The following is a 56,236-nucleotide window of genomic DNA, read 5'->3' as shown; positions in this document are numbered from 1 at the left end:
TGGTGCAACTGCGAATGTTGGTTGAGGCGACCTTGGATTTTCCTGAGGAAGAAATTGATTTTTTAGAAAAATCCGACGCCCGCGGTCAGCTTAGTCGGATTCAATTAGCGTTGAAAAAAGTCCTCGATCAAGCGTCTCAAGGCGCGATGTTGCGCGATGGGTTAAATGTGGTGTTGGCTGGTCAGCCCAATGTCGGCAAATCATCCTTGCTCAATGCCCTAGCCGGAGACGATATTGCGATTGTGACGCCCATTGCTGGAACCACGCGTGACAAAGTGGTTGAGACGATTCATATCGAAGGCGTGCCGCTGAATGTAATCGATACCGCAGGAATCCGCGATTCGCTCAATGAAGACGCGATTGATGTGGTCGAGCGCATCGGTATTCAACGCACCTGGACGGAAGTGGCCAAGGCCGACGTAATCTTGCATTTAATGGATGCCAGTCGTGGCCCAACGCGTGAAGATGAATTGATTACTGAGCGTTTTTCGCCTGACATTCCGGTGATTCGGGTGTGGAATAAAATCGATTTGTCTGGTCATCAAGCCGCGGTTGATGTGTTACCCGATGCGATCCATATTTACCTCTCAGCCCACGAGCATATTGGCATCGATTTATTGCGCGCCCAATTGTTGAAAATTGCCGGATGGGAGCAAACTGGTGAGTCGTTGTATTTGGCGCGTGAGCGTCATTTGCATGCACTACATTTAGCCAGCGATCATTTAGACAACGCGGCGTATCATGCCGAGCAAACCGACCAAGCGCTCGATCTGTTTGCCGAAGAATTGCGTTTGACCCAAGATAGTTTGAACAGCATTACCGGAGCGTTTAGTTCGGATGATTTGTTGGGCGTGATTTTTTCCCGTTTTTGTATAGGAAAGTAAAACCGCGTCTCCGTAAAACTACTTACTGTTAAGCTGCAAAAATTGGCATAGAGTAACTCCGTTGTAGAGCTTCGATGCTTTTACCTTTAAATAGAGGTGGTTATGAAAACGAAATTAATGAAATTTATCCAATTAAGCATTCTCGGCGCGTTATCGGTCAGTTTAACCGCCTGCGTCGTCGCACCGCCGCAGCCAGTTGGTTACCGCATGACCAGCACAGTGTTGCCGACTTACATCAACGGACAATATGTGGGTATGCAGCCGAATGCCTATGCATTGCCGCAAGGCCAAGCGCCGATTCCTACCCAAACGGCACAAACACCTGCTCCCCCAACGACCGGCCAACAGCAAGTTGTGGTGCAGCAACAAGCGCCGGTATATATCCAGTCGCCAACTCCTTCCGTGGTCTATATCCAAGCACCTACCCCGGTATATACCTACAACCCGTATTATTATCAACCAGCCTATGTTGATCCTTGGTACGGCTTTCCGGCTGGGGTTGGTTTAGGGATTGGCTTTAGCTACTACCGCGGTTGGGGTCATGGCTGGCATGGAGGATGGCGCCGTTGATTTTTTAACCGCCACTTGATTGCTAAGTTAGTTGATTAAATTTAGTTTTTAAGAATAGAAAAAGCCGCCAAGAACTAATCTGGGCGGCTTTTTTTTATCGTGGAATACGAACTAGCTATACGCAGTATTTAATTGATTGTTAGGCGAATTTATCCAGCAATGCGGCCAAATGTTGGGCTTTGAGCGTGGCGTCTTCCACGTTTTGCGCTCCTGCGGTATGGCTGACCAAGGCGCTGGTTAGCATGGTGATAAAGGCGCGGTCCATTGCTTTTCGCGCAGCAGCCATTTGTTGTGCAATGCCATCGCAATCGGATTGGGCGGCTGAATTAGCGACTAACTTTTGGATGCCGCGTAGTTGACCTTCGATGCGCGCTAAACGGTGCATTAAATCTTTTTTTTGTGCTGCAGTGAGTGCGGTTCCTGCAACAATTTTCAAGGGGGTATCTGACATGATGACGTCCTTTCGCATTGTCTAAGGGGGATGGGCAAACCCATCGATACTATGCTGAGTATGCTAGCACCAAAAATCCCCGATAGACAGCACCACCTTTACTTTTTCGCGGCGAATTCCTGTTTTGCCGCAAACTGCTTATATCCATTGGCACGTAACACACAGGCTGGGCAGCTTTCGCAACCATAGCCCCAGTCGTGGCGCTTGCCACGTTCGCCCAAATAGCAGGTGTGCGTACCAACACGAATCAGATCAATCAACGCATCGCCACCTAAGGTTTGCGCCAATTCCCAAGTCTGCGATTTATCTAGCCACATTAATGGCGTGGCGATATTGAGTCGGCTATTCATGCCCAAGTTGAGCGTGACTTGCAGTGATTTAAGCGTGTCGTCGCGACAATCGGGGTAGCCTGAAAAATCCGTTTCGCACATGCCGCCGACCAGCACATCAAGGCCGCGTCGGTAGGCTAGCGTTGCCGCCACGGTTAAAAATAGCAAATTGCGACCGGGGACAAAGGTGTTAGGTAGACCATTTTCTTGCATCACGATTTCAATATCCGAGGTCATGGCGGTCTCTGAAATCGACGACAACAGCGACAGATCAATCATGTGATCTGGCCCTAAACGAGTCTCCCAATGCGGTTGCAACTCAATGATCTTCTCGCGTAGATTCGGTCTGACGGTTAGCTCAATGTCGTGCCGCTGGCCGTAATCAAAACCGATTGTTTCGACCCGCTCAAAATGTTCCAGCGCCCAGGCAAGGCAAGTGGTGGAATCTTGTCCGCCAGAAAAAAGAACTAAGGCTGATTTGTGCATGCTTATTCCTTTATGAGTTATTTTTGAGTCGATCTAGTACTTGGTCAATGGTGTCGCCGTCCGCATCGCTAAATTTGATGCGCACTGGATACCATTCCATGTTGGGTGCTAGCCAAATATCAAGGCGCTGGCCTTTGGAATCTGGCGGCGGCGCTTTGACGATATGTACCGTTGCGACATTACCCAGCGGTGTGGCAAGCGTTATTCCTTCGGCTACGGTGAAAGTCCATTTTTCGGCATCGTGGCGACCCGCGACAAAAAATTCCCAGCTTGATCCTTCGGTAAATTGTTGTGGGGCGGCGCGTGCAACAGCGATCAATTGCCAGATTGCGCTAGTTCTATCTTGCTCGCCACCTTTGATTGGATACGTGTTGCCAGAATCGGAAAAACTAATGCTTTTCGCCTTGCGATTAAACACGGCGTGCATGGTCGTTTTGTTGGCGGGCTTTTCGTCGTATTGATCGGGCGCTAAGCCAAATGAATCAATATTGCCGCGGCTATCGGCTTGCAATATTTTGCCAAACATGGCGGCTTTGGTCTCGGTCGTCACCAGATAACGTTGGGGAGCTTTGTCGCCACTTACTTGCCAATTCACGTCGGCTTCGCCAGCCAAGGAAATGCCGAATTTATTGGCCTTAATTTGATAATGCAATTGCGCCGATGGCGCTGGATTGGTCGCGTAATTGCTGCTTGGATGATCGTCAGCCATCGCGTTGACGGTGACAAAAAAGCCGAGTGCGAATAGTGCTTTGGTGATCTTGGATTGGGTGGCAAACATTATGATTTAAGTCCTGCAATAATTTTACGAATTGTTTGGGTAGTGATGGCGCCGTTACTTTCGGTATTACGAATTTGTACCGGCAGCCAGTTATAGCTTGGCGCAAACCAAATATCTAAACGCGAAGAATACACGCCCGGACGGGGAGGCCTAACGACGTGCCAAGCTTCGATGCGGCCTAATTTGGTCTCTATCGTTTCTTGGTCAATGACGATGAATTGGTAAGGGTTGGCTTCCTTTTCTTCGGCTACTTGAATGGTGATTTCTTTTCCTTTACTAAATTGCGCTGGGTCGGCATTGCCGATGCTAGTGAGCTGCATCAACACGGTGGCTTTATCTTGCGCTCCGTCAGTCATTGGCAAAACGGCGCTGGTCGCCGAAAAACTAATTGTGTTGCTATCGTAATTGAAATGTGTCGCGGTTGCTGAGCGACCGCGGCGCGATTCTGTGGTGGTGCGCGGCTTAACGCCGGTATCGGCCAAACTGCCTTCGCTATCCATACTGTATAAACGCACGGTGGTGAACAATAGGTTGACTCCGACTTCAATATGCATTTTGTAATTACTATCGTCGTGTTCCCAGCGGATTTCGCCAGCGCCATAGTATGGATTGGCAACGTTGACTTCGGTACGTACCACGTCGAGTAAATAACTCGCTGGCGGCGGTGGTAATGTTTTTAGGGCTGGTGGTGCTTCAGTTTGTGTTGCAATGCTTGGTGCGGCAATTGTTGGGGTGCTGGCTTCCACGGCAGGCGTGCTTGCTGTGGACCGGATTTGGGTCGGCTCGTTGGAGGTGGCGGGTTCGGGTGATGGACTTGGCTGCGCTGTGACTACCGGTTCGGTGGGTTTTTGCGGCAGCGGTTGGGATTTTTTGATCGGAGCCGCTTTGCTAGGCGACTTTTTTGCTGCAACAAATTTACTCGGAGTGGCCGCATGAAATTGGATTGGAACAATGATATTCGGCGCTGGCAAGATCGGTCGATTGACGCTGATCAGGTTTAGCAGCATCCAATGCGCTAAAACGGTTAGAGCAATCAGGATTGGGCGACGTATATTCAAAATGGAGTTAATCGAAAGTCAGGTGGCTGAAATTGTGCTTGAATTGAATCGCGGTGCTTCTCTAAAATCTCGATTTTTCGAGAGTGTAAGTGTATACGTTTTCCGTTATTTAATGGCGTGCTGCATGGTTTGCCATGACAAGCACGTTAAATGTAATGTACAGTCAATTATGGCAAGATTGAATTTTGTAACGGACTGTTTTTAGCCCCATTTCTTAGGAGAGTTACTCATGTCGCAAACACCCGGATCGAACGACGCATTCAACGATAGTTTGAATTTTGTAAAAAAATTGTGGGGCGGTATGCATGTGCCAGGCATGGGCGGTAATTCTGGCTCGCCGGTGGGTAACTTGGGCAATATGCAAACATTGCAGGGCATGGCCTTACCGTCGATGTCGGTCGAAGATTTGGACAAGCGCATCCAAGATTTAAAAACAGTCGAAACCTGGCTGAACGTCAACATGACCATGTTGCGCAGCACGATACAAGCGTTAGAAGTCCAACGCGCCACCATTGCGACGCTGCATTCACTGAGCTCAACCATGGCTGACACGATGAAAGGCATGGGCGCTGGCGCAGCGAATAATCCGTTTGCTAGCTACATGGCGCAGGCCAATGCGGGCGCTGAGACGGAGCCTCCAGCCGATGCTGCCGCTTCTGCAGCGCCAGTCGAAGCCGGTTCTGAGAGCAGTTCCGATGCAACAAAAACTGAAAAAGCAACCGAGGTATCGCCGCTAATTAGTCAATCGGCCGCATGGTGGAGTGGCGTACAGGAGCAATTTAAGCAAGCCTTGGGCACCGCTTTGGAGAAGAGTGCGGCTAATTACGACGCGATTAAATCGGTCAGTGAAACCGTTGCAAAGAATAGCGCCTCACAGTTTAAGGCGGCCGCGAAAGCGAAAGCGCCAGTAAAAGCATCGTCTAAAGCACCTGCTAAAGTAGCAACTCGCGCTGCAAAGGCCGCCAAAGCAGCCGCCAAAACGCCCGCCAAAGCGGCGAGAAAAGCGCCTGTTGGCAGCGCAGCCAAGGCCAAAACAGTTGCCGCGCCAGTTCGTCGCGCTACTAAATAGTCGCTTGATGCTGAGTGCAGAAAGAACCGCGTTGAGCGCGCCGCTTAAGTAGCTCGCTAGCCGCCGGTTTTTCTGCGCCAACCATTCCACTTAAAACCTTCTTAATTTTCTTATGGCTCGTTTGGCTCGACTTGCAATTGCTAATTATCAACACCACATTTTGCAGCGTGGCAACGACAATCGCGTGATTTTTCAGGATGCTGACGATATTGCCCTGTTTCGCAAGGTGTTGTTGGAAGGTTCAAGAAAGTACGACGTCGCCATTCATGCCTACGTTTTTATGCCGACCCACTTCCATTTGTTGGTTACACCCAAGACGGATGATGGAATTGGCAAGATGATGCAGTGGATCGGGCGGCACTATGTCCCTTATTTTAATAAGAAAGTTCAGCGGGCCGGTACGCTCTGGCAAGGTCGTTTTAAGTCCTTGGTGATCGAGTCCGCGGAGTATTTTTTGTTGTGCAGCCGATACATTGAAACGAATCCTGTTAGGGCAGGGTTGGCGCAAAGTCCGATGGATTATGCCGATTCCAGCTGTTTGCATCATATTGGACAGCGCATCGACAATCTAATTACAGACCATCCTTTGTATTGGAATTTGGGTAATACGCCGTTTCAACGTGAGGTGGCATATAGGGAATTACTTGAGCAAGCACTTACCTTGCGCCAAATAAACGAGTTCACCGCGGCAAGCCTAAAAGGTTGGCCGGTGGGCTCTAGCCACTTTAAAGTTGGCTTGGAAAAGCAAGCCAGTCGGCGTATTGCGCCGTTGAAGCGAGGTAGACCTCGGACCAAGAAGGTGTTGGTTGATGACGAGGTTGCGTCGGATAGTGAGCAACTTGCCAGTTCAACTGATCAAGTTCAGTAGGGCGAAAGCTAAGGTTTTGGAATAAATTGAACGCTAAAAACTCGCCTTAATTTACTCTGTCCCCAATTTAAAAATAAACGATTTTAATTTATTTTTAAACGGCTCTGACCCTATTTTATTTAGTTGAATTAAATATTGCAGTGCATTATTCTCTGTAAATCCCTAATCCAGTTGTGGAGAATAGTTATGCAAGCGCAAGGTCTGTACGATCCAAAAAATGAACATGATGCCTGTGGCGTAGGTTTTGTCGCGCACATCAAAGGCAATAAAAGCCACATGATTGTTGAACAAGGTCTGCTGATTTTGCAGAACTTGGATCATCGAGGCGCCGTCGGTGCCGACGAATTGATGGGTGACGGTGCAGGGATTTTGTTGCAATTGCCTGATCAATTCTTCCGCGAAGAAATGGCGCTGCAAGGCGTGACCTTGCCACCACCGGGTGAATACGGCGTTGGGATGGTGTTTCTGCCAAAAGAACACGCTTCCCGCTTAGCATGCGAACAAGAAATCGAGCGTTCGGTGCGTATCGAAGGCCAAATCGTACTCGGCTGGCGCGATGTGCCGGTGGATAAATCCATGCCGATGTCGCCGACTGTGCGCGACAAAGAACCCGTAATTCGTCAAATCTTCATCGGTCGCGGCCCAGATATCATGGTGACCGACGCGCTGGAACGTAAACTGTACGTAATCCGTAAATCGGCGGTACACGCGATTGAAGCATTGCATTTGATCCACGGTAAAGAATACTTTGTGCCGTCAATGTCGGCACGCACGATTGTGTACAAAGGTTTGCTACTCGCGACCCAAGTCGGTGTGTATTACAAAGACTTGCAAGACCCGCGCTTTATCTCAGCCTTAGCCTTGGTGCATCAACGTTTCTCAACTAATACCTTCCCAGAATGGCCGTTAGCGCATCCGTATCGCATGATTGCGCACAACGGCGAAATCAACACTGTTAAAGGTAACTTCAACTGGATGCGCGCGCGCGAAGGCGTGATGAGTTCGGCGGTGCTGGGCGCGGATTTGCAAAAACTCTACCCATTGATTTTTGAAGGCCAATCCGACACCGCGTGTTTTGATAACGCGCTGGAATTATTGGTCATGGCCGGATACCCAATCGCGCAAGCGATGATGATGATGATTCCGGAAGCGTGGGAAAACCACACGATGATGGACGACAATCGCCGCGCATTCTATGAATACCACGCCGCGATGATGGAACCATGGGATGGCCCAGCAGCGATGGCATTTACCGATGGTCGCCAAATTGGCGGTACCTTAGATCGTAACGGTCTGCGCCCAGCGCGTTACATCATTACCGATGACGATTTAGTAGTGATGGCATCGGAATCAGGCGTGTTGCCGATTCCTGAATCCAAAATTATTAAAAAATGGCGCTTGCAGCCGGGCAAAATGTTTTTGATCGATTTGGACGCGGGTCGCATCATCGACGATCAAGAAATCAAAAACACTTACGCCAACGCTAAGCCTTATAAACAATGGATTAACTCGGTTCGGATTAAGCTCAACAATCTGCCAGAAGAAAAGCCAGTTGCCGTTTCCGACATTCCCTTATTGGATCGTCAGCAAGCCTTTGGTTATACCCAAGAAGATCTTAAATTCTTGATGACACCGATGGCGCAAAGCGGCGAAGAAGCAATCGGCTCCATGGGGAACGATTCGCCATTGGCTGTTACTTCGAACAAGAACAAAACCTTATACAACTACTTTAAGCAATTATTTGCGCAAGTAACTAACCCACCGATCGACCCGATTCGCGAAGCGATGGTGATGTCGCTAGTGTCGTTTATCGGCCCAAAACCGAATCTGCTCGACACCAATAACATCAACCCACCGATGCGTTTGGAAGTGTCGCAACCGGTCTTGAGTTTTGCCGATATGGCGCGTCTGCGTAATATCAATGCGCACACTGGCGGCAAGTTTAAATCCTACGATTTAAATATTTGCTACCCAGTCGCTTGGGGCAAGGACGGTATCGAAGCGCGTTTGGCATCGATCTGCGCGGAAGTTGTGGATGCGGTTAAATCCGGTCACAACATCATCATCATTTCTGATCGTCAATTAAGTGCTGATCAAGTAGCGATTCCGGCCTTACTGGCGACCTCGACCGTGCACCAACATTTGGTCACCTGCGGTTTGCGCACCACCACCGGTTTAATCGTCGATACTGGCTCAGCGCGCGAAACCCATCATTTCGCATTATTAGCTGGTTACGGCGCAGAAGCAGTTCATCCCTATTTAGCGATGGAAACCCTGCATGCGATGGCGGCGAGTTTGAATGTCACGCCCGAAGAAGCGGTTTATAACTACACCAAAGCGATCGGCAAAGGCTTGATGAAAGTCATGTCGAAAATGGGTATCTCGACCTACATGTCGTATTGCGGCGCGCAGATTTTTGAAGCGGTTGGCTTGAATAAATCCTTAGTCGATAAATACTTCCGCGGCACTGCCTCCAATGTTGAAGGTATTGGTGTTTTTGAAGTAGCCGAAGAAGCTTTACTGCTGCATAAATTAGCTTTTGGTGCGGATCCAGTTTTAGCCAATGCCTTGGATGCTGGCGGCGAATATGCCTTCCGGATTCGCGGTGAAGAGCACATGTGGACGCCGGATGCGATTGCGAAATTGCAGCATTCGACCCGCAGTAATAACTTCAATTCTTACAAAGAATACGCGCAGATTATTAACGATCAATCCAAGCGTCACATGACCTTGCGCGGATTGTTTGAATTCAAAATCGATCCATCCAAAGCGATCCCGCTCGATCAAGTTGAACCAGCCAAAGAAATCGTAAAACGCTTTGCCACAGGCGCGATGTCCTTGGGTTCGATCAGTACCGAAGCCCATGCAACGTTAGCGGTTGCGATGAACCGAATCGGTGGTAAATCCAATACCGGTGAGGGCGGCGAAGATCCAGTGCGCTATCAACAAGAATTGAAAGGCATCCCAATCAAGCAGGGCGAAACCTTGGCGTCGATTTTGGGTGCAGAACAAATCAAGGTGGATATTCCGCTGCTGGATGGCGATTCCCTGCGTTCACGTATCAAGCAAGTTGCGTCCGGTCGTTTCGGTGTGACTGCTGAATACTTAAATTCTGCTGACCAAATTCAAATCAAAATGGCGCAAGGCGCTAAGCCGGGTGAAGGCGGCCAATTGCCAGGTCATAAAGTCTCGGAATACATCGCCAAGCTGCGTTTCTCGGTGCCGGGCGTGGGGTTGATTTCTCCACCACCGCATCACGATATTTATTCGATTGAAGACTTGGCGCAGTTAATTCATGACCTGAAAAACGCCAATCCAAAAGCATCGATTTCAGTTAAGTTGGTCTCCGAAGTCGGCGTTGGTACGGTCGCCACCGGTGTGGCCAAAGCGAAGGCCGATCACGTGGTTGTTGCGGGTCATGATGGCGGCACAGGTGCGTCACCTTTGTCATCGGTCAAACACGCTGGCACACCGTGGGAATTGGGCTTGTCCGAAACTCAGCAGACCTTGGTTTTAAACGGTTTACGCGGTCGTGTACGAGTACAAGCAGACGGTCAGATGAAAACTGGTCGCGACGTAGCAATTGCCGCGATGTTGGGCGCGGATGAAATCGGTTTTGCGACGGCACCGTTGGTGGTCGAAGGTTGCATCATGATGCGTAAGTGTCATTTAAATACCTGCCCAGTTGGCGTTGCAACCCAAGATCCGGTGTTGCGTGCCAAGTTCTCTGGTAAGCCAGAATACGTGGTCAACTACTTCTTCTTCGTGGCCGAAGAAGTGCGTCAAATCATGGCGCAGTTGGGTTTGCGTACTTACGATGAAATGATCGGTCGCGTTGACTTACTCGATAAATCCAAAGCGATCTCGCATTGGAAGGCGCAAGGTTTGGATTTCACCAAAATCTTCCACAAGGTTGAAAAAGACACGCCGTTTAAGCACGTCGAATTGCAAGATCACGGCTTGGATAAAGCCCTCGATCACAAGCTAATCGCGCAAGCGCAAATCGCGTTGAATTCAGGCGAAAAAGTATCGTTTATCTCGCCCGTCAAAAACGTCAATCGCACCGTCGGCACGATGTTGTCTGGTGAAGTGGCGAAGAAGTTTGGCTCAACCCTGCCAGACGACACGATCCACATTCAGCTGCAAGGCACTGCGGGTCAATCGTTTGCGGCTTTCTTAGCACAAGGTATTACGCTTGACTTGGTGGGCGAAGGTAACGATTACGTCGGTAAAGGTTTATCGGGTGGCCGCGTGATTCTGCGTCCGAATACCGAATTCCGTGGTCGTGCGGTGGATAACATCATTTGCGGTAACACCGTTTTGTATGGCGCGATTGCAGGTGAAGCCTTTATTAACGGCGTTGCGGGCGAGCGTTTTGCGGTGCGTAATTCTGGCGCAACCACCGTCGTTGAGGGTACTGGCGATCATGGTTGTGAATACATGACCGGCGGCACCGTAATTGTGTTGGGCGAAACTGGACGTAACTTTGCTGCCGGTATGTCAGGTGGGATTGCTTACGTCTTTGATGAGCACGGCGACTTCGCCACGAAGTGCAATATGGCGATGGTGACCTTGCAACCGGTATTGTCGAGTTTGGAGCAACAAGCCGACGACACGGCGCTGTATCACAGTGTCCTGCGCGGAGGCGTTGGCGAGTCGGACGAGGCGATTCTGCGCAATTTGATCGAGCGCCATTTCAAACACACTGGCTCGACTCGGGCGCGCAATTTACTCGACGATTGGGCTCGTAGTCGCGCCAAATTCGTCAAGGTATTCCCAATCGAATACCAACGCGCTTTAGCCGATCTGCAACAAGCCGCGCAGTCCAACTTAACGCAAAAAGCCGCCTAATTGGCCGCATTGAATACGAAGGAAATGACATGGGTAAAGTAACCGGTTTTATGGAATATGCGCGTTTGCAAGAAGCAGCAGAAGCACCGGCGGCGCGTTTAAAACATTACAAAGAATTTTTACTGCATTTAGATGATAAAGCCGCCACCACACAAGCGGCGCGTTGCATGGATTGCGGCATTCCGTTCTGCAATAACGGCTGTCCGGTTAATAACATCATTCCCGATTGGAATGACTTGGTGTATCGCGGTAATTATCAAGAGGCGTTGGAGACGCTGCATTCGACCAATAACTTCCCCGAATTCACAGGCCGCATTTGCCCAGCACCGTGCGAAGCGGCGTGCACTTTGGGGATCAATTCCGATGCGGTTGGCATTAAATCGATTGAGCATTTCATCATCGATAAAGGTTGGGAAAACGACTGGATTAAGCCGCAATTGGCCGCGCACGCAACGGGTAAAAAAGTCGCGATTGTGGGCTCTGGTCCAGCAGGTTTGGCAGCCGCTCAGCAATTGGCGCGGGTGGGACATGCGGTGACTGTGTTTGAAAAAAATGATCGCATCGGCGGCTTGATGCGTTACGGTATTCCTGACTTTAAAATGGAAAAATCCCACATCGATCGGCGCGTTGAGCAAATGCAGGCTGAAGGCGTCGTGTTTAAAACCGGTGTATTTGTCGGCGACGCTGGCGCGGATAATTTCCCCAAAACGATTACCAACTGGTCCAAAGAAACCATCACTCCAGCGCAATTGCAAGAGCAGTTTGACGCCATCATCATGGCTGGCGGCGCAGAAACTCCGCGTGATTTGCCAGTACCTGGTCGGGAATTAAAAGGTGTGCATTTTGCGATGGAATTTTTGCCGCAGCAAAATAAAGTTAATGCAGGCGACAAACTCAAAGACCAAATCAAAGCCACTGGAAAACATGTGGTTGTGATTGGCGGCGGCGACACCGGCTCAGATTGCGTTGGCACGTCCAACCGCCACGGTGCTGCCTCGGTCACGCAATTTGAAGTGATGCCGATGCCACCAGAAAAAGAAAATACCGCGTTGGTGTGGCCATATTGGCCGCTGAAATTGCGTACATCCTCCTCGCACGAAGAAGGCTGCGAACGTGATTGGGCGGTGGCGACTAAACGTTTAGAAGGTAAAAACGGCAAAGTAGAAAAGTTAATCGCGGTGCGAGTCGAATGGCGCGACGGAAAAATGCAAGAAGTGCCAGATTCCGAATTCGAAGTTAAAGCCGATTTAGTCTTGTTAGCGATGGGATTTGTATCGCCAGTGCAACAAATCTTAACAGCCTTTGGCGTCGATCAAGATGCGCGCGGCAACGCCCGTGCCACCACCGATGGGCAAAAAGCCTACGCCAGTTCGGTCGATAAAGTTTTTACCGCGGGCGATATGCGCCGCGGTCAATCCTTAGTCGTTTGGGCCATCCGCGAAGGGCGCCAATGCGCGCAAGCCGTGGATAAATTCTTGATGGGTAGCTCGTTATTACCAAGCTAGTTTATTAAAGTTTCCGCCGGGAAATATCTCCGAAGTTACTTGTGTTGATAGCGATGCAAGTAACTTCGTTTCGTTTGTGGCCCCCGAGAAGGTCAAAGTTTCCCTATGAGAACATACTGCGTTACATTATTTAATAGTCCAAACTGAGGTGTGCTCTGCAGCAAATATAGGTTTTGCTCTACAATGTCGAATTGTAAAAAAATTCCACGCCTGTGACTAACCTCGTCGAAATCAACAACTTACATTTTGCCTATGGCGATCGCCCGATCTTAACTGGTCTGACGATGCAGTTTCCGCGCAACAAAGTCGTTGCAGTAATGGGCGGCTCCGGTTCCGGTAAAACCACCATTCTGCGCTTGATCGGCGGCTTAATTGCGCCTAACTCTGGCGACGTAAAATTGCTGGGCGAATCGATTGCCCCGACCAATAGCGAAACGCTGTACAAACAGCGGCGCAACATGGGCATGCTGTTTCAACACGGCGCCTTATTTACTGATTTGACCGTATTTGAAAACGTTGCCTTTCCACTGCGCGAACACACCAATTTATCCGAAGACCTGTTGCGCGACTTGGTTTTGCTTAAGTTAAATGCGGTCGGCTTACGCAATGCTGCGCAATTAAAACCGTCTGAAATTTCAGGTGGTATGGCTAGGCGAGTAGCTTTGGCCCGCGCCGTGGCGCTCGATCCGCAACTGATTATGTACGACGAACCGTTCGCGGGATTAGACCCAATTTCCATGGGCGTAACCGCTAATTTGATTCGTAATTTGAATGATGCCTTAGGCTCTACGTCCATTTTGGTATCGCACGACGTGCACGAATCGTTTGGTATTGCCGATTATGTGTATTTCTTATCCCAAGGCAGTATCGTGGCCGCAGGTACCCCAGCCGAAATGCTGGCGTCGCAACATCCATACGTTCAACAATTTGTGAATGCGCGGGCCGACGGCCCAGTGCCGTTCCATTACCCTGGCAAGTCATTAGCCCAAGACCTTGGCTTAGGAGGTGGGGCATGATAGTTCAGTGGATAGCGCATCTAGGCAATGCGGTGCGGACATGGTTGGCGCAACTCGGTTTGGCGTTTCGCACGCTGTGGCAAATTATATTGAGTGGCTTCGGTTTGTGGAGACGGCCACGTTTGATCACTACCCAGATACATTTCATCGGTAATTACTCATTGGTGATCATTTTGGTGTCGGGTTTGTTTGTCGGATTCGTATTGGCTTATCAAGGCTATTACACACTCAATCGTTATGGTTCCGAAGAGGCGTTAGGTCTGTTGGTGGCATTGGCCTTGGCGCGTGAATTAGGGCCCGTTATTACCGCGTTGTTATATGCCGGGCGCGCAGGCACTTCGCTGACCGCAGAAATCGGGTTGATGAAAGCCGGCGAACAATTGGCGGCGATGGAAATGATGGCTGTCAATCCAATTCAACGGGTGTTAGCACCACGTTTTATCGCTGGAATTATCGCGATGCCGATTTTGGCGACCTTATTCACCGCAATGGGTGTGTTTGGTGGCTATTTAGTGGGCGTGCAATTAATCGGTGTGGATGAAGGCGCGTTCTGGTCGCAAATGCAGGGAGGGGTTGATCTCTGGGAAGATATCGGTAACGGCGTGCTCAAAAGTATTGTGTTCGGCGTAGCTGCTACGTTTATCGCAATCTATCAAGGCTATCAAGCGCAACCAACTCCTGAAGGCGTATCACGCGCCACCACGCGCACCGTCGTATTGTCGTCGCTGATGGTGTTGTGGCTCGATTTTGTGTTGACCGCATTGATGTTCCAGTAGGTGTAGAACTCGCGCCGCATTTAAATAATATTCAATCAATTAACGATTTCGCCGAAATATCTCCCCAATTGATCGCGGGATAGCAGGCAGTAAAGGAAGTGACATGCAAAACAAATCATTGGATTTTTGGGTTGGCTTATTCGTGTTGTTGGGTGCGGCAGCGTTGCTGTTTTTGGCGCTGCGGGTCGGCAATATGAGCTCGTTTTCGCTCAACAACAGCTATGCGGTAACCACCAAGTTCGACAATATTGGCGGCTTAAAGCCACGCGCAGCGGTGAAGAGTGCGGGTGTTGTCGTGGGACGGGTCGGTTCGATTCAATTTGATGATAAAACTTTCCAAGCGCAAGTCACATTGCAAATGGATAGCCGTTATCAATTTCCAAAAGACAGTTCGGCCAAGATTTTGACTTCTGGTTTGCTAGGCGAGCAGTACATCGGGATTGAGCCAGGTGGCGACGTCAATAATCTCGTTGCGGGCGACAAAATCAAAATGACGCAATCGGCAATCGTGTTGGAAAATTTAATTAGTCAGTTCTTATTTAGTAAAGCGGCTGACGGCAAGGAAGAAAATAAATGAAAATCAAGGCGCTCATCATCGCACTTAGCTTAACCGTGTTATCCGGTTGCGCCACCACTCCGGCTTTGACCAATATCAAAAATCCGTTGCGTGACAAAGACCCGTTTGAAAGCTTTAACCGCTCTACATCGACATTTAATGATCGCTTCGATGAATACGCATTCCAGCCGATAGCGCAAGCCTACTCCGACATTCTCCCTAGATTCGTTCAGACCGGGATCGGTAATTTTTTCGGCAATATCAATGACGTGTGGACTGCACTAAATAGTTTTATGCAGGGTAATGCCCAAGATGGTTTTTCGGACGTAATGCGCGTGAGTTTGAACTCCACCTTTGGTTTTTTAGGTCTGCTTGATATTGCGTCAGAAGTGCGTATTCCAAAACATCGCAGAGATTTTGGACAAACGCTGGGTGTGTGGGGCGTGCCAGCAGGTCCGTACATTGTGCTGCCGTTTTTAGGGCCATCGGTGATGCGCGACACCTTCGCTTTGCCGATTGATTACTACGCTGACGTCTGGTCGTACTACCGCCCAGTTTCGATCCGTAATACCGGAACGGTGATTCGCTTGGTGGACAAGCGTGCGGGCTATTTAGGCACGACTTCGCTGTTGGAAGAAGCCGCACTAGATAAATATGCTTTCATTCGTGATGCTTATTTGCAGCGTATTGCCGGTCAGATTGAAGACGCTAAAGACTCAAAACAAATTCGTGAAGACTACAAAGCAATGCAGGATGAGCGTGATGAAGAGGCTAAGAAAGAACTCAAAGAGCTCTCTGATCCTGACACGTCAACTGCCCCCGCAGTCAAACCGTTAAGTGAAGAAGTTAAAGACGGTCAAAAGTAACTTGTACTCTGATAGAAGCCCTGCGTTTTTGTACGAAGTGCAGTTTTATTAAAAATGGAATGTGACTAAACATGTTAAAAAAAATACTCTTAGGTTTGCTGGCAGGTAGCGCTTTATTATTTGGTTCAGTTGGTGCAGCAAGCGCCGCGGACGAAGCGCCGGATGCTTTGATTAAGCGCATCAGCAATGAAGTGCTCGATGTTGCTAAAAATGACAAGGATATTCAGGCGGGCAATAAGCAAAAAGTGCTTGATTTGGTTGAAGCCAAAGTGCTGCCGTACATTGATTTTCAGCGTATGACGGAATTGGCTGCTGGTCGTAACTGGCGTTCGGCTACTCCAGTTCAACAGCAAGAATTGGTAAAGCAATTCCGCACGTTGTTGGTGTACACCTACTCAGGCGCATTGTCCCAAGTCAAAGATCAACGCTTGGAATTCAAGCCATTCCGCGCTGATCCGCAAGACACTGAAGTGGAAGTTCGCAGCCAAGTCGTCACAGCGCGTGTCGGCGATGCGATTCAATTGAACTACCGTTTGTCGAAAACAGCTCAAGGCTGGAAAATCTACGACATCAACGTTCTCGGCGCTTGGTTGATTGAAACCTACAAAGGTAATTTTGCGGATCAAATTGCAAAAACTGGCATGGATGGCTTGATCAAGTTTTTGAGCGACAAGAATGCAAAATTAGCGATCTCTTACTCAAAAACCAATAAATCATAATGTTTACACCGGCTGCTACTTTTACCCACGGCAATGCCATGCAACAAATGGCAGCAGGGATTGCTGCCATTGATGGCGGCCAGACCTCGGTCTCGTTTAGCCAAACCACGCAGATTGATTCAAGCGCGGTGGTTTGCATGATAGCGTGGCAAAAACATGCCAAGCAGATTGGTAAAACGCTCAGCTTTGCTGATTTACCAACCAATTTGTCCAACTTGATTACCTTGTACGGTGTAGGCGAGTTTGTTTAGTCTGGTGGGATTGGTACCGGCCTGAGCGGCAAAACATTTTAAAATGACCAAAAAGGCAAGCCGCGGCTTGCCTTTATTTTTGCCCGAAATCGGTTAAATTGTGAGAGCGGCGCGCTTCACTTTTGCGCTAATTGTTAATTTCATTCAAGTTTCAATGAAGTCATCATTCCCAAATCCGCATTAAAAGTTGAGTTCCCCAAGTCAATACCTCTAATTTCCCCTATAATCATCCCCCTTATGCTGCACGAAAAACGCAGGTGCACAATCTCATAATTGGGTTAATGATTTCATTATTAGCCGACACACTGATCAACAAATAACTATTTAAAGCATTAAGCCCATGGCGGCCATACAAATAACCGATATCAAGAAAAAATACCCCAATCTGCAGGCATTGGACGGTGTTTCACTCAGCATTGAACAAGGCGAATTTTTTGGCTTGTTGGGTCCAAACGGCGCGGGGAAAACCACCTTAATTTCTATCATTGCCGGCTTAAATCGTGCGGACTCCGGACACGTGAGCGTGATGGGGCATGACGTTGTTACCGATTACCGCGCAGCGCGGCGCCAACTAGGCGTTGTGCCACAAGAATTGGTGTTTGATCCATTCTTTACCGTGCGAGAAACCTTACGCATGCAGTTGGGTTATTACGGCCTAAAAAAGAACGATGCGTGGATAGACGAGATCATGGAAAACCTTGATCTGACCAACAAAGCCGACACTAATATGCGCGCCTTATCGGGCGGCATGAAACGCCGCGTGTTGGTTGCCCAAGCGTTGGTGCACAAGCCGCCGGTGATCGTGCTCGATGAGCCGACTGCTGGCGTGGACGTTGAATTGCGCCAGACTTTGTGGAAATTCATCGGCCGCTTAAATCGCGAAGGCCACACGATAGTGTTGACCACGCACTATTTGGAAGAAGCGCAAGCTTTATGCAGCCGCATCGCGATGCTCAAAGCGGGCAAGGTAGTAGCCTTAGATACGACTAAAGCATTGCTGGAACAAGTCGCCGGCTCCCAGTTGAAATTGCGGCTGTCGGGCGCGCCTTTGCCTGACACCTTGCGACCTTTGCAAATCGCGAGCGAATCGTCTTACATCAGCTTGCGTATTAATCACAGCAATGAAATTGAACCGATCTTGGCGACCTTGCGTTTAGCCGGTTGCTGCATTGATGACCTGCAATTAGAGCAAGCGGATTTGGAAGATGTGTTTTTACAGATTATGGATGGCGGTCACAAATGATAGGTTTTCAAACGTTATTCTATAAAGAGATTTTGCGCTTCTGGAAAGTCGCAATGCAAACCATTACCGCGCCGATCATGACAGCGATGTTGTACTTGCTGATTTTTGGCCATGTGTTGGATTCGCATGTGCAAGTGTATGCAGGGGTGCGTTATACCTCCTTTTTGATTCCCGGTTTGGTCATGATGAGCGTGCTGCAAAATTCATTCGCCAACGCGTCGTCATCGTTAATGCAATCCAAAATTACCGGCAATTTGGTATTTATTTTGTTGCCGCCGTTATCGTATTGGGAAATTTTCAGCGCCTACGTGTTGGCTTCCATCGTGCGCGGCTTAACGGTCGGCTTGGGCGTGTTTGTCATTACCGCTTGGTTTGCCGATTTGACCTTTGTTGCGCCGGTGTGGATTATTGTGTTCTCCGTGATGGGCGCGGCGATCTTAGGAACAATGGGTTTGATCGCAGGAATTTGGGCAGAAAAATTCGATCAGCTCGCTTCGTTCCAAAACTTTTTAATCATGCCTGCGACATTTTTGTCGGGCGTGTTTTATTCGATTCATTCATTGCCGCCCGTGTGGCAAGCGGTATCGAGTTTCAACCCATTTTTCTACATGATTGATGGCTTCCGCTATGGCTTCTTTGGACAATCTGACGTACAGCCATTGCATAGTTTGGCGGTCGTTGTCGGCTTCTTCATTGTGCTTGCCTCCATTGCGTTGAGCATGTTGAAACGCGGTTACAAATTAAGAAGCTAGACGCTGCAGCGCAAATTAGCCAACGATATTATTGAACAAGGAAATAAACGTGTTACCAACTCCAGAACAAATTAAAGATTACATCGCTGCCGGTTTAGATTGCAGCCACTTAAGCGTGGAGGGCGACGGTCAGCATTTTCAAGCAACCATCGTTTGCGCCGCCTTTGCCGGTAAGCGTTTAATTCAGCGTCATCAAATGGTCTACGCCGTTTTAGGCGAACGTATGCGCGAAGAAATTCACGCGCTATCAATGAAAACATTAACACCAGAAGAGTTTGCACAATAATGGATAAATTACTGATTACGGGCGGTTCCCGCTTGACGGGTGACGTAAGAATTTCTGGTGCTAAAAACGCAGCCTTGCCTATTTTGTGCGCTGGTTTGTTAACTAGCGACGATGTGCATTTGACCAATTTGCCGCAGTTAAAAGACGTGGCAACGATGGAAAAATTGCTCGCGCAAATGGGTTTGACGATGAATTCGTCGGGCGAGCAAGTTACCTTGAATGGCGCCAACATCCACAATTTAGAAGCGCCGTACGATTTGGTTAAAACCATGCGCGCGTCGATCTTGGCCTTAGGCCCATTGTTGGCGCGTTTTGGCGAAGCCAAAGTTTCCTTGCCGGGTGGCTGCGCAATCGGCGCACGTCCGGTCGATCAGCACATCAAGGGCTTACAAGCCATGGGCGCTGAAATCAGCATCGAGGCCGGCTACATTCATGCCAAAGCCAAAAAGCTCAAAGGTACACGCATCGTCACTGACATGATCACCGTGACCGGCACGGAAAATCTCTTGATGGCAGCAACGTTGGCGGAAGGCGAAACCATTTTGGAAAACGCCGCGTGCGAACCTGAAGTCGTTGATTTAGCTAATTTGTTGGTTGCGATGGGCGCACAAATTAGCGGCATAGGCAGTTCACGCATGGTGATTCAAGGTGTCGAAAAACTGCACGGCGCACAACACCATATTATTTCTGATCGAGTTGAAGCGGCGACATTCTTGTGCGCGGTAGCAGCAACTGGCGGCGACGTTACGTTGACCAACACGCGCACCGATATCTTGGATGTAGCGCTCGATAAATTGCGCGAAGCTGGCGCGATTTTGATCGCTGAGGCCGATACCATTCGGATTCAAATGTCTTCACGTCCGAGAGCCGTAAGTTTCAGAACAACCGAATATCCCGGCTTCCCAACCGATATGCAAGCGCAGTTTATGGCCTTGAATTGCATCGCGCAGGGAACTAGCCAAGTGACCGAAACCATTTTCGAAAATCGCTTCATGCATGTGCAAGAATTAAATCGATTGGGTGCTTCGATCGAAATCGAAGGCCACACAGCGATTGTGCGCGGTGTAGATCGATTAGTCGGCGCGCCAGTCATGGCAACCGATTTACGCGCATCGGCAAGTTTAGTGATTGCGGCGATGGCAGCCGAAGGCGAAACGTTAATCGATCGGATTTATCATTTAGATCGCGGTTACGATCGGATGGAAGTGAAATTATCCGGACTTGGTGCCAACATCCAACGCGTGTCCTAACCCGAATTTGATCGCTATTTTATGACCACGCAACTGACATTAGCCTTATCCAAAGGTCGGATTTTTGACGATACGTTGCCGCTGTTAAATGCGGCAGGTATTGAAGTTTTGGAAAATCCAGAAACCTCGCGCAAATTAATTTTGCCAACCTCCAATCCGCATTTGCGCGTCATTATCGTGCGCGCCTCGGACGTGCCAACGTATGTGCAATACGGCGCGGCTGATTTCGGCGTGGCGGGCAAAGACGTGTTGATCGAACATGGTGGCGATGGTTTGTATCAACCCATTGATTTACGCATTGCCGCGTGCCGTATGTCGGTCGCTGTCGCCCAAGGTTTTGATTACGCTAGCGCCGTGCGTCAGGGTGCGCGTTTGCGCGTGGCGACTAAATACGTTGAAATCGCGCGTCGCCATTTCGCTAGCAAAGGCGTGCACGTTGATTTGATTAAGTTATACGGCTCGATGGAATTGGCCCCCTTGATTGGCTTATCCGACGTCATCGTCGATCTGGTTAGCACTGGTAACACCCTGCGCGCCAATAATTTGGTCGAGGTGGAAGAGATCATGGATATTTCCTCGCGCTTGATCGTCAATCAAGCTGCGCTCAAATTAAAGCGCGAAGCCTTGCAACCCATTTTGACCGCCTTTGAATCTGCTTCACTCAACATTAATTAGTTATGACTGCGCTCACTTCCTTTGCAACTGCTCCACTGAGTATTACCAAACTAAATTCGACCGACGCTGATTTTCACGCGCGTTTATCGACACTGTTAGCATTCGAAGCGAGCGAGGATGAAGCGATAGACAAAGCGGTTGCGCAGATTTTATTCAACGTAAAAACTCACGGCGACTCAGCAGTTTTAGCAGCCACCCAACGCTTTGATCGCTTAAATGTGACTTCCGTTGCGGCGCTAGAAATCAGCCAGCAAGAAATGCAGCAAGCCTTGGATGGTTTAACGCCAGAGCAACGCACCGCATTAGAAACCGCCGCGCAACGGGTGCGTGCTTACCATCAGATTCAAAAGCAAGAATGCGGCTCCGCTGGCTTTAGTTATACCGAAGCCGATGGCACCGTGTTAGGTCAAAAAGTCACGCCGTTAGACAAAGTCGGCATGTACGTACCGGGCGGTAAAGCAGCCTACCCGTCTTCGGTGTTAATGAACGCCATTCCTGCCAAAGTGGCTGGTGTGGCCGAAGTAATTATGGTGGTGCCAACACCCGATGGCGTTAAAAATCAATTGGTACTGGCTGCCGCTAAAGTTGCAGGTGTCGATCGCATCTTCACCATCGGCGGGGCGCAAGCAGTTGGTGCGTTAGCCTACGGCACGCAAACCATTCCCGCTGTCGATAAAATCGTCGGCCCCGGCAATGCCTACGTTGCTGCTGCCAAGCGCCGCGTGTTTGGTACGGTGGGCATCGACATGATTGCTGGACCTTCTGAGATTTTGGTGCTGTGCGATGGCACAACCAATCCAGATTGGGTAGCAATGGATTTATTTTCGCAAGCCGAGCACGATGAATTAGCGCAATCAATCTTGCTCTGTCCCGATGCTGCTTACATTGCCGAGGTCGAAGCCAGCATTAACCGCTTAATCGACACCATGCCGCGCCACCAAATTATCCGCACTTCCTTAACCAATCGCGGCGCGTTAATTTTAGTGCGCGATATGGACGAAGCCTGTGCAATCGCCAATTCGATTGCGGCCGAGCATCTTGAAATTTCAGCGCAGCAGCCAGAACATTGGGCAGAAAAAATTCGCCATGCTGGCGCGATTTTCTTGGGTCAGTTTTCGTCCGAAGCGTTGGGCGATTATTGCGCTGGCCCGAATCATGTTTTGCCGACTTCGCGCACAGCACGTTTTTCGTCACCCTTGGGTGTCTACGATTTTCAAAAACGCAGCAGCATGATTAACGTCAGTCACGCTGGCGCGCAAACCTTAGGTAAAGTCGCCGCCACGCTAGCGTATGGCGAAGGATTGCAAGCACATGCGCGCTCGGCCGAACTACGCTTAAGCAAATAAGTCCTAGGCCAGCACAATCGAACCCAATCTGACTAACTTAGTCGTTCAACCAAGTTGAAAAATCATGTCTTTGATTAGCACCATCATCCGTCCCGAAATCCTCGCCCAATCGTCTTATCATGTGCCTGACGCGCACAACATGGTGAAGTTGGATGCGATGGAAAATCCTTACCCGTTACCTGACGCGATCAAGGCAGAATTCGGCGCACACTTGGCGCACGTAGCGTTAAATCGCTATCCAGTGCCGACGTATCGCCTGCTGAAAGACAAAATCTGCCGCGAATTCGGCATCCCCGCTGGCTTTGACGTCATGCTCGGCAATGGCTCGGATGAATTGATCAGCATGTTGTCGATTGCCTGCGCTAAACCCGGCGCTAAAGTTGTCGCGCCGATCCCGACCTTTGTGATGTACGCAATCTCGGCGCAATTGGCTGGGATGGAATTTGTCGGTGTTCCTCTCAGCGAAGACTTGGGCTTGGATATGTCCGCTATGTTGGCGGCGATCCAAGAACATCGTCCAGCCTTGTTGTATTTGGCCAATCCCAACAATCCGACCGGAAGTTGGTTTGATGAAGCTGATTTACTGCAATTGATTAATGCCATGAGTGACATCGGTTTGGTGGTGATTGACGAAGCCTACCAACCGTTCGCGCCGAGCAGTATGATGCCGCGCTTGCCCGAATTCGCGCACGTTATCGTGATGCGCACCGTGTCCAAAATCGGGTTGGCTGGTTTGCGCTTGGGTTACATGTCGGCTGCACCAGAATTGTTAGCCGAAGTTGAAAAAGTGCGTCCGCCTTATAACATCAACGTGTTGACGGCGGCCGCGGCAGAATTTTTGCTGGATCACATGTCGATTTTTGATGAGCAGGCGCACAAGCTATGTGTTGAACGGGAAGCGCTGATCAAGGAGCTGCAAAGCATTAAAAACGTGCATGCATTTCCGTCTAAAGCTAATTTTGTACTGATAAAGATTGAAAATTCCGAACAAATTTTCAAAAAATTACTAGCTCGTCGAATTTTAATTAAAAATGTCGGTAAAATGCACCCTTTGCTAACTAATTGCTTGCGTGTTACGGTTAGCACTCCAGAAGAAAACCGGCTGTTTATTGATGCGCTCAAGGCGACCCTGTTAGAAGCCTGAGCTAACCAGACATCGATCTGAATTCAGCAACGTAATCGCTTTTCCTTACCATTCACCTGTAACGGATATCACTTTTATTATGCAAGCTCAACCAGCAACAGCCGCGCGCCGCGCAGAAATCACGCGCAACACCAACGAAACGCAAATTCGTGTTGCGATCAATCTCGATGGCACTGGCCAGCAAAAACTCAATACCGGCGTTCCGTTCTTAGATCACATGCTTGATCAAATTGCGCGCCACGGTTTGTTTGATCTCGATATCGAAGCCAAAGGCGATTTGCACATCGATGCGCACCACACAGTCGAAGACGTCGGCATCACCTTAGGCCAAGCGTTCGCGCAAGCGTTGTCGAGCAAATCGGGAATCCGCCGCTACGGCCACGCTTATGTTCCACTCGACGAAGCCTTATCGCGCGTTGTGTTGGATTGCTCCGGTCGGCCCGGTTTGGAATTCCACGTGCCGTTTAAGCGCGCAATGATAGGCAGTTTTGATGTCGATTTAACCCACGAATTTTTCCAAGGCTTTGTTAATCACGCCTTGGTAACCCTGCATATTGATAATTTGCGCGGTGAAAATGCGCATCACCAATGTGAAACCGTATTCAAAGCGTTTGGTCGCGCTTTACGTATGGCCGTTGAACTCGACGAACGCTCCTTTGGAGTCATCCCTTCCACCAAGGGATGTTTGTAAGCCATGAATAGAATTGTCGTGGTTGACTACGGAATGGGCAATTTACGTTCGGTAGCACAAGCATTACGCGCCGCCGCACCGGACGCGGATGTGCAAATTTCCAGCGAAGTCGCCGCCATTAAACAAGCTGATCGTGTCGTATTACCGGGTCAAGGCGCGATGCCCGATTGCATGTCCTGCTTGCGCGAAAGCGGTCTGCAGGAAGCCGTATTAGAAGCTGCGCGCAATAAGCCGCTATTTGGCGTATGCGTCGGCGAGCAAATGTTGTTTGATTGGAGCGCCGAAGGTGACACGAACGGTCTAGGCTTGTTACCTGGTAAGGTTGAACGGTTTGATTTAGCCAATCAATTGCAGGCCGACGGGTCGCGCTTTAAAGTGCCGCAAATGGGCTGGAATCAAGTCGATCAAGCGGGCCAATCCGGTGCGCGCCACCCGCTGTGGGCTGGCGTGGCGGATCATAGCTATTTCTATTTTGTACATAGTTTTTACGCTAAACCAGCCAATGATGCGCATACTGTGGGCTGGACAGATTACGGACAACCGTTTGCAAGCGCCGTAGCGCGTGATAATATTTTCGCTACACAATTTCATCCAGAAAAAAGTGCCGCGGTTGGTTTGCAGTTGTATCAAAATTTTGCAAATTGGAAGCCGTAATTAACGCTAATTTGTTCCTTACCTATCCCGCCAAAGTCGGCTATAAAGTAAGATGCTAGAAGCGATTTTTAAGTTGAACTAAACCTAACCCCCTCCTCATTTCATTTTCTTATAAATTCTACATGCCATGCTGCTCATCCCTGCTATCGACCTGAAAGACGGTCATTGTGTGCGCCTCAAACAAGGCGATATGGACCAAGCTACTGTTTTCTCTGAAGATCCCGCCGAAATGGCGCTACATTGGTTGCAGCAAGGCGCGCGTCGTTTGCATTTGGTTGATTTGAATGGCGCCTTCGCCGGTAAGCCTAAAAACGAGTCGGCGGTCAAAGCGATCATTAAAATGGTACAGCAATACGCAGAAGACAATGATATCGACGAAATCCCGATTCAATTAGGTGGTGGCATTCGCGATTTGGACACAATTGATCGCTATTTAAATAACGGCCTGAGCTACATTATTATCGGCACCGCGGCGGTGAAAAGCCCCGGCTTTTTGCACGATGCATGCAGCGCATTTCCCGGCCAGGTGATTGTTGGTCTGGATGCCAAAGACGGCAAAGTCGCAACCGATGGTTGGAGTAAATTATCGGGCCACGAAGTAATTGATCTAGCCAAAAAATTTGAAGGCTACGGCGTTGAATCGATCGTCTATACCGATATCGGCCGCGATGGCATGATGGGCGGCGTGAATATCGAAGCCACGGTGCGATTAGCGCAAGCCGTAAGTATTCCAATTATCGCCTCGGGCGGCGTGCATAATTTGGCTGATGTGGAAGCCCTGTGCGCGGTGCAAGATGAAGGTATCGAAGCGGTGATTTGTGGTCGCTCGATTTACGAAGGCACTCTAGACTTACTGACCGCACAAACACGCGCCGACGAATTGAGTGAGTTCGAATGACTTTAGCCAAACGTATCATCCCGTGTTTGGACGTCACAGCGGGCAGGGTAGTTAAAGGAATTAATTTCACCGAATTACGCGATGCCGGTGATCCGGTGGAAATCGCACGACGCTACGATGCCCAAGGCGCGGACGAAATCACTTTCCTCGACATCACCGCCAGTTCAGATCAACGCGATCTGATTCTGTCGATTATCGAAGCAGTCGCTTCGCAAGTATTTATCCCTTTGACTGTTGGCGGCGGAGTGCGTGTGGTCGAAGACGTGCGCCGCTTGCTCAATGCGGGGGCCGATAAAGTCAGCATGAATACCTCTGCGGTGACTAACCCTCAATTGGTGGGCGATGCGGCGCAAAAATACGGCTCGCAATGTATCGTGGTCGCGATCGATGCCAAACAAACCGCGCCCGACAAATGGGAAGTCTATACACACGGCGGGCGCAACGCGACTGGCCTTGATGTGGTGCAGTGGGCGCGCCAGTTGGAGCAATTAGGCGCGGGCGAAATTCTGTTAACTAGCATGAACAAAGACGGTACTAAATCAGGCTTTGATTTAGCGTTAACGCGCGCTGTGTCGGATGCGATTTCAATTCCCGTCATTGCTTCGGGCGGCGTCGGTAGTTTGCAAGATTTAGCCGATGGCATTCAGTTAGGTCACGCTGATGCAGTGTTGGCGGCAAGTATTTTTCATTATGGACAGCATACGGTGCAAGAGGCCAAGCACTACATGGCCGCGCGTGGTATTCCAATGAGGTTGGCATGACAACGAAGAACAGCAGTAAATGGCTTAACAAAGTGCAGTGGGATGAAAACGGTTTGGTGCCGGTGATTGCGCAGCAAGCAGGGACTAACGACGTGCTCATGTTCGCGTGGATGAACCGCGACGCGCTCGATAAAACCGTGGAATGTGGCGAAGCGGTGTATTGGAGTCGTTCGCGCAAAAAGCTGTGGCACAAGGGCGAAGAATCTGGCCACATCCAAAAGATCGTCGATATCCGACTCGATTGCGATGCCGATGTAATCTTGTTAAAGGTCGAATTGGTCGAGGAAATCGCCTGTCATACGGGCCGCCATTCCTGTTTTTATCAGCAACTCAATGTCGAGCAAGGCGAATGGCAAGCGGTTGATCCGGTGTTAAAAGATCCCGAATCCATCTACAAATAATCCAACCCGGTCATCCATTATGAGCACAACCCTGCAACGTTTAGCGGACGTCATCGAGACACGCAAGTTAGCCAACGGCGGTGATCCCGAAAAATCCTACGTTTCGCGCCTATTTGCCAAAGGCGACGACGCAATTCTTAAAAAAATCGGTGAAGAAGCCACCGAAACCGTCATGGCCGCCAAAGACGCGCGCGTATCGGGCGACCACAGCGATTTAATCTACGAATGCGCTGATTTGTGGTTTCACTCGCTGGTGATGTTGGCCCAATTTGATATTTCACCCCAAGCTGTGTTGGACGAATTAGCGCGGCGCGAAGGTATTTCTGGCATCGAAGAAAAAGCCGCACGCAAAGACATCTTACGTGATGCGCAAGAACAAACCAAATCTTGAGAGGATAACGATGGAAAACTGCTTATTCTGTAAGATCGCCGCGGGAACTATCCCGTCATCCAAGGTGCACGAAGACGATGAATTGCTGGTTTTTAAAGACATTCACCCCGCCGCACCGGTGCATTTATTGATCATCCCCAAGCGCCATATTCACACCTTATCCGACTGCACTAGCAGCGATACCGAGTTGCTTGGTAGAATGCTTGCGTTGGTTCCACAATTGGCCGCGCAGCACGATTGCCAAGTTAAGGTAGATAATGCAGGAAATCGCAGCGGCGGTTTTAAAACGTTAATTAATTCAGGACCAGATGGCGGCCAAGAGGTCTATCATCTACACATTCATTTGATCGGCGGCCCACACCCGTGGCGCGGTCAGTCATAAACACACAGGGAGTTGAAATGGGTTCATTTAGTATTTGGCACTGGTTAATCGTCTTGGTCATCGTCATGCTGGTTTTTGGTACTAAAAAACTCGGCAATATCGGTGAAGATTTAGGTAAAGCAGTGAAAGGATTTAAAGACGGCATGAAAGGCGAAGAAGATAAAAAGCCCGCCACGCCATCACAAGTTGCCGACGCTTCGACAGTAGATGTTGACGCCAAAGAGAAAAAATAGTGTTTTCTTTGTTCCCGTCGCTTTGCGTATTAACCATTACAGCTGCGCGCCATGATTGATCTCGGTTTAGCCAAACTAGCCATGATTGGTGCCGTCGCGTTAATCGTGATCGGCCCTGAAAAACTGCCTAAAGTCGCCCGCATGGCAGGTTCTTTATTGGGACGGGCGCAGCGTTATCTCAACGATGTCAAAGCCGAAGTTAGCCGCGAAATTGAGCTAGATGAGTTGCGTAAAATGCAGCAAAACATGCAGGAAGCGGCCACCGATCTGCAATCCACGGTCGCCAAAGAAATGGCCGAGGTTGAGCAAAACGTCAACTCGATTTGGCAAGATCCCGCTGAGAATACGCAACCGATCCCAGAGCCCGATCAACTTGCTCGCAAAGCGCGTGAATTTCGTCGTAAAAAAGTGGTGCGTAATTCGGCCTTGCCTGGCTGGTATAAGCAGCAAACCGGCAGCAAAACTAGGTTATTGTCCGCATCGGCGCGCGTGGCAAAATACCGCCCAAAGCCGAAAACCAATCAGTCATTTTATTAAACTCGCTAGCCCGAGTTTGACCTCAATATTTAGTTAATTGCACCGACTTTAAAAGTGACTCATGTCTGATTCCTCCAGCGACAATTTAGCCAGTTTCATCTCGCATTTAATCGAGTTGCGTGATCGCTTGGTGCGCATTTCGATTGTGGTTGTGTTGGTATTTTTAGCGCTAATGCCGTTTGCCTCGCAAATCTTTGACTTGCTGGCTGCGCCAATGATGCAAGCCTTGCCTGCTGGCGCGCACATGATTGCGACCGGCGTGATTACCCCGTTTTTAATTCCAGTCAAAGTCACCTTGGTACTAGCTTTGTTGATCTCCCTGCCTTGGGTGTTGTATCAAATTTGGGCCTTTATCGCGCCGGGTTTGTACACCCATGAGAAACGCCTAATCGCCCCATTAGTGATTGCATCCTCCGCCCTGTTTATTGCAGGCGTTGCGTTTTGTTATTTCTTTGTATTCCGTGTGGTGTTCTCGTTCGTGAATCAATTTGCGCCTAAATCAATTGCGGTCGCTCCCGACATTGAAAGCTATCTCGATTTTGTATTGACCATGTTTTTGGCCTTCGGCGTGACCTTTGAAGTGCCGATCATCGTCATCGTGTTAGTGCGTATGGGCTTTGTTTCGGTTGAAAAGTTAAAAGCCATTCGACCCTACGTAATCGTCGGCGCGTTCGTTGTCGCCGCGATCGTGACCCCACCTGACGTGACCAGCCAGTTGCTGTTGGCCGTGCCAATGTGCTTGTTGTACGAACTTGGCTTGTTAATTGCGCCTTGGTTTGCCAAAGCCACAACCGCGCCGGTGCAAGACAATAGCTAGCCTGCGGTAAGCACATAAGTTGCCCGTTTGTTTGCTGCACTGAATCCGCCTCTACGATTGCGAAATGGGCAGGCAAACTGTTAGGCGGGCTTCCCTAATCTCGTTCCTTAATTACACCGAATTTTATCAAGCGTATTGGTTACCCTTGCATTCAAATCGAGCGGCTTGCTTTTAAGGGGCAGTTTTAGATGGAAATCAACACAGTAAAGGCGAACTTTATGCTTACGTCAGCAATTGCGATACTTGGTCTGGTTATTCAACTCAATCCGGCTGCAGCCCAAGACGCTACTAAAATTACAATTCTTAGTAATATGAACTCTGACACGGCAGAGGCAACGATTCCATTCAATAAAAATACGACTGAATTGTTTAAGTATCTTGAAAAAGAAACCAATGTTCAATTCGAGTTCAAACGCTACCCTTGGAAGCGCGCGCTGCTGTTGGCGAAAAGCGGACACGGATTTTTATTCGGCGCCTCCATCACACCCAATCGCACTTTAGATTTTAAATTTAGTGAGCCAGTTTATTTTGACTATGTTTGGATTGTTAAGCGATGCGATACCAAATTTGTTTTCAATAAACTGAAAGATTTGGAAGGGAAAACGATAGGGATCGTTCGAGAGACTTCGTACGGTGAGGAGCTTGATGCTGCATTAAATAATTACGCCAGAATTGACTATGATGTGAACGATTCCGTGTCGAGAATGCAAAAATTGTTAAAGCAGCGAGAAGATGGAATTTTGGTGTACAGTCAGATTGGAAGTCCTGACTACCTTCAAGAAATCTTAACTCGTCAATATGGTCGCTTAGCAATTCAAGAAACTGGTTCAATGAAAACACGACCCTATTGTGTCGTTCCTAAACCCGCCGCTACAATTTCCATCCACTTTGCGGTGGCACCAGGTTACAACGATGCATATTTAGATCGACTTAATTTCGCTTTAGTTAAGGCAAAACAGACCGGCGAATTATCACGTTTATTTTTAAATCCACCCAAAAAATAGCAAGCATGTTTAGGGAGTCGCATGCTACCTAGTTTCACTGGCCTTTTTTTAAATGGATAAATATTGAAGTCAAATCTGCGGTGTTTGTAGTCGAAAAGTAGCCGATCACAAAGTCGAACTGAGCTTTCACGTAATGTGCTTGGCACGAAATAGCGCAATCAGCTTGGTAGAATTAGATTGTCGCGATGTTGGGTTTTAAGATTAAACCACCGCGCCAAATCTGAATAAAAAAACTGCGCCTCGGGTATTGGTTTGATGCGTGAAAATTAATTAAGCATTCCTCATCCACTCAGCCAATTTATAGGCGTCTTTGTAGCCGCTGGCGATCAGCTTAATCAACTCATCCGATTGCGTTGTTTGTTTTGATTGTTTGATAGAGCTAATCGGAACGCTAGTCCAGACCATAAAATGCTTTAGTTTGATTAACTCGATTTGCGGGTGATCGGCATCAAAACCTTTTGGCGGACGTTGCAATTTATCTTCCTCTTGCAAACCGCCAAAGGTCGCTTTGAGCTTCTTGTCTTTTAAAATTTTTACCAAGTTCGCACCATCTTCCACCACATGCTGGCGCAGTTGTTTGAGTCGGTCACTTGGCGGCATGTATTCGCCCACGGCATACAATAATTCGCCTTCGGCATTAATTTGAAAATAGTAAGCCGGCCCGCCGCCTTGGCTAGGCTTCTTTAAATTGCCCGGAACGATGGCGGCGGAGAAGGTGGTTTTGTAAGGGCTTTTATCTTTTGCAAAGCGCACATCGCGATTGATACGAAACAGCGCTTTCTTTGGATTGCAGTCAATGATCTCGGGATCGAATTTGCTAATCTGGCCGATTAAGTCAGTCACTAATTCTAAAAATTCCGCACGCAAAATATCGTAGCGCGGTTTGTTCATCACAAACCATGCACGATTGTTGTTGTCGGAAAGCTCGTTTAAATATCCGGTCAGATCGTTAAGGTGCATGGTTAGATTTCAGCTTTGTGTGAGTGAGTATCGATTAGCGCGGTCCGTCTTCGTCGTCATCGTTTGATGCAGCAGGTTGATGGCGCGTTCCGATCAGAACGTCAAGAACCATGATTTTACCTTTACGCAGGAAAGTCAGCTTGGCGTTCTTTTCTGGAGGCAACTGCGCGATCAAATTCATCATCGCAACGCGGTCGGTAACTTGAACGTCATTTACTTTGATTAATACGTCGCCTGGCTTCACCCCCGCACGATCTGCTGGCCCACCGCGAATAACGCCTGCGATCAAGGTGCCGGAATTTTCTTTCACGCCAAAGTTTTCGGCTAACTCAGCCGTGATTTCTTGCGGCTCCACGCCTATCCAACCGCGAATCACGTGGCCGTTAGCCATGATGCCATCCATGACCGATTTCACGGTGCTAACAGGAATCGCAAATCCTATGCCGAGTGAACCCCCGTTTTGGGAAAAAATTGCGCTGTTGATGCCGATCAAATTACCGTTGGTGTCGATCAGCGCGCCGCCCGAATTGCCGGGATTAATGGCTGCATCGGTTTGAATGAAATTCTCAAAAGTGTTGATGTCGAGATGATTGCGACCCAAGGCCGAAATAATTCCCATCGTAATGGTTTGACCCACGCCAAACGGATTGCCGATGGCGAGTACCACATCACCGACGCTGGCTTTTTCAACATGTCCCAAGGTAATTGCCGGCAGGTCGGGCAAATCAATCTTGATCAGCGCTAAATCGGTTTCCGGATCGTTACCGACCACTTTTGCGATAGCCTTGCGACCGTCGGTCAACACGACGTCGATTTCATCCGCCGAATTCACGACATGGTTATTGGTGATGATGTAACCGGTAGGGCTAACGATGACGCCAGAACCTAAGCTAGATTGTTTTTCGGGCGGCGGATTGGCGCTTTTGCCAAAAAAGCGCCGGAATAGTGGGTCGTTATAAAGCGGATTTTTTGCGCGCTTGATTTCTTTCGTGGTGTAAATATTGACCACAGAAGGCATTGCGCGTTTCGCTGCATCACGATAGCTGCCGGGTGCTACCGAACTGACTGGCGCTTCCAAAATCGGCATCGTCGAAGTCGTTAGGTGAACACCGTTGGTGCCGCCATTGAATTTGTTCAGCCATTCTGGTTTTAAGGTGTTTACAATCAACAATATCGCTAAGCAAATGGTTGCTGCTTGCGCAAATAAGAGCCAGAGTCGTCGCATAATAGTCTACTAGTTGAGAGATAAATTAAAAATGAACCAATCCAAAAAGCCGCTAAATCGGGACGCCATTACCCAATTTCTAGCGGAAAATTTACTAATTTCGAAATTAAATGATTATTGTCCAAATGGCTTGCAGGTGGAAGGTGTTACCGAAATAAAAGTGCTGGTCACCGGCGTAACCGCCAGTTTAGCCTTAATTGACGCGGCGATTGAATTAAAGGCCGATGCGCTCTTAGTGCATCATGGCTATTTTTGGCGCGGCGAAAATCCGTGCTTGGTGGGGCAGAAATACCAGCGCATCAAAAAGTTGATTGAGCACGGCATCAACCTATACGCCTACCATTTGCCGCTTGATTTGCATCCAGTATGGGGTAATAACGCACAACTTGCCGAAGTACTGGGATTCGCGCAGGAAGGCAATTTCGCCGAACAAGGGTTGGGCAGCTATGGACAGTCGCTTAATGCCGAGTTGAAAACAGTTGGGCAGTTAAGCAATTGGATAGAGCGAAAATTAGGCCGAACACCACTGCTAATCGGGTCGCCAGAGCAAGCATTGGGACGCATCGCTTGGTGCACCGGTGCGGCGCAGAACTTTTTCGGCGAGGCGATTACTGCTGGGGCGACTGTGTATATTTCGGGCGAAATATCTGAGCCTACAACCCATTTAGCGAGAGAATCTGGGGTCGCGTATTTAGCCTGCGGACATCACGCGACCGAACGCTACGGCGTGCAAGCGGTGGGTCGGGCAATCGAACAGGAGTTTGGTGTCATTCACCATTTTGTCGATATACCCAACCCAGTTTGAGGCGGGATTGCTTATTTATTTTTTAATGCGTCGCGGATTTCGCGCAGCAATTCGATATCTTCTGGCGTCGGCGCTGGCGCGGCGGGTGCAGCCGCTTCGTTGCGTCGGGCTAAATTAACTAATTTAACCATTTGGAAAATAATGAAGGCCAATATCAAAAAGTTAAGTACGATGGTAAAAAAGCTGCCGTAAGCCAAGACTGCGCCCAATTTTTTAGCTTCGACCAGTGTTAAATGGGTATCTTGATTGTTAAGTGGTAGGTAGTAATTTGCAAAATCCAAACCGCCAACAACTTTGCCCACCAAAGGCATGATCACATCTTGAACCAAAGAATCAACGATTTTGCTAAAGGCAGCACCAATAATCACACCGACTGCCAAATCAACCACGTTGCCGCGAGTAATAAAGGCTTTAAATTCCTGCATCATTGCCATACTAGCTCCTTAGGATTGTTGTATAAAAGTAAGTAGTTGCTATTTTACACGTCTAAATTAGAATCACTTTGTTAAATTATGTGAGTTCCCGATCCGCTGATTTATAAAATTTAACAAAATAAGCGTTTTTCCTAATTAAAAAGCGCTCAATTATGTGCTTCTTCATGTTTTTCTTTAATTCAAGCTCTGGCTCCATTATAATTTAGGGTTGCTAGAGGTTAACAATAGGATTTATGCAAAACCATCTTGTAAGCATGGTTAAATTTGCTTTAATAAATAAAACTACCTAGAGATGTTGTATAGACGGTTTTACGTAAGTCCTTACCAAAATGTATTTGCTCGATGATGACTTTAAATTTTTCAACAGATAAGTTTTGATGAATGGGGTTGGTATGAGTAATGAAAAGCAGGTCGATTCCGGCCGTCGCGGCTTGCTCGTCGCAACGTGCGCGGCGGGTGGTGTTGTTGGCTTAGCCACAACAGGGGCTTTGGTGAGCACATTTCAACCTTCGGAGCGCGCTAAAGCAGCGGGTGCTCCAGTTGAGGTGGATATTTCAACGTTGAAACCGGGTGAAATGAAAACCGCTGAATGGCGCGGTAAGCCGGTTTGGATTTTGAAACGGACACCAGAAATGATGGCGAGCCTGGCGAAAACTCAGGACAAAGTCGCTGACCCAGATTCGCTCAAGCCTTACACCATGCCGATGCCAGACTATTGCGAAAAGCAAAGTCGTTCGCGCAAAGAGCATGCAGATGTGTTGATCGCCGTCGGTATTTGCTCTCACTTGGGTTGCTCCCCAAGTTCCAAATTTGCTCCTGGCGCGCAGCCATCTTTGCCCGACGACTGGGCAGGTGGATTCTTGTGCCCATGCCACGGTTCTACTTTTGACTTATCTGGTCGCGTTTACAAAAACAAACCAGCTCCACAAAATCTGGACGTGCCACGACATATGTATCTGTCCGATACTAAAATCGTCATCGGTAAAGATGAGAAAGGTGAGGCTTAATCATGGCATTTGTTGAGAAGAAATTGCCGGCAGACGCGCCAGTCATCGACAAAGCGTTGAATTGGGTTGACTCACGTTTTCCATTAACGAAATTATGGAACGATCAATGGGGTCAGTACTACGCTCCTAAGAACTTTAACTTCTGGTACATCTTTGGCTCGTTAGCTTTGCTAACGTTGGTCATTCAGATCGTTACCGGTATTTTCTTGGTAATGCATTACAAACCAGATGCAAACTTAGCGTTTTCATCGGTTGAATACATCATGCGCGAAGTGCCATGGGGTTGGTTGGTGCGCTACATGCATTCCACCGGCGCATCGGCTTTCTTCATCATTATTTACCTGCACATGGCCAAAGCCTTGATGTACGGCGGCTACCGCAAACCTCGTGAATTGGTGTGGCTGTTTGGCTTCACGATCTTCTTGTGTTTGATGGCAGAAGCATTCTTCGGTTACTTGCTGCCTTGGGGTCAAATGTCTTATTGGGGCGCACAAGTTATTGTTAACTTGTTCGGTGCGATTCCTTTGATCGGACCCGATTTGTCGTTGTGGATTCGTGGTGATTATGTTGTGTCTGACGCGACATTGAACCGCTTCTTTTCTTTCCACGTCATCGCGATTCCATTGGTGTTGTTGGGCTTAGTTGTGGCGCATTTAATCGCGTTGCACGAAGTCGGTTCGAACAATCCAGATGGTATTGAAATTAAGGAAAACTTAGATGCTAACGGTCACCCAGTTGATGGCGTACCTTCGCATCCGTACTACACATTCCACGATATTTTCGGCGTGACTATTTTCTTGGTGCTGTTCACCGCGGTTGTGTTCTTTGCTCCAGAAATGGGCGGTTACTTCTTAGAAGCCAATAACTTTATCCCAGCCGATTCGTTGAAGACACCGTTGCACATTGCGCCAACGTGGTATTTCACGCCGTTCTATTCGATTTTGCGTGCGACCACGAGTGAGTTCCTCTACGTCGTGCAAGCAGCAATTATTGGCTATGTTTGCTTGGTCTACCTCAAATCGAAATTGCCTGCGTTAGTAAAGAATGCTATTGCCGCAATCGGATTGGTGATGATTGTTGGAATGATGCCATTCGGTTTGGATGCTAAATTCTGGGGCGTGGTGTTGTTCGGTTCCTCAGTCATGATTTTGGCTGGTATGCCTTGGTTGGATCACTCTTTGGTTAAATCGATTCGCTATCGTCCTGATTGGCACAAAACTGTGTTTATCGTGTTTGCGATTGCATTCGTCACCTTAGGTTATTTAGGGGTTGAACCGCCATCACCGATCCGTGAACGTATTTCGCAAGTGTGCGCAGTGATCTACTTTAGCTTCTTCTTGTTGATGCCTTGGTGGAGTGGCATGGGCACATTCAAGCCAGTACCGAAGCGCGTTACTTTCACGCCTCACTAAGCATCCAAAGGGACAGAAGATATGAAAATGTTTAAAAAGATTATCGCCGCCTTGGTTCTGCTGCCAGCTTTAGCATTAGCAAGCGAAGGCTATCCGCTCGACCACGCGCCGGATCGTGCAAACAATATGGCTGCATTGCAAAATGGTGCCAAGCTGTTCGTTAATTACTGCTTGAATTGCCATTCCGCTTCGTCGATGCGTTACAGTCGTTTGAAGGACCTCGGTTTAACCGATGACCAGATCAAAGGCAGTTTGTTATTGGCCGGTGATAAAGTGGGTGATCTGATGACCACTCACTTGTCGGCTAAAGACGCAAAAGCATGGTTCGGTGCTGCACCTCCAGATTTATCGGTGATCGCACGCTCCAAATCCTCCGAAGCAGGTAGCGGCCCAGACTGGCTCTACACGTATCTGCGTACCTATTACCAAGACGATTCCCGCCCAACGGGTTGGAACAATTTGGTATTCCACAACGTAGGTATGCCACACGTATTGTGGGAGTTGCAAGGTGTTCGTAGCGCCGAGTTTGAAGAAGTTGAAGATCCGCATGATCCAAGCCAAAAACTGACTGAATTCAAAAAATTCAACACAGTAAAACCAGGCAAATTAACAACCGCCGAATATGATAGTGAAGTCGCTGATCTGGTAGCATATTTGAATTGGATGGGCGAACCAGCACAAAGCACTCGCAAGCGTTTAGGTGTTTGGGTATTGATGTGGATGAGTTTGCTGAGTGTGTTAGCTTGGCGCTTAAATGCTTCGTACTGGAAAGAAGTTAAGTAATCGTTAAAAATAGTAATAAAACATGCCGCCGCTTACCGCGGCATTGTTTATTTGTTGTACGCTGTTCGTACTTTCAGGGTGAGCCTTAATTCTTGAAATAAGGCCTCACCCTATTTGTTTCTAAGGAACTGTAAAAATGATGGTTCTCTACTCGGGTACTACCTGTCCGTTTTCACAACGCTGCCGTTTGGTTTTATTTGAAAAAGGCATGGATTTTGAAATCCGCGATGTCGATTTATTCAATAAGCCAGAAGATATCTCCACCATGAATCCTTACGGTCAAGTGCCGATCTTGGTTGAGCGCGATTTGATTTTGTACGAATCCAACATCATCAATGAATACATCGATGAGCGTTTCCCTCATCCACAATTGATGCCAGCAGATCCATTAATGCGTTCCCGCGCACGTTTAATGCTGTTTAATTTTGAAAAAGAATTGTTCATCCACGTACACACGTTGGAAAACGACAAATCAGGTAACTCAAGCAAAGTGCTGGATAAAGCGCGCGCAGAAATTCGCGATCGTTTGACTACATTGGCTCCGTTGTTCATCAAAAACAAATACATGTTGGGCGAAGAATTTTCAATGTTAGACGTAGCGATTGCTCCATTGTTATGGCGCTTGGATCATTACGGCATTGAAATTTCAAAAACAGCCGCACCGTTAATGAAATATGCAGAGCGTATTTTTTCACGCCCGGCCTATATTGAAGCACTGACACCATCCGAAAAAGTGATGCGTCGTTAATTAAAAACGTGGTTGGTAACACGTTAAGACAGTGGCAATCTTGGAACTCAAATTCTTAGATTGTCACGTTAAAGTAGGTGAGTAATTTATGTCTGAAGCAGCTTCAACCAAACCTTATCTGATCCGCGCCCTGTATGAGTGGTGCACAGATAACGGATACACCCCGCACATCGCGGTAAAAGTCCAAGGGCAAGTGCGCGTACCGATGGAATTTGTACGCAATGGCGATATCGTTTTGAATATCGCCTTCAGCGCCACAAGCGGTATGCACATGGATAACGAAGCAATTTCATTTAAAGCACGCTTCGGTGGCGTATCGCGCGATATTTACGTGCCGATTGCCGCGGTATCGGCGATTTATGCCAGTGAAAACGGTCAGGGAATGGCGTTTGACGTGATCGAACAATTAGCGCAATCAGCCGAAGTTCAAGCAGAAGCCGAGCCAGAAAAACCGCAAGTGACTTTGGCCGTCACCAACAAAGAAGATGCTCCGTCTTTGGATGATACAAATTCAAAAGAAATCAGAAAAAAACCTAGCCTAACCATAATTAAGTAGTATATAATTTCGTTCTTCAAGTTTGCCGACTTAGCTCATCTGGTAGAGCACCTGACTTGTAATCAGGGGGTGGCGGGTTCAAGTCCTGCAGTCGGCACCAGAATTTTAAAGGCCCAGCATTTCGATGTTGGGCCTTTTTCATTGTGTGAGCACAACTTGATGATGGAGGTGAATCTTGCTGGGCTTTCATTGCCAGCGGATTGCCCGGAGCCTCAATGTGGATAGTTTGAAATCCAAGCGGCGAACTGAATTTTCGTTCGCAAAAAATCTGCCAAAATCATATCCCTTCCTAAAAAAATAAAAAAGGCTACAAGCCAAAGCTTGTAACCTTTTTATTTGCATCGACCAAAAGCACGTTGAGATTTAATTAGGGTGATCTGCTCCGTTTTGAAAACAAATCGCTCAATCCCAAACGTTAATGAGGAACAGGCGGAAGATAAGTCAGTGTGCTTCCCAGAAGCCACAATAAAAATAATACCAGTGGCGCATGGACTAGCAATTGCACGAACGAAAACCCAATCAACACACGCGCTTTGATTCCTAAAATTCCCAGTAGCGGCAACATGTAAAACGGGTTGATCAAATTCGGCAATGCTTCCGCCGCATTGTAGATTTGTACCGCCCAGCCAAGGTGATAGTGCAAATCGTTGGCCACTTGCATCACGTAAGGTGCTTCGATAATCCATTTTCCGCCGCCTGATGGAATAAAGAATCCCAGCACCGCCGAATAAATGCCCATTAAAACGGCATAAGTATCGTGTGACGCAATGCGCACAAAGAAATCGGAGATGTAATGCGACAGCGGGTGTGCGCCTGCGCCTTTAACTTGAGTCAGCAAGGCGGCGATGGAGCCATATAGGGGAAATTGAATCAAGACGCCAGTCGTAGTTGGAACCGCTTTGGCGACCGCATCAAGAAAATTACGCGGACGCCATTGCAACAATGCGCCTGCCATTAAAAATAAAAAATTGTATGTATTGAGGCCAGAAATCGCGGTGATAAAAGGTTTAGTCGAGAATTCGTTAAACAGCCAACCCGCCGCAAGCAAGCTTAGCAGCACGATTAGCACAGGGCTGTATTCCAACCATTCACCCGGGCGAGTTTGAACCGAAGGCTTCTCGGTTGACGGTGACACGTCCACGCCGCAAGGCGCCGCATCACGCGCGGATTGTGGGCCAGGCGCGGAAACATAGGCAACGATAAGCGACACAACAAATAAGGCGGCGAGCAATACGCCGGACTGCCAAAGGAAAATTGTTTGTGTGAATGGAATGACACCGGTAATCGCCAAAATCGCTGGAGGCAGGCTAGCTGGATTGGCTTGTAATTGCGCAGCAGAGGAAGATAAGCCGAGCGCCCAAACGGCGCCTAAACCTAAATACGCCGCCGCACCCGCTGCGCGGTAATCCATTTTTAAATCAGTACGACGCGCCAAGGCCCTAACGAGCAAACCGCCAAAAACTAGCGATAAGCCCCAATTGAGCAATGATGCCGTCATCGAAATCGCAGCGACCCAGCAGACGGCCGAACGGCCATTTGAAGGAATCCGAGCAATTTTTTCAATTAATTTGGTGGCTGGCGGGGAGCTGGCAACAACATAGCCACTAATTACGACAAACGCCATTTGCATGGTGAACGGAATCAAGGTCCAAAAGCCATTCCCAAATGCCATCGCCGCATCTGCCGGCGCTGCACCAATGAATAGCGTGGCGATTGCGACGACGATTACTGCAACGACCGCGAACACCCAAGAATCAGGGAACCAGCGTTCGGCCCAGTTGGCGCAGCGAATCGCGAAGCGTGCAAAAAAACTGTTTTCGATGGAATTATTCATAGGTCTCCTTGGTTAATTTTTCTAGGAGATATAGTAATCGCTAACGAGTGAGTTTGCTGTCGATATTGCGGGACGGCAAGTTATGTGCGGCTCTTGGTCAGGTCGAGGAAGTTGCTGAGCCTGTTTGGTAGAGTGGGCGAGATAATCAATTTCGCTCAATAGTCTGAATTTAACGCAGGCGCGTTTTATTACGAGTAAGGGAGATTTGTTGTAAAGAAGGTGATTCTGTCCTGCAAGCGGCCTCTTTACGCGTGCCAGCGTGCCGCGATTGGGCGCCTGAAATAAAAAATGGATCACAAGATTGAACTTGTAACCCATTGTTTTTACAGCTATTCTTGGTGGCCCGGGGCGGAATCGAACCACCGACACAAGGATTTTCAATCCTCTGCTCTACCGACTGAGCTACCAGGCCAAGACCGACATTATAGACGGGTTAATTTGGAAATGGAAGTCCCATTTTATATTTAATTCCAAGAATGTTTGGCTGAGCGCAATTTTCCATAGTCGCTATAATGCTTAAATTGTTATTTTGGGCGGTCAATTATGCGTTGTCAGATAGGGGTGATTGGAAATGGGGCTGTTGGTAAAGCCACAGCGCTGGGCTTTGCGCAAGCGGGTTATCAAGTTGTCTTGTTAGCGCCAAATCAGGTCTCCGCTCAAACGCGCTCCATGGCGAACGATTGGGATGCGCGCGTATTTGCGTTAAACCACACGGCAAAAAATCTGCTGACTAAATTAAAAGTGTGGGATGCGATGGATTTACAGCGCATCGCTCCGATTGAAGCCATGCACGTGTTTGACGCTGACGGTGCTGCGTTGAGCATGGATGCGTACTCCGCCCATCAAAATGAATTAGCGTGGATTGTTGAAGATCAAAATCTCAATCAAGCGCTAGATGCCGCGCTGCGCTTTGCTCAGAATATTGAGGTGGTGGTGGGCAAGGCCGAGAAAATGTCAGCCGTCTTCGATGAACTCACTTTGGATAATGGAACCACCTTGCAAGCCGAGTTGTGGGTCGGTGCTGATGGCGCGCAATCGTGGGTGCGCAGTCAGGCGCAAATCGGATTGGATTACCGCTCCTATGGACAGCGGGGCGTTGTGGCCAATTTTAGTTGCGCCAAGCCGCATCACGGCATCGCGCATCAGTGGTTTGTGGGTGAGGACGGTATTATTGCCTTGTTGCCGCTGCCTGATCAGCAAGTCTCTTTGGTTTGGTCTGCGCCGAACGCCTTGGCGGATACCTTATTATCGGAATCGGTGGATCAATTAGCGCAGCGTTTAGCGCACTATAGCGATGCAGTTCTTGGTCAGTTAACTCCGTTGTCGCCGTTCCGCGCCCAAGCTTTCCCGTTGAATTTTATTGCTCCGCACGCGATAGTCGGCCCACGTTTAGCCTTGGTTGGCGATGCTGCGCACGTTGTCCATCCACTTGCTGGACATGGAATGAATTTGGGCTTCGGCGATGTGGTCGCGCTGTTAAAGATAGTGACCGAGCGCGAGCAGTGGCGCAGTTGCGCGGATGCCAGAGTTTTGGCCCGCTACGCTAGGGAACGCAAAGAAGATGTGCTGATGATGCAACTGGCGACCGATGGATTGGCGCGCTTATTCGCCTCGAGCTTCACGCCAGTGCAGATGGCACGAAAGTTGGGTATGTCTTTGGTCGATAAATTGCCGTTTTTGAAAAAGCAATTCATGCAGCAAGCAATGGGAAAGTAGAGTTTAAATTAATGAAAGTATTTATGAGCAAAATGAAGCAATCCGGGTTGTTAATTGGTAGCGTGGCGTTGAGTCTGTTTTTGACCACTGCTTGTGCACAAACGGATCAATCCGCCAATGTCAAAAAATTGGTTGAGCCTAAATTGGGTGACAACGTCAAGGTCGACTCCGTCACTAAATCTCCCTACGCTGGCTTATATGAAGTCACCTTGGGTGGCGAGATTTATTACACCGATGAGAAAGCTAATTATTTATTCGTTGGCGATGTGATGGATTTAAAAACGCATAAAAACCTGACCAAAGCCAAGATTGATAATTTGAATAAAATCAAAATCGCCGATCTGCCTTTAGACCTCGCGTTAAAACAAGTAAAGGGCGATGGTAAGCGCGTTATCGCGGTGTTTGAAGATCCTAACTGCGGCTACTGCAAACGTCTGCGCAAAGAATTAAAAAATGTCGATAACATTACCATCTACACGTTTATGTACGATATTTTGTCGGACGATTCGGCTGTTAAATCGAAAAATATCTGGTGCTCAGATGACCCTGCTCAGGCGTGGAATGATTGGATGACAGACGGGAAAGATGCGCCTGCTGCGCCGGAAAGTTGCACCTCTACGCCACATCAAAAAATCTTAGCGTTGGGGAACAAATTGCGGATTAATGGTACACCAGCGATTTTCTTTGAAGATGGCTCGCGCGTGCCAGGTTTTATTAACGCGGCAGCCATCGAAGAAAAGTTAAAGATCACTCCTTAAATTTTATTAATCAGCAGCTAATCATGCAACCACACAAGACGGTTGGAATTTTGCTTGCCGCTGGCGCAGGCCAGCGCTTCGATCCAACCGGTGTGGCGAGTAAACTAATGCAGCCTCTGCCGTCTGGCGTTTCGGTAGCGGTTCAATCTGCGACGAATTTATTGCGAGTTTTAAGCAACGTTGTCGCGGTCGTTAGATCGGAGAAATTGGCACAGCAATTGCGCCAAGCTGGCTGCGAAGTGCATTTGTTCGAGCAAGCGCAACAAGGCATGGGCGCGTCGTTGTCGTTTGTGATGCAAAAAATAAAACATTCTGATTTGGGCGCAAGCCGCATCGATTCTGTCTTGGTCGGATTGGCCGATATGCCCTATATTGAAACCAGCACCATTCAAACCGTGTTGAACGAACTGCAGCAGGGAGCCGATATTGTTCAACCTAGTTTTGAGCAGCAGGCCGGGCATCCAGTGGGATTTTCAAGCAAGCATTTTGCCGCGCTGTCGTCGTTGTCGGGAGATGTCGGTGCGCGTGAATTGGTGCGCCAGTTTCCGGTTTGTCGTGTGACGGTCAACGATCCGGGCATTCTTCGGGATATTGATTATGCGTCGGATTTGCCGGTAACTTCCTGAGTGCTAAGTCGCTAAATTTTTCCTTAATTTCATCAACTATATTCATTCTATGAACCATCATTTCCTGAGCAAACGCTTGGCGCATCAACTGGGCTTTTTTGGTTTAGTCCCGTTCGTTTTTTTAACTCTAGCATGTTGGATAGCGCATCCCGAATGGTTGGAAGGTTTCGTGTACGCGCAGAGTGCGTATGGAATCGCGATCTTGTCTTTTTTGGGTGGGATACATTGGGGAGTGGCACTCACTTCGCCTGAATTAACGTCGGTTCAAATTAAACGCGCTCTGTTTTGGGGCATTGTTCCGAGCGTGATTGCATGGGCCTCGAAAGTCAATTTTGGGTTTGGCTTTTTTGTGCTGATCTTTGGATTTATTTTGTCCTATCAGGTTGATAAACGGCTTTATGTGACTTACCAAATGCCGGATTGGTTTCTGGTTTTACGCCGCCACTTAACCATAACCGTGGTGCTCGCTTTAGCGCTAACGGTGTTGGCTGTTAATGTCCGTCTCTAATATTTTGTATCGAAATTTTTAATCGCTAAATCATGACTATTCACTACACCATTGTTCCCAAAGATTTGGCCGCTCACTTGTTTCAAGTAACGCTGACCGTGGCTGAACCTAATCCAGAAGGCCAACTTTTTGTCCTGCCGGCGTGGATTCCAGGTAGTTACATGGTGCGTGAATTTGCCAAAAATATTGTTCAGATTAAAGCCACTAGCAACGGCAAAAAAGTCGCACTCACTAAAATCGATAAACACAGTTGGCAAGCGCCACCAATCGCTGGCGCGTTGACGTTGGAGTACGAAGTTTATGCGTGGGATTTATCGGTACGCACCGCACATTTGGATCAAACGCATGGTTTCTATAACGGCACCAGCGTTTTTCTGCGCGTGGTTGGGCAAGAGATGGCGCGTCATGTGGTCGATATTCAACGCCCCGCCGATCCGGCGTGTAAGCAATGGCGGATCGCAACTTCCTTGCCGCCATTAAAGGCCAGGTTGTATGGCTTTGGAACTTACGCGGCGGAGAACTACGATGCGTTGATCGATCATCCGGTTGAGATGGGTGAATTCCAACTTATTAGTTTCAAAGCACATGGCGTGCCGCATGATTTTGTCGTGACTGGTCAGGTTCCCAATTTGGATTTGATCCGTATTGCAGCCGACTTGGAGAAAATCTGTTCGGCACAGATTGCTTTTTTTGAGCCGAAAACCAAACGCGCGCCGATGGATAGATATGTGTTTATGACGATGGCGGTGGGCGATGGTTACGGTGGCTTAGAGCACCGCGCATCGACCGCATTAATTTGCAACCGCAACGATTTGCCAGTCAAAGGCAATGCTCAAGCGAGCGAAGCGTACATCGGCTTTTTAGGATTATGTAGCCACGAATATTTCCATACTTGGAATGTGAAGCGCATCAAGCCCGCACCGTTTGCCAACTACGATTTACAACAAGAAAATTACACCCCGCTGCTGTGGCTGTTTGAAGGCTTCACAAGTTATTACGATGATTTATTTTTGGCGCGCACCAGCATTATCGATGAGCCGCACTATTTGAGTTTAGTCAGTAAAGTCATTAACGGAGTGTTGCGCGGAGCAGGGCGCACCAAGCAAAGTTTGGCTGATTCCAGCTTCGATGCCTGGACCAAATACTATCGACAAGATGAGAACTCGCCCAACGCGATTGTTAGCTATTACACCAAAGGTTCCTTGCTCGCCCTAGCCTTGGATTTAACCATCCGCCGCGCTACCGCTGGTAAGAAATCGCTGGACGATGTCATGCGTAGTTTGTGGCAAAGCTATGGACGTGATTTCTACCAATTGGCACTGGCGGGCAAGCAGCAAGGCGTTACCGAATCCGCTATCGAAGCATTGGTCGAGCAAGTGGCGGGGATCAAGATGAAATCATTCTTTGACCGTTATGTGCGTGGCACGGCGGATTTACCGTTGGACGAGTTATATGCCGACTTTGGCGTGACGTTAGAAGATACGCGCAATGCCAGCAAGCCAAGTATTGGCGCTCGACTTGGACGCGAGGGTAACGACTGCAAATTAGCGCAAGTTTTTCATGGTAAAGCAGCGCATGTCGCGGGTTTATCAGCCGGTGATACCTTAGTCGCGCTAGATGATTTGCGCGTAACCGCCGCCGATGCGGGCAATGATTTGGGGCGCTTGTTGGGACGCTATAAAGTCGGCGCGACCGTCGCAGTGCATGCATTTAGACGCGATGAGCTAAAGCAGTTTAAGGTGAAATTACAATCCGACGATGTACCGGCGTGGAGTTTGAAGTTGACCGATGTTGAGTCCAAAGCTAAAACTAGGTCCGTTAAAAAATCGACTTTAACTCGCCCTAGCGCTGCTAAATAACTACCAAATACCCGCTTCAAACTGATCTACTCAATGCTTGTTGCTAAGCATTGAGTAGGCTAACAAATTCAAACTCAAAATTCAAAACTCCCCTGTTTTACATCCTGCGCCGCGACTGCTTTTCTGGCTTTGGTTTGCGGTCGTAAGCGCGAACCGTGACGCTCGACGATGGCGCTTTTTTCTGATTTGACTTCCGGTTGCGCACGGCGCGCATGCAATACATTTTTCGCATTGCGCGTGGCCGATTCCAACTCAACCGGTGGCAAAGGCCAATCTTTACCAATGATTACACCGCAATGGGCTTGCACATCGGGCGGCATTTTCCACGGTTCAAACAACCAGCTATCGGGCACTTTTCTTAATACCGGCAACCAACGCCGTACAAAGCGTCCGTGCGGATCGTGATCTTGCGCTTGCTTGATTGGGTTATAGACCCGCGTGGTATTGATACCGGTGGTGCCGGATTGCATCTGCATTTGGCTCCAATGGATGCCCGGTTCGTAATCGACAAATTGCGTTGCCAACCAATCGCCAAACGGCTTCCAGTGCAGCCACAAGGGATAGGCCGCGACCGACACTAACATGGCGCGCATGCGGAAATTAAGCCAGCCAGTTTCTCTGAGCATTACGACGCAAGCATCAACTAGCGGCCAGCCAGTGCGCGCCTCGATGAGTGCCTTGAAGTTTGCCTCGTTCCAATCCGGCTCGCGCAGACCGTCATAACCACGGTGCATATTGCGCCATTCGATTTCGGGTTCCGACTCAAGTTTTTGAATGAAATGGCAATGCCAATGCAGGCGACTGAGAAATCCCTGCAAGCCTTTGCTAGCGCGGGAATCAGGCGGCAGCATGCTAAGTTTTTCGGCGGTCGCTTGCACCACTTCGCGCATGCTCAGACAGCCCCAACTCAAGTAAGGCGAAATTCGTGAACACGCCGACGGTGCCGATAAAGGCGAGGAAATCCCGCCTCGATAGGTGGCGCAACGTTCATCTAAAAAATCGCGCAATGTTGCTAGTGCGACGGTCCGTCCGCCTGTTTGACGTTGCGGCGGTTGATCGCTTGGTCGATTCCAAGCATGCCAGTCGGGCCAGCTCTCGATTGGCCAAGGAAGTTCAAGGGCGCTAATTTGATCGACAAAGCATTGCGAAGTCGTCATAAATTCTTCCCAGCGCCGCGACCACGAATCGCGACTGGCTAGGCGTCGAACCACACCTTGTTGTTGGTATTCATGCCAGTGAATTTGATGCTTTGCACACCAACGTGCTACGGCTTTATCGCGTTCAAAAGTGAGCACATTGCCAGTCTCCATGTGCGAATGCAGCGCTGCCAGCGGTTGCAAATGGTGCAGCCGTTCCAATACATCGACCACTTCACCGGTGACCAAGTACAGCTTTGCATTGAGCGCCTGCAAGTGCAAATAAAGATCGCGCAAACATTCGCGCAAAAAGCTAAATTGACGCTGCGAGCTATCGGAATTGCACCAATAGCTCGGTTCAATAATATACAAACACAGCACCGGTCCCAATCTGGCCGCGTTCATCAGCGCCGCATTATCGTGGGCACGTAAATCGCGTTTAAACCAGACGAGTTGGGTAGTCATGAAGGGGATTTTTTGGCGTTTTTTCGGCAAGCGTCGGAACAGTATTTTACTTCATCCCAATTTTTCGCCCACGCCCGCCGCCAAGTCATGGTGCGTTGGCACACCACGCAGATTTTGCTGGGAAGCGCTTGCTTATTGCCTTTGAAATCTTTGCTCATTGACGCGCTGCTTCCCAAGCTTTTGAGTTTTTACTAACCGGTGTTACGCGAAAAGACGGGCCATTTCAACGCCCGGTTCTGGCGCCCGCATAAAGGCTTCGCCGACCAAGAAGCCATTTACGTTAACGTCGCGCATACGTTTGACATCATCGACTACGGCGATGCCTGATTCGGTGATGACTAATTTTTCTGGCGGAATTCTTGGTAATAGCGCGATAGTGTTTTCCAGCGACACGTCAAAGGTGCGCAGGTTGCGATTGTTGATGCCAAGTAGCGCGGTTTTTAAGGTTAGCGCCGCGCTGAGTTCTTCAGCGTTATGCACTTCCACCAAGACTGCCATGCCTAATTCATGGGCGATAGCTTCCAACTCGCGCATCAAGCCAACATCCAAGGCTGCGACGATCAACAAAATTGCATCTGCACCCCATGAACGTGCTTGATAAATCTGGTACGGATCTATCATGAAATCTTTCCGCAGCGCAGGCAAAGTGCAGGCGGCACGTGCTTGTTTTAGATACTCTGGTGCACCCTGAAAAAACTGCACATCGGTCAGCACGGACAAACAAGCTGCGCCATGCTGCGTATAGCTGGCGGCAATTTGCGCTGGGTTGAAATCGGCGCGAATGACGCCTTTGGAGGGAGACGCTTTTTTAATTTCTGCAATCACGCCAGCGTGACCAGCATTGATTTTATGGCGCAGGCTGCCTTCAAAGTTACGCAAGCCAGCACGTAACTCGGAATTGCTTTCAACCTCATTGCGCAAGCTGCTAAACGATTGGTATTTTTTTGCCGCGCTAATCTCGTCAGCTTTAACATCCAAAATTTTGGTCAAAATATCAGACATTGTTGGCTCCGAGTTGCTGCGTTACTTGTACAAATTGGTCTAGCTTGGCGCGTGCTGCACCGGAAGCGATAACCGCGTTGGCACGCTTTAATCCATTTTCAATGCTGCTTTCAATTCCCGCGCCATAGATCGCCATGCCGGCGTTGAGTGCGACGATATCGCGTGCTGGGCTAGGTGCGTCGCTTAATGCTTCAAACATTTTTGCTTTGGATTCTGCGGCGTTGGTGACTTTGAAGCTGCGGTTGGATGCCATCGCTAAACCAAAGTCTTCCGGATGAATTTCGTATTCGCGGATTTCACCATTGACTAATTCGCCAACCAAGGTACCCGCGCCGAGCGAAGCTTCGTCCATATTGTCACGCCCCCAAACGACCAGTGCATGTTGTGCGCCTAGACGTTGCAATACGCGCACTTGAATACCAACCAAATCCGCGTGGAAGACGCCCATCAAAATATTCGGCGCGCCGGCTGGATTAGTCAGCGGGCCTAAAATATTAAAAATCGTACGCACGCCAAGTTCTTTACGCACGGGCGCAGCGTGCTTCATTGCGGCGTGATGATTTGGTGCGAACATGAAGCCGATGCCAGTTTGCGCGATTGATTGGGCGATTTGCTCTGGTTTTAAATTAATGTTGACGCCTAACGATTCCAATACATCAGCGCTGCCTGAGGACGATGAAACACTGCGTCCGCCATGTTTAGCCACGCGCGCGCCAGCGGCAGCGGCGACAAACATCGAGGCGGTGGAAATATTAAACGTGTGCGAACTGTCGCCGCCGGTTCCCACGATATCGATTAAATGATCGGTATTTGCGAGCGGGACTTTGGTGGAAAATTCACGCATGACTTGCGCCGCCGCGGTGATTTCTCCAATCGTTTCTTTCTTGACCCGCAATCCCATGGTGAGTGCCGCGATCATTACCGGAGACATTTCGCCGCCCATGATTTTGCGGAACAAATACAGCATTTCATCGTGGAAGATTTCACGATGTTCGATGCAGCGTAATAAGGCTTCTTGTTGAGAGATCGTCATGTTGCGCTCGCTGGCTAGAGGTTAGGATTGCGGTTGGGTACATCCACGGTGAGGAAGTTCTTCAATAGCGCATGACCGTGCTCCGACAAAATCGATTCAGGATGAAACTGCACGCCTTGGATATTAAATTCAGTGTGACGCACGCCCATGATTTCGCCGTCGTCGGTCCACGCCGTGACTTCTAAATGCTTAGGCAAGCTGGAGCGTTCGATCGCTAGCGAATGGTAGCGAGTGACCGTGTAAGGCGTCGGTAAATCCTGAAATGCCCCAAAGCCGGTGTGCGCAATCAAACTTGTTTTACCGTGCATGACTTGTTTGGCGCGGATCACTTTGCCGCCAAACGCCGCCGCAATACTTTGATGGCCAAGACACACGCCCAACATCGGGATCTGTCCCGCAAAGCGTTGTAACACACCGACCGAAATTCCCGCTTCCAGCGGTGTGCAAGGGCCGGGGGAAATACAAATATGGCTAGGTTTGAGCGCGGCGACTTCATCCAAGGTAATTTCATCGTTGCGATAGGTGCGTACTTCTACGCCCAATTCGCCAAAATATTGCACCAAGTTGTAGGTGAACGAGTCGTAGTTATCGATCATTAGCAGCATTTAAATCTCCCCATCCAAACCATCTTGTACATGTTCTGCGGCGCGTAACACGGCGCGCGCTTTGTTTTCTGTTTCTTGCCATTCCATTTCAGGCACCGAATCGGCGACGATTCCTGCCGCGGCTTGCACGTACAACATGCCGTTTTTTAACACGCCAGTACGAATCGCAATCGCTAAATCCATTGCGCCACTGAACGATAAGTAGCCGCAGGCGCCGCCATAAATACCGCGTTTAGTCAGTTCTAATTCGTCGATGATTTCCATCGCACGCACCTTGGGGGCGCCCGATAAGGTCCCGGCAGGGAAGGTCGCTTTTAATACATCTAAGTTGGATAAATTATCTTGTAGTGTTGCTTCAACGTTAGAGACGATGTGTTGAACGTGCGAGTACTTTTCAATCACCATTTGATCCGATACTTTGACGCTGCCGGTTTTCGCGATGCGACCTAAATCGTTGCGCGCCAAGTCGATCAACATTACGTGTTCGGCGATTTCTTTTGGATCAGCGAGTAAATCTTTGGCGAGTTGTTCGTCTTGCGCTGGCGTGGTGCCGCGTGGTTTGGTGCCCGCCAACGGACGAATGGTAACGGTGTGGCTGCCATCTTCTTGGCCTTCGTTACGGACCAAAATTTCGGGCGATGAACCGATGATGTGCATGTCGCCAAAATTATAAAAATACATGTACGGCGAAGGGTTCAACGAGCGCAATGCACGGTACAGCGACAGCGGCGCATCAACATAAGGTTTTTTCAGGCGCTGACCAATTTGTACCTGCATCAAGTCGCCCGCCATGATGTATTCCTTGGCTTGAGCAACGGCTTTTAAGTACTCTGATTTATCGAATTCGCGTATCGTTTCGGTGCGTACTGACGCTGACGTTACCGGCGCATCGACACTGCGACGCAACATGCCACGCAATTCTTTCAAGCGCACTCGCGCTTTCGAAAACGCCTCGGGTTTGCTCGGGTCGGCATAGACAATTAAATATAACTTGCCGGATAAGTTATCAATAACCGCTAATTCTTCAGTGACTAACAACTGAATATCAGGCAAACCTAAATCGTCTTTAGGGCAAGAATTGGCTAAGCGCGTCTCAATATGACGCACGGTATCGTAGCCAAAATAGCCAGCTAATCCGCCGCAAAAGCGCGGCAATCCGGGGCGTAGCGCGACTTTATAGCGCGCTTGATATTCGGCGATAAATTCCAGTGGATTGCCGTTGTGGGTTTCGATGACTTTGCCATCGTGGATGACTTCGGTGCGCTCGTGATAGCAACGCAGCGACGTCGCCGCAGGCAAGCCAATAAAGGAGTAGCGCCCTAAACGCTCGCCGCGCACCACGGATTCGAGCAAAAAGGTGTTTTTGCCGGCATTCTGGCTTTGCGCGAGTTTGAGATAAACGCTTAACGGCGTTTCAAGATCGGCGAACGCTTCGCTAATCAATGGGATGCGGTTATAGCCTTGGTTCGCCAAGGAGGTGAATTCGATTTCGGTCATGACTTTCACTTGTGCCCCGATGGTGGGGTAGAGAGGTAAAAACGTGGCTGGGCGAACTAGATCAGACGAACTGCTCGAATTGAACCGCACCAACCAATGGCATTGAGACTAAGGCGCGCGCAAGGCTGCTTAGTCAGGAAATGCTAGCGTCGCCATAGCCAGGCCTCGAAGGTGCCTGGTGTTGTGACTGGACGTTTTTTGGTGAGAAACATGGTGGGTTTGTTTGGCGTTATTTAAGTAATATCAAAACAATACATCAGTTAGTGAAAACATATTGCGCCTAACTGTTTAATTTCTGTGCAGCGCACAACAAGGTTTCGACTATACCATCAGAATCAATCTGTTGTACAGCCTCGCCGTGATTGTAGCCATAGGGCAGTGTCAACGCCCAACAACCCGCTGCGCGTGCAGCAATGGCATCGTTGCTGGAATCGCCAATGGCCACAACTTGTGTGGGTGCGAGTTGAAAATCGTCACATACTTTAAGCATAGGCGCGGGATGTGGTTTTTTATGTGCCAACGAGTCGCCGCCATAGATAACGTCAAAATAATCGATGAGTTGCTTTTGCTTTAGCAGCGGTAAGGCGAAGGCGATGGGTTTGTTGGTGACGCAGGCTAAGCGCAGGCCCCGGGTTTGCATAGCTTGAAGGCCTGCGTGCACATCCGGATAAAGTTGGCTGAATTGCCCGTTAATGGCTAAATAATGGCGCTGATAACTATCCATCGCCGCGTCAAAATGCTGTTCAACGTCGGTAGCCGAGAAATCACAAGCGAGCACTTGGCGAATCAGATTCTCACTCCCTTTGCCAACCATATTTTGAATCGTCGCCTGGGCTAACGGCGCGAGTGCAAACTCCGCACGCATGGCATTAATCGCCACCAAAAAATCGCCGATAGTGTCCACCATCGTGCCATCCAAATCGATAATGGCGGCTTTAATGCCTTGCAGTTGTGTCATCGCTACTCTTATTTGACAGAAGCTAATTCGCGGCGCATTCCAGCAATGATTCCGGCGTAATCAGGTTTGCCAAAAATCGCCGAACCAGCGACGAAAGTGTCAGCGCCAGCTTGGGCGATTTCAGCGATATTGTCGGTCTTCACTCCACCATCGACTTGCAGCAAAATATCGCGACCAGAAGCGTCGATCAGTTTGCGTACTTCGGCGATTTTCTTTAACGTGTGCGGGATAAACGATTGTCCACCAAAGCCGGGATTGACCGACATGAGCAAAATCAAATCGAGTTTATCCATCACATGTTCCAAGTAATGCAACGACGTGCCGGGATTGAATGCCAAGCCCGCTTTGCAGCCATTATCGCGAATCAATTGCAAGCTGCGATCTAAGTGCTCGGTCGCTTCGGGGTGAAACGAAATATAGTTTGCACCTGCTTTAGCAAAATCAGGAATGATGCGATCAACGGGTTTGACCATCAAATGCACGTCAATCGGAATTTGCACATGTGGGCGAATTGCCTGACAAACCATCGGGCCAATCGTTAGGTTAGGCACGTAGTGATTGTCCATCACATCAAAGTGAATCAAATCGGCGCCAGCGGCTTCAACATTGCGGACTTCTTCGCCTAGGCGGGCAAAATCGGCGGATAAAATGCTAGGGGCAATACGAAAGGTGCGGGATTGGCTCATGGTCAAGGTGGATTCAAGGTGAGAAAAAAGTAGGCGCTATTTTAACGTGGATGGGCTGCGCGCGTGTCGCGTTCTAGTGCGTTGGTATTATTCTAAATGCTTGCTTTGACGGTTAAATTGGTGTCGAATAGCTGCTTATTAATTTTATTAAAACAGAGAGCAGTCAATGGCATTGTATGAATTTAGTATTTCGGTAACGACTCAATACCTAGAACCGCAATCCGATCCAGCGGCACAGCGCTATGTGTTTTCGTACACGGTGACAATCAAGAATACCGGTTCGGTTAAGGCCCAATTGATTGCCCGGCATTGGTTTATCAAAGACGCCAACGGCAAAGAAGAGCAAGTGCGTGGTTTAGGCGTAATCGGTTATCAACCGCTGTTAGATCCGGGGCAAGAATTTGAATACACCAGCGGCACAGCGTTAGAGACCTCGGTCGGCAGCATGCATGGAACGTATTTATGTGTGGCTGAAGACGGTGAACAATTTACCGCAGTGATTCCTGAATTTGTAATGACTCAACCACGAACTTTGCATTAAGTCTTGTTTTGTTTATTCGTCATCCTTTGGTGGTTTTTTACCTGAAAACATGGTCCACCAAACGATAAATGCAAACACAAAAAATGCGCCGGTAGCTTCGACAAATATCAACCACATAGTCCCTCCATGTTTAAATTAAACCGTAGTGTACCGTCTTTGGTCGCCTTATTGCTGCTCGCGGCATGCCAAACGCCGGTAACTAAACCGACACCGCCAGTCGTGATCCCGCCGCCTGTTGTCAGCCCTCCAGTGGTGGTCACTCCGCCCGCAGAAACCAAGCCAGTCAATACTAAAGCCAGCTTTAAGCCGTTGGCCTATCCCGAGGTGCCGGGTTGGAGCGACGATAATTTATCCGAAGCTTGGCCCGCATTTAAAGCATCATGCAAAGTGTTAATCAATAAACCAGATTGGCGCGAACCGTGTTCGATTTCGCAAAATGTCGATGGCGCTGATAGCACTGCTGTGCGTCAATTTTTTGAGGCTTTTTTCGATCCTTACCAAGTGATTAATCCAGATGGTACCGATACGGGCTTAATCACAGGCTATTACGAGCCGCTACTCAACGGCGCGCGCAAACGTGGCGGCGCTTACCAAACACCGCTGTATCAAGCACCGGCTGATTTACTAACCATTGATATGGGCAGCTTGTATCCCGAGCTAAAAAATATGCGCTTGCGCGGCAAAGTTGTTGGCAATAAAGTCGTGCCGTATCCAAGCCGCGGCGAGTTGCTGCAATCGGGCGCGTTGAATGGCAAAGAAATTTGCTGGGTGGATGATTCGGTCGATGCCTTCTTTCTGCAAGTGCAGGGTTCGGGCCGCATTCACTTCAAAGATACCGACGAGACCGTGCGCCTAGCCTACGCTGATCAAAACGGACAGCCGTATAAATCCATCGGACGTTATTTAGTCGATAAAGGCGAACTAAAACTTGAGCAAGCTTCCGCGCAAGGTATCAAAAACTGGATCGCGGCGAATCCCAAACGGGAAAACGAAGTCTTGAACGCCAACCCAAGCTATGTCTTTTTTAAAGAAGAAAAGTTAATCGACCCAAGTATTGGCCCCAAAGGTGCGTTGGGCGTTGCGTTGAGCGAGAAACGCTCAGTCGCGATTGATGCGCAGTTTTTACCCTTAGGCGCGCCGATTTTTATCAATACAACCGAGCCAAATTCCGATGTGCCGGTAAAGCGCCTGATGATGGCGCAAGACACAGGCGGCGCAATCCGTGGCGCGGTGCGAGCGGATTTTTTTTGGGGCTTTGGAACTCAAGCTGGCGAGATGGCCGGGCGCATGAAACAACGCGGTATGTTGTGGGTGCTCTGGCCGAAACTAGCCGCAACGCCCATCGGTTTGATTGCTAATTAATACATATTGAATGAAAGGTTTGTGATGAGCTACGAAACTATATTGGTGGAAACCAAGGATAAAGTAGGCGTGATTACGCTAAATCGCCCTAAGGCACTGAACGCATTAAACGATCAATTGATGGACGAATTGGGGCACGCGTTGCAGCAATTTGATCAAGACGATGCGATCGGATGTATCGTCCTGACAGGCAGCGAGAAAGCTTTTGCCGCAGGCGCAGATATCGCCTTGATGGCCAACTACACTTATATGGACGCCTTCAAAGGCAATTATGTGACCAAGAATTGGGAGCACATACGTCAAATCAGAAAGCCCGTGATTGCAGCGGTGTCTGGATACGCGCTGGGTGGCGGATGTGAGTTGGCGATGATGTGCGATTTCATTATCGCGTCAGAAACCGCCAAATTTGGTCAACCAGAAATTAAATTAGGCACCATTCCCGGCTGCGGTGGCACACAACGCTTGCCACGAGCGATTTCCAAATCAAAAGCGATGGACTTGTGCTTAACGGCGCGCATGATGGACGCCCAAGAAGCCGAGCGCTCGGGTTTGGTATCTCGCGTCGTTGCGCCTGAAAAGCTGATGGAAGAAACATTGGCGGCGGCGGCAACGATTGCATGCATGTCTTTGCCGGTTGTGATGATGATTAAGGATACGGTTAATCGGGCGTATGAAACGACGTTGTCGGAAGGTGTTCAATATGAACGCCGTATGTTCTACAGCACTTTTGCGTCTGACGATCAGAAAGAAGGCATGAAAGCGTTCTTGGAAAAGCGTCCACCGCAATTTAAAAATAGCTAATTTAAAACAGCGTAGTAAATGTTTAACGAAGGCGCGGCGCGAGCCGCGCCTTTTTCTTTGGTGTTCAACAAAGTCCAAGCGGTTGTTTTTGCGCGGTACAAATTATTTTAAAAAAAACCCTTGCGGAGTTCGGTGGGATTTTGCTATAGTTCGCCTCCCGCAGAAATCGCGGGGTAAAACGGGCTGATGGAGTGGCCCGAATTACACGAGAAGTTGAAGTGGCCATGCCGGATTGAACGCAAAACGTCGTAAAAATAAGTGTTGACGGTTTGCTGGAATTGCCCCATAATCTCATTTCTGTGCTGCGAACAAACACAACGCTTTGTCCGCCTAAAGTACGACTTTCCCCGCTAAAGCGGCCAGTCAGAACACACAGCAGTCAGTAACTAAACTTATCTGACGTTCTTTAACAACATACAGT

60 protein-coding genes and 2 tRNA genes (1 of these 62 cut by a window edge) are annotated in these 56,236 nt (G+C 48.9%); 45 read left to right on the top strand and 17 right to left on the bottom strand.

Annotated elements, in window-relative coordinates; translation table 11 throughout:
* On the top strand, positions 1–884 hold the 3' portion of the coding sequence (gene mnmE / locus E2I14_RS16340) for a tRNA uridine-5-carboxymethylaminomethyl(34) synthesis GTPase MnmE (protein ID WP_133330593.1). 502 nt of this gene lie to the left of the window's left edge; 884 of the gene's 1,386 nt are visible here — the last part of the coding sequence; its start codon lies beyond the left edge, outside the window; it ends in the stop codon at positions 882–884.
* Positions 885–986: 102 nt separating this feature from the next.
* On the top strand, positions 987–1,454 hold the full coding sequence (locus E2I14_RS16335; RefSeq protein WP_133330509.1) for a hypothetical protein: 468 nt from the start codon (positions 987–989) through the stop codon (positions 1,452–1,454).
* 139 nt (positions 1,455–1,593) lie between these two features.
* Here the strand turns inward: E2I14_RS16335 and E2I14_RS16330 are convergent, their stop codons facing one another.
* The 4 genes from E2I14_RS16330 to E2I14_RS16315 all read right to left on the bottom strand — a co-directional run bounded on the left by E2I14_RS16330 (position 1,594) and on the right by E2I14_RS16315 (position 4,505).
* Positions 1,594–1,905, bottom strand: a complete 312-nt coding sequence (locus tag E2I14_RS16330) for a metal-sensitive transcriptional regulator (protein WP_133330507.1) — start codon at positions 1,903–1,905, stop codon at positions 1,594–1,596.
* Positions 1,906–2,003: 98 nt separating this feature from the next.
* Positions 2,004–2,720: a 7-cyano-7-deazaguanine synthase QueC gene (gene queC / locus E2I14_RS16325; protein ID WP_133330505.1), complete on the bottom strand. Its 717-nt coding sequence runs from the start codon at positions 2,718–2,720 to the stop codon at positions 2,004–2,006.
* Positions 2,721–2,730: 10 nt separating this feature from the next.
* Positions 2,731–3,498: a DUF3108 domain-containing protein gene (locus tag E2I14_RS16320; protein ID WP_133330503.1), complete on the bottom strand. Its 768-nt coding sequence runs from the start codon at positions 3,496–3,498 to the stop codon at positions 2,731–2,733.
* Positions 3,498–4,505, bottom strand: a complete 1,008-nt coding sequence (locus E2I14_RS16315) for a DUF3108 domain-containing protein (protein ID WP_133330501.1) — start codon at positions 4,503–4,505, stop codon at positions 3,498–3,500. Before E2I14_RS16315 ends, E2I14_RS16320 begins: the two co-directional genes overlap by 1 nt.
* Before the next feature lie 280 nt (positions 4,506–4,785).
* Here E2I14_RS16315 and E2I14_RS16310 point away from each other — a divergent pair, with 280 nt between their 5' ends.
* The 28 genes from E2I14_RS16310 (at position 4,786) to E2I14_RS16175 (ending at position 30,498) form a co-directional block, all read left to right on the top strand.
* Positions 4,786–5,625, top strand: a complete 840-nt coding sequence (locus E2I14_RS16310) for a PhaM family polyhydroxyalkanoate granule multifunctional regulatory protein (RefSeq protein ID WP_133330499.1) — start codon at positions 4,786–4,788, stop codon at positions 5,623–5,625.
* A gap of 112 nt (positions 5,626–5,737) precedes the next feature.
* A complete protein-coding gene (locus E2I14_RS16305; protein ID WP_133330497.1) occupies positions 5,738–6,493 on the top strand; it encodes a transposase in 756 nt (251 codons plus the stop codon).
* 186 nt (positions 6,494–6,679) lie between these two features.
* A complete protein-coding gene (locus E2I14_RS16300; RefSeq protein ID WP_133330495.1) occupies positions 6,680–11,344 on the top strand; it encodes a glutamate synthase-related protein in 4,665 nt (1,554 codons plus the stop codon).
* Positions 11,345–11,373: 29 nt separating this feature from the next.
* Positions 11,374–12,849, top strand: a complete 1,476-nt coding sequence (locus E2I14_RS16295; RefSeq protein ID WP_133330494.1) for a glutamate synthase subunit beta — start codon at positions 11,374–11,376, stop codon at positions 12,847–12,849.
* 212 nt (positions 12,850–13,061) lie between these two features.
* On the top strand, positions 13,062–13,865 hold the full coding sequence (locus E2I14_RS16290; RefSeq protein ID WP_133330492.1) for an ABC transporter ATP-binding protein: 804 nt from the start codon (positions 13,062–13,064) through the stop codon (positions 13,863–13,865).
* On the top strand, positions 13,862–14,641 hold the full coding sequence (gene mlaE, locus E2I14_RS16285; RefSeq protein WP_133330490.1) for a lipid asymmetry maintenance ABC transporter permease subunit MlaE: 780 nt from the start codon (positions 13,862–13,864) through the stop codon (positions 14,639–14,641). The genes E2I14_RS16290 and mlaE overlap by 4 nt, the downstream gene beginning before the upstream one ends.
* Before the next feature lie 103 nt (positions 14,642–14,744).
* Complete coding sequence (gene mlaD, locus E2I14_RS16280; protein ID WP_133330488.1) at positions 14,745–15,218, top strand: outer membrane lipid asymmetry maintenance protein MlaD; 474 nt, start codon at positions 14,745–14,747, stop codon at positions 15,216–15,218.
* Positions 15,215–16,063: an MlaA family lipoprotein gene (locus tag E2I14_RS16275; protein ID WP_133330486.1), complete on the top strand. Its 849-nt coding sequence runs from the start codon at positions 15,215–15,217 to the stop codon at positions 16,061–16,063. Before mlaD ends, E2I14_RS16275 begins: the two co-directional genes overlap by 4 nt.
* 71 nt (positions 16,064–16,134) lie before the next feature.
* Positions 16,135–16,782: an MlaC/ttg2D family ABC transporter substrate-binding protein gene (locus tag E2I14_RS16270; protein ID WP_133330484.1), complete on the top strand. Its 648-nt coding sequence runs from the start codon at positions 16,135–16,137 to the stop codon at positions 16,780–16,782.
* Positions 16,782–17,033 carry an STAS domain-containing protein gene (locus E2I14_RS16265; protein WP_133330482.1) on the top strand — a complete coding sequence of 84 codons (252 nt, stop codon included), beginning with the start codon at positions 16,782–16,784 and terminating at the stop codon, positions 17,031–17,033. The genes E2I14_RS16270 and E2I14_RS16265 overlap by 1 nt, the downstream gene beginning before the upstream one ends.
* Before the next feature lie 340 nt (positions 17,034–17,373).
* On the top strand, positions 17,374–18,276 hold the full coding sequence (locus E2I14_RS16260) for an ABC transporter ATP-binding protein (protein ID WP_133330480.1): 903 nt from the start codon (positions 17,374–17,376) through the stop codon (positions 18,274–18,276).
* A complete protein-coding gene (locus E2I14_RS16255) occupies positions 18,273–19,028 on the top strand; it encodes an ABC transporter permease (RefSeq protein ID WP_133330479.1) in 756 nt (251 codons plus the stop codon). Before E2I14_RS16260 ends, E2I14_RS16255 begins: the two co-directional genes overlap by 4 nt.
* A 49-nt stretch (positions 19,029–19,077) precedes the next feature.
* Positions 19,078–19,314, top strand: a complete 237-nt coding sequence (locus tag E2I14_RS16250; protein ID WP_133330477.1) for a BolA family protein — start codon at positions 19,078–19,080, stop codon at positions 19,312–19,314.
* The gene (gene murA / locus E2I14_RS16245) at positions 19,314–20,564 is read left to right on the top strand and encodes a UDP-N-acetylglucosamine 1-carboxyvinyltransferase (protein WP_133330475.1); all 1,251 of its coding nucleotides are present in this window, start codon (positions 19,314–19,316) and stop codon (positions 20,562–20,564) included. The genes E2I14_RS16250 and murA overlap by 1 nt, the downstream gene beginning before the upstream one ends.
* Before the next feature lie 21 nt (positions 20,565–20,585).
* On the top strand, positions 20,586–21,239 hold the full coding sequence (gene hisG / locus E2I14_RS16240; protein ID WP_133330473.1) for an ATP phosphoribosyltransferase: 654 nt from the start codon (positions 20,586–20,588) through the stop codon (positions 21,237–21,239).
* 2 nt (positions 21,240–21,241) lie between these two features.
* Positions 21,242–22,585: a histidinol dehydrogenase gene (gene hisD, locus E2I14_RS16235; protein WP_133330471.1), complete on the top strand. Its 1,344-nt coding sequence runs from the start codon at positions 21,242–21,244 to the stop codon at positions 22,583–22,585.
* A gap of 64 nt (positions 22,586–22,649) precedes the next feature.
* On the top strand, positions 22,650–23,729 hold the full coding sequence (gene hisC / locus E2I14_RS16230) for a histidinol-phosphate transaminase (protein ID WP_133330469.1): 1,080 nt from the start codon (positions 22,650–22,652) through the stop codon (positions 23,727–23,729).
* A gap of 79 nt (positions 23,730–23,808) precedes the next feature.
* Positions 23,809–24,420, top strand: coding sequence for an imidazoleglycerol-phosphate dehydratase HisB (hisB, locus tag E2I14_RS16225; RefSeq protein ID WP_133330467.1), 612 nt, complete (start codon positions 23,809–23,811; stop codon positions 24,418–24,420).
* Between the two features lie 3 nt (positions 24,421–24,423).
* Positions 24,424–25,074 (top strand): imidazole glycerol phosphate synthase subunit HisH, encoded by a 651-nt coding sequence (hisH, locus tag E2I14_RS16220; RefSeq protein WP_133330465.1) that lies wholly within the window; start codon positions 24,424–24,426, stop codon positions 25,072–25,074.
* A gap of 127 nt (positions 25,075–25,201) precedes the next feature.
* Positions 25,202–25,972: a 1-(5-phosphoribosyl)-5-[(5-phosphoribosylamino)methylideneamino]imidazole-4-carboxamide isomerase gene (gene hisA / locus E2I14_RS16215; protein WP_133330463.1), complete on the top strand. Its 771-nt coding sequence runs from the start codon at positions 25,202–25,204 to the stop codon at positions 25,970–25,972.
* Positions 25,969–26,733, top strand: coding sequence for an imidazole glycerol phosphate synthase subunit HisF (gene hisF, locus E2I14_RS16210; RefSeq protein ID WP_133330461.1), 765 nt, complete (start codon positions 25,969–25,971; stop codon positions 26,731–26,733). Before hisA ends, hisF begins: the two co-directional genes overlap by 4 nt.
* On the top strand, positions 26,730–27,134 hold the full coding sequence (gene hisI, locus E2I14_RS16205) for a phosphoribosyl-AMP cyclohydrolase (RefSeq protein ID WP_133330459.1): 405 nt from the start codon (positions 26,730–26,732) through the stop codon (positions 27,132–27,134). The genes hisF and hisI overlap by 4 nt, the downstream gene beginning before the upstream one ends.
* A gap of 19 nt (positions 27,135–27,153) precedes the next feature.
* A complete protein-coding gene (locus tag E2I14_RS16200) occupies positions 27,154–27,525 on the top strand; it encodes a phosphoribosyl-ATP diphosphatase (RefSeq protein ID WP_133330457.1) in 372 nt (123 codons plus the stop codon).
* Positions 27,526–27,535: 10 nt separating this feature from the next.
* Entirely contained in the window at positions 27,536–27,907 is a 372-nt protein-coding gene (locus E2I14_RS16195) for a histidine triad nucleotide-binding protein (protein WP_133330455.1), read from the top strand.
* A 17-nt stretch (positions 27,908–27,924) separates the two neighbouring features.
* Complete coding sequence (gene tatA / locus E2I14_RS16190; protein WP_133330453.1) at positions 27,925–28,140, top strand: Sec-independent protein translocase subunit TatA; 216 nt, start codon at positions 27,925–27,927, stop codon at positions 28,138–28,140.
* Between the two features lie 51 nt (positions 28,141–28,191).
* On the top strand, positions 28,192–28,677 hold the full coding sequence (gene tatB / locus E2I14_RS16185; RefSeq protein WP_133330451.1) for a Sec-independent protein translocase protein TatB: 486 nt from the start codon (positions 28,192–28,194) through the stop codon (positions 28,675–28,677).
* Positions 28,678–28,738: 61 nt separating this feature from the next.
* Positions 28,739–29,494, top strand: coding sequence for a twin-arginine translocase subunit TatC (gene tatC / locus E2I14_RS16180; RefSeq protein ID WP_133330449.1), 756 nt, complete (start codon positions 28,739–28,741; stop codon positions 29,492–29,494).
* A gap of 188 nt (positions 29,495–29,682) precedes the next feature.
* Positions 29,683–30,498: a substrate-binding periplasmic protein gene (locus E2I14_RS16175; RefSeq protein WP_133330447.1), complete on the top strand. Its 816-nt coding sequence runs from the start codon at positions 29,683–29,685 to the stop codon at positions 30,496–30,498.
* A 270-nt stretch (positions 30,499–30,768) separates the two neighbouring features.
* On the opposite strand, the gene E2I14_RS16170 is transcribed toward E2I14_RS16175, so the two are convergent.
* Together E2I14_RS16170 and E2I14_RS16165 are read right to left on the bottom strand one after the other, a co-directional pair.
* Positions 30,769–31,458: a DUF2461 domain-containing protein gene (locus tag E2I14_RS16170; RefSeq protein ID WP_133330445.1), complete on the bottom strand. Its 690-nt coding sequence runs from the start codon at positions 31,456–31,458 to the stop codon at positions 30,769–30,771.
* Between the two features lie 34 nt (positions 31,459–31,492).
* Complete coding sequence (locus E2I14_RS16165; RefSeq protein ID WP_133330443.1) at positions 31,493–32,683, bottom strand: trypsin-like peptidase domain-containing protein; 1,191 nt, start codon at positions 32,681–32,683, stop codon at positions 31,493–31,495.
* Positions 32,684–32,714: 31 nt separating this feature from the next.
* Here E2I14_RS16165 and E2I14_RS16160 point away from each other — a divergent pair, with 31 nt between their 5' ends.
* Positions 32,715–33,488 (top strand): Nif3-like dinuclear metal center hexameric protein, encoded by a 774-nt coding sequence (locus tag E2I14_RS16160; RefSeq protein WP_133330441.1) that lies wholly within the window; start codon positions 32,715–32,717, stop codon positions 33,486–33,488.
* A gap of 11 nt (positions 33,489–33,499) precedes the next feature.
* On the opposite strand, the gene mscL is transcribed toward E2I14_RS16160, so the two are convergent.
* The gene (gene mscL, locus E2I14_RS16155) at positions 33,500–33,922 is read right to left on the bottom strand and encodes a large conductance mechanosensitive channel protein MscL (RefSeq protein WP_133330439.1); all 423 of its coding nucleotides are present in this window, start codon (positions 33,920–33,922) and stop codon (positions 33,500–33,502) included.
* 392 nt (positions 33,923–34,314) lie between these two features.
* Here mscL and petA point away from each other — a divergent pair, with 392 nt between their 5' ends.
* The 6 genes from petA to E2I14_RS16125 all read left to right on the top strand — a co-directional run bounded on the left by petA (position 34,315) and on the right by E2I14_RS16125 (position 38,528).
* Complete coding sequence (gene petA / locus E2I14_RS16150) at positions 34,315–34,929, top strand: ubiquinol-cytochrome c reductase iron-sulfur subunit (RefSeq protein ID WP_133330437.1); 615 nt, start codon at positions 34,315–34,317, stop codon at positions 34,927–34,929.
* On the top strand, positions 34,929–36,341 hold the full coding sequence (locus tag E2I14_RS16145; RefSeq protein WP_133330435.1) for a cytochrome b: 1,413 nt from the start codon (positions 34,929–34,931) through the stop codon (positions 36,339–36,341). Before petA ends, E2I14_RS16145 begins: the two co-directional genes overlap by 1 nt.
* Positions 36,342–36,362: 21 nt before the next feature.
* On the top strand, positions 36,363–37,124 hold the full coding sequence (locus tag E2I14_RS16140) for a cytochrome c1 (RefSeq protein ID WP_133330433.1): 762 nt from the start codon (positions 36,363–36,365) through the stop codon (positions 37,122–37,124).
* Positions 37,125–37,260: 136 nt separating this feature from the next.
* Positions 37,261–37,872, top strand: a complete 612-nt coding sequence (locus E2I14_RS16135) for a glutathione S-transferase N-terminal domain-containing protein (protein ID WP_105530856.1) — start codon at positions 37,261–37,263, stop codon at positions 37,870–37,872.
* A gap of 88 nt (positions 37,873–37,960) precedes the next feature.
* On the top strand, positions 37,961–38,428 hold the full coding sequence (locus E2I14_RS16130; protein ID WP_133330431.1) for a ClpXP protease specificity-enhancing factor: 468 nt from the start codon (positions 37,961–37,963) through the stop codon (positions 38,426–38,428).
* Between the two features lie 24 nt (positions 38,429–38,452).
* Positions 38,453–38,528: transfer RNA gene (locus E2I14_RS16125), tRNA-Thr, on the top strand.
* 315 nt (positions 38,529–38,843) lie between these two features.
* Here E2I14_RS16125 and E2I14_RS16120 read toward each other — a convergent pair.
* Both E2I14_RS16120 and E2I14_RS16115 read right to left on the bottom strand, forming a co-directional pair.
* Positions 38,844–40,262 (bottom strand): short-chain fatty acid transporter, encoded by a 1,419-nt coding sequence (locus E2I14_RS16120; RefSeq protein WP_133330429.1) that lies wholly within the window; start codon positions 40,260–40,262, stop codon positions 38,844–38,846.
* 336 nt (positions 40,263–40,598) lie between these two features.
* Positions 40,599–40,674 (bottom strand) — tRNA-Phe (locus E2I14_RS16115).
* A gap of 131 nt (positions 40,675–40,805) precedes the next feature.
* Between E2I14_RS16115 and E2I14_RS16110 the strand changes: the two genes are divergently transcribed.
* The 5 genes from E2I14_RS16110 to E2I14_RS16090 are packed head-to-tail and all read left to right on the top strand — an operon-like array spanning position 40,806 to position 45,729.
* Positions 40,806–41,978 carry an FAD-dependent monooxygenase gene (locus tag E2I14_RS16110; protein ID WP_133330427.1) on the top strand — a complete coding sequence of 391 codons (1,173 nt, stop codon included), beginning with the start codon at positions 40,806–40,808 and terminating at the stop codon, positions 41,976–41,978.
* 23 nt (positions 41,979–42,001) lie between these two features.
* Positions 42,002–42,736: a DsbC family protein gene (locus E2I14_RS16105; protein ID WP_133330425.1), complete on the top strand. Its 735-nt coding sequence runs from the start codon at positions 42,002–42,004 to the stop codon at positions 42,734–42,736.
* A 23-nt stretch (positions 42,737–42,759) separates the two neighbouring features.
* Positions 42,760–43,362 (top strand): nucleotidyltransferase family protein, encoded by a 603-nt coding sequence (locus tag E2I14_RS16100; protein ID WP_133330423.1) that lies wholly within the window; start codon positions 42,760–42,762, stop codon positions 43,360–43,362.
* Between the two features lie 49 nt (positions 43,363–43,411).
* Positions 43,412–43,870: a DUF3429 domain-containing protein gene (locus tag E2I14_RS16095; protein ID WP_133330421.1), complete on the top strand. Its 459-nt coding sequence runs from the start codon at positions 43,412–43,414 to the stop codon at positions 43,868–43,870.
* A 29-nt stretch (positions 43,871–43,899) separates the two neighbouring features.
* The gene (locus E2I14_RS16090; RefSeq protein ID WP_206105663.1) at positions 43,900–45,729 is read left to right on the top strand and encodes a M61 family metallopeptidase; all 1,830 of its coding nucleotides are present in this window, start codon (positions 43,900–43,902) and stop codon (positions 45,727–45,729) included.
* A gap of 74 nt (positions 45,730–45,803) precedes the next feature.
* On the opposite strand, the gene E2I14_RS16085 is transcribed toward E2I14_RS16090, so the two are convergent.
* The 8 genes from E2I14_RS16085 to rpe all read right to left on the bottom strand — a co-directional run bounded on the left by E2I14_RS16085 (position 45,804) and on the right by rpe (position 53,111).
* Positions 45,804–47,330 (bottom strand): cryptochrome/deoxyribodipyrimidine photo-lyase family protein, encoded by a 1,527-nt coding sequence (locus E2I14_RS16085; protein WP_133330417.1) that lies wholly within the window; start codon positions 47,328–47,330, stop codon positions 45,804–45,806.
* Positions 47,327–47,488, bottom strand: a complete 162-nt coding sequence (locus E2I14_RS16080; RefSeq protein WP_133330415.1) for a DUF2256 domain-containing protein — start codon at positions 47,486–47,488, stop codon at positions 47,327–47,329. The genes E2I14_RS16085 and E2I14_RS16080 overlap by 4 nt, the downstream gene beginning before the upstream one ends.
* A 43-nt stretch (positions 47,489–47,531) precedes the next feature.
* Positions 47,532–48,332 carry an indole-3-glycerol phosphate synthase TrpC gene (gene trpC, locus E2I14_RS16075; protein ID WP_133330413.1) on the bottom strand — a complete coding sequence of 267 codons (801 nt, stop codon included), beginning with the start codon at positions 48,330–48,332 and terminating at the stop codon, positions 47,532–47,534.
* Positions 48,325–49,365, bottom strand: a complete 1,041-nt coding sequence (gene trpD, locus E2I14_RS16070) for an anthranilate phosphoribosyltransferase (protein WP_133330411.1) — start codon at positions 49,363–49,365, stop codon at positions 48,325–48,327. The genes trpC and trpD overlap by 8 nt, the downstream gene beginning before the upstream one ends.
* Positions 49,366–49,379: 14 nt before the next feature.
* The gene (locus tag E2I14_RS16065; protein ID WP_133330409.1) at positions 49,380–49,970 is read right to left on the bottom strand and encodes an anthranilate synthase component II; all 591 of its coding nucleotides are present in this window, start codon (positions 49,968–49,970) and stop codon (positions 49,380–49,382) included.
* Positions 49,971–51,467, bottom strand: coding sequence for an anthranilate synthase component I (gene trpE, locus E2I14_RS16060; protein WP_133330407.1), 1,497 nt, complete (start codon positions 51,465–51,467; stop codon positions 49,971–49,973).
* A gap of 280 nt (positions 51,468–51,747) precedes the next feature.
* A complete protein-coding gene (locus E2I14_RS16055) occupies positions 51,748–52,425 on the bottom strand; it encodes a phosphoglycolate phosphatase (RefSeq protein ID WP_133330405.1) in 678 nt (225 codons plus the stop codon).
* A gap of 8 nt (positions 52,426–52,433) precedes the next feature.
* The gene (rpe, locus tag E2I14_RS16050; protein WP_133330403.1) at positions 52,434–53,111 is read right to left on the bottom strand and encodes a ribulose-phosphate 3-epimerase; all 678 of its coding nucleotides are present in this window, start codon (positions 53,109–53,111) and stop codon (positions 52,434–52,436) included.
* A gap of 166 nt (positions 53,112–53,277) precedes the next feature.
* On the opposite strand from rpe, the gene apaG reads away from it, so the two are divergent.
* From apaG to E2I14_RS16035, 3 genes are all read left to right on the top strand, one after another.
* Positions 53,278–53,652, top strand: coding sequence for a Co2+/Mg2+ efflux protein ApaG (gene apaG / locus E2I14_RS16045; protein WP_133330401.1), 375 nt, complete (start codon positions 53,278–53,280; stop codon positions 53,650–53,652).
* A 126-nt stretch (positions 53,653–53,778) separates the two neighbouring features.
* Positions 53,779–55,014, top strand: coding sequence for a murein transglycosylase A (gene mltA / locus E2I14_RS16040; protein ID WP_133330399.1), 1,236 nt, complete (start codon positions 53,779–53,781; stop codon positions 55,012–55,014).
* 24 nt (positions 55,015–55,038) lie between these two features.
* Positions 55,039–55,815, top strand: coding sequence for an enoyl-CoA hydratase (locus tag E2I14_RS16035; RefSeq protein ID WP_133330397.1), 777 nt, complete (start codon positions 55,039–55,041; stop codon positions 55,813–55,815).
* The last annotated feature ends 421 nt before the right edge of the window (positions 55,816–56,236 follow it).

It is taken from the genome of Sapientia aquatica, assembly GCF_004358105.1.
Classification (GTDB): domain Bacteria; phylum Pseudomonadota; class Gammaproteobacteria; order Burkholderiales; family Burkholderiaceae_D; genus Solimicrobium; species Solimicrobium aquaticum.
Note: the sequence above shows the minus strand (reverse complement) of the source record. Positions and strands in the feature narration are given on the sequence as shown.

What these genes read in the sequence shown, in the direction of transcription:
- E2I14_RS16335 (WP_133330509.1), top strand. Translation starts at nt 987, where the DNA reads ATGAAAACGAAATTAATGAAATTTATCCAATTAAGCATTCTCGGCGCG.
- E2I14_RS16330 (WP_133330507.1), bottom strand. Translation starts at nt 1,905, where the DNA reads ATGTCAGATACCCCCTTGAAAATTGTTGCAGGAACCGCACTCACTGCA.
- queC (WP_133330505.1), bottom strand. Translation starts at nt 2,720, where the DNA reads ATGCACAAATCAGCCTTAGTTCTTTTTTCTGGCGGACAAGATTCCACC.
- E2I14_RS16320 (WP_133330503.1), bottom strand. Translation starts at nt 3,498, where the DNA reads ATGTTTGCCACCCAATCCAAGATCACCAAAGCACTATTCGCACTCGGC.
- E2I14_RS16315 (WP_133330501.1), bottom strand. Translation starts at nt 4,505, where the DNA reads ATGCTGCTAAACCTGATCAGCGTCAATCGACCGATCTTGCCAGCGCCG.
- E2I14_RS16310 (WP_133330499.1), top strand. Translation starts at nt 4,786, where the DNA reads ATGTCGCAAACACCCGGATCGAACGACGCATTCAACGATAGTTTGAAT.
- E2I14_RS16305 (WP_133330497.1), top strand. Translation starts at nt 5,738, where the DNA reads ATGGCTCGTTTGGCTCGACTTGCAATTGCTAATTATCAACACCACATT.
- E2I14_RS16300 (WP_133330495.1), top strand. Translation starts at nt 6,680, where the DNA reads ATGCAAGCGCAAGGTCTGTACGATCCAAAAAATGAACATGATGCCTGT.
- E2I14_RS16295 (WP_133330494.1), top strand. Translation starts at nt 11,374, where the DNA reads ATGGGTAAAGTAACCGGTTTTATGGAATATGCGCGTTTGCAAGAAGCA.
- mlaE (WP_133330490.1), top strand. Translation starts at nt 13,862, where the DNA reads ATGATAGTTCAGTGGATAGCGCATCTAGGCAATGCGGTGCGGACATGG.
- mlaD (WP_133330488.1), top strand. Translation starts at nt 14,745, where the DNA reads ATGCAAAACAAATCATTGGATTTTTGGGTTGGCTTATTCGTGTTGTTG.
- E2I14_RS16275 (WP_133330486.1), top strand. Translation starts at nt 15,215, where the DNA reads ATGAAAATCAAGGCGCTCATCATCGCACTTAGCTTAACCGTGTTATCC.
- E2I14_RS16270 (WP_133330484.1), top strand. Translation starts at nt 16,135, where the DNA reads ATGTTAAAAAAAATACTCTTAGGTTTGCTGGCAGGTAGCGCTTTATTA.
- E2I14_RS16265 (WP_133330482.1), top strand. Translation starts at nt 16,782, where the DNA reads ATGTTTACACCGGCTGCTACTTTTACCCACGGCAATGCCATGCAACAA.
- E2I14_RS16260 (WP_133330480.1), top strand. Translation starts at nt 17,374, where the DNA reads ATGGCGGCCATACAAATAACCGATATCAAGAAAAAATACCCCAATCTG.
- E2I14_RS16255 (WP_133330479.1), top strand. Translation starts at nt 18,273, where the DNA reads ATGATAGGTTTTCAAACGTTATTCTATAAAGAGATTTTGCGCTTCTGG.
- murA (WP_133330475.1), top strand. Translation starts at nt 19,314, where the DNA reads ATGGATAAATTACTGATTACGGGCGGTTCCCGCTTGACGGGTGACGTA.
- hisG (WP_133330473.1), top strand. Translation starts at nt 20,586, where the DNA reads ATGACCACGCAACTGACATTAGCCTTATCCAAAGGTCGGATTTTTGAC.
- hisD (WP_133330471.1), top strand. Translation starts at nt 21,242, where the DNA reads ATGACTGCGCTCACTTCCTTTGCAACTGCTCCACTGAGTATTACCAAA.
- hisC (WP_133330469.1), top strand. Translation starts at nt 22,650, where the DNA reads ATGTCTTTGATTAGCACCATCATCCGTCCCGAAATCCTCGCCCAATCG.
- hisB (WP_133330467.1), top strand. Translation starts at nt 23,809, where the DNA reads ATGCAAGCTCAACCAGCAACAGCCGCGCGCCGCGCAGAAATCACGCGC.
- hisH (WP_133330465.1), top strand. Translation starts at nt 24,424, where the DNA reads ATGAATAGAATTGTCGTGGTTGACTACGGAATGGGCAATTTACGTTCG.
- hisA (WP_133330463.1), top strand. Translation starts at nt 25,202, where the DNA reads ATGCTGCTCATCCCTGCTATCGACCTGAAAGACGGTCATTGTGTGCGC.
- hisF (WP_133330461.1), top strand. Translation starts at nt 25,969, where the DNA reads ATGACTTTAGCCAAACGTATCATCCCGTGTTTGGACGTCACAGCGGGC.
- hisI (WP_133330459.1), top strand. Translation starts at nt 26,730, where the DNA reads ATGACAACGAAGAACAGCAGTAAATGGCTTAACAAAGTGCAGTGGGAT.
- E2I14_RS16200 (WP_133330457.1), top strand. Translation starts at nt 27,154, where the DNA reads ATGAGCACAACCCTGCAACGTTTAGCGGACGTCATCGAGACACGCAAG.
- E2I14_RS16195 (WP_133330455.1), top strand. Translation starts at nt 27,536, where the DNA reads ATGGAAAACTGCTTATTCTGTAAGATCGCCGCGGGAACTATCCCGTCA.
- tatA (WP_133330453.1), top strand. Translation starts at nt 27,925, where the DNA reads ATGGGTTCATTTAGTATTTGGCACTGGTTAATCGTCTTGGTCATCGTC.
- tatB (WP_133330451.1), top strand. Translation starts at nt 28,192, where the DNA reads ATGATTGATCTCGGTTTAGCCAAACTAGCCATGATTGGTGCCGTCGCG.
- tatC (WP_133330449.1), top strand. Translation starts at nt 28,739, where the DNA reads ATGTCTGATTCCTCCAGCGACAATTTAGCCAGTTTCATCTCGCATTTA.
- E2I14_RS16175 (WP_133330447.1), top strand. Translation starts at nt 29,683, where the DNA reads ATGGAAATCAACACAGTAAAGGCGAACTTTATGCTTACGTCAGCAATT.
- E2I14_RS16170 (WP_133330445.1), bottom strand. Translation starts at nt 31,458, where the DNA reads ATGCACCTTAACGATCTGACCGGATATTTAAACGAGCTTTCCGACAAC.
- E2I14_RS16165 (WP_133330443.1), bottom strand. Translation starts at nt 32,683, where the DNA reads ATGCGACGACTCTGGCTCTTATTTGCGCAAGCAGCAACCATTTGCTTA.
- E2I14_RS16160 (WP_133330441.1), top strand. Translation starts at nt 32,715, where the DNA reads ATGAACCAATCCAAAAAGCCGCTAAATCGGGACGCCATTACCCAATTT.
- mscL (WP_133330439.1), bottom strand. Translation starts at nt 33,922, where the DNA reads ATGGCAATGATGCAGGAATTTAAAGCCTTTATTACTCGCGGCAACGTG.
- petA (WP_133330437.1), top strand. Translation starts at nt 34,315, where the DNA reads ATGAGTAATGAAAAGCAGGTCGATTCCGGCCGTCGCGGCTTGCTCGTC.
- E2I14_RS16140 (WP_133330433.1), top strand. Translation starts at nt 36,363, where the DNA reads ATGAAAATGTTTAAAAAGATTATCGCCGCCTTGGTTCTGCTGCCAGCT.
- E2I14_RS16135 (WP_105530856.1), top strand. Translation starts at nt 37,261, where the DNA reads ATGATGGTTCTCTACTCGGGTACTACCTGTCCGTTTTCACAACGCTGC.
- E2I14_RS16130 (WP_133330431.1), top strand. Translation starts at nt 37,961, where the DNA reads ATGTCTGAAGCAGCTTCAACCAAACCTTATCTGATCCGCGCCCTGTAT.
- E2I14_RS16120 (WP_133330429.1), bottom strand. Translation starts at nt 40,262, where the DNA reads ATGAATAATTCCATCGAAAACAGTTTTTTTGCACGCTTCGCGATTCGC.
- E2I14_RS16110 (WP_133330427.1), top strand. Translation starts at nt 40,806, where the DNA reads ATGCGTTGTCAGATAGGGGTGATTGGAAATGGGGCTGTTGGTAAAGCC.
- E2I14_RS16105 (WP_133330425.1), top strand. Translation starts at nt 42,002, where the DNA reads ATGAGCAAAATGAAGCAATCCGGGTTGTTAATTGGTAGCGTGGCGTTG.
- E2I14_RS16100 (WP_133330423.1), top strand. Translation starts at nt 42,760, where the DNA reads ATGCAACCACACAAGACGGTTGGAATTTTGCTTGCCGCTGGCGCAGGC.
- E2I14_RS16095 (WP_133330421.1), top strand. Translation starts at nt 43,412, where the DNA reads ATGAACCATCATTTCCTGAGCAAACGCTTGGCGCATCAACTGGGCTTT.
- E2I14_RS16085 (WP_133330417.1), bottom strand. Translation starts at nt 47,330, where the DNA reads ATGACTACCCAACTCGTCTGGTTTAAACGCGATTTACGTGCCCACGAT.
- E2I14_RS16080 (WP_133330415.1), bottom strand. Translation starts at nt 47,488, where the DNA reads ATGAGCAAAGATTTCAAAGGCAATAAGCAAGCGCTTCCCAGCAAAATC.
- trpC (WP_133330413.1), bottom strand. Translation starts at nt 48,332, where the DNA reads ATGTCTGATATTTTGACCAAAATTTTGGATGTTAAAGCTGACGAGATT.
- trpD (WP_133330411.1), bottom strand. Translation starts at nt 49,365, where the DNA reads ATGACGATCTCTCAACAAGAAGCCTTATTACGCTGCATCGAACATCGT.
- E2I14_RS16065 (WP_133330409.1), bottom strand. Translation starts at nt 49,970, where the DNA reads ATGCTGCTAATGATCGATAACTACGACTCGTTCACCTACAACTTGGTG.
- trpE (WP_133330407.1), bottom strand. Translation starts at nt 51,467, where the DNA reads ATGACCGAAATCGAATTCACCTCCTTGGCGAACCAAGGCTATAACCGC.
- E2I14_RS16055 (WP_133330405.1), bottom strand. Translation starts at nt 52,425, where the DNA reads ATGACACAACTGCAAGGCATTAAAGCCGCCATTATCGATTTGGATGGC.
- rpe (WP_133330403.1), bottom strand. Translation starts at nt 53,111, where the DNA reads ATGAGCCAATCCCGCACCTTTCGTATTGCCCCTAGCATTTTATCCGCC.
- apaG (WP_133330401.1), top strand. Translation starts at nt 53,278, where the DNA reads ATGGCATTGTATGAATTTAGTATTTCGGTAACGACTCAATACCTAGAA.
- mltA (WP_133330399.1), top strand. Translation starts at nt 53,779, where the DNA reads ATGTTTAAATTAAACCGTAGTGTACCGTCTTTGGTCGCCTTATTGCTG.
- E2I14_RS16035 (WP_133330397.1), top strand. Translation starts at nt 55,039, where the DNA reads ATGAGCTACGAAACTATATTGGTGGAAACCAAGGATAAAGTAGGCGTG.